The sequence below is a fragment of the Xanthomonas sp. NCPPB 3218 genome, from assembly GCF_056725185.1.
Genome location: NZ_CM161516.1, coordinates 974,762 through 1,032,432, shown reverse-complemented (window position 1 = coordinate 1,032,432; position 57,671 = coordinate 974,762). Strand labels below are relative to the sequence as shown.

At 66.5% G+C, this 57,671-nt stretch carries 44 protein-coding genes, 2 pseudogenes and 1 riboswitch (1 of these 47 cut by a window edge); of the genes and pseudogenes, 19 read left to right on the top strand and 27 right to left on the bottom strand.

Annotated features, from left to right (window positions below; all coding sequences use genetic code 11):
• Positions 1-43: 43 nt before the first annotated feature.
• From AC1PLS_RS04370 to AC1PLS_RS04360, 3 genes are all read right to left on the bottom strand, one after another.
• Positions 44-1,315 carry a sensor histidine kinase gene (locus AC1PLS_RS04370; RefSeq protein WP_065032031.1) on the bottom strand — a complete coding sequence of 424 codons (1,272 nt, stop codon included), beginning with the start codon at positions 1,313-1,315 and terminating at the stop codon, positions 44-46.
• 144 nt (positions 1,316-1,459) lie between these two features.
• On the bottom strand, positions 1,460-2,173 hold the full coding sequence (locus AC1PLS_RS04365; protein WP_002811889.1) for a response regulator transcription factor: 714 nt from the start codon (positions 2,171-2,173) through the stop codon (positions 1,460-1,462).
• Between the two features lie 104 nt (positions 2,174-2,277).
• On the bottom strand, positions 2,278-2,946 hold the full coding sequence (locus AC1PLS_RS04360; RefSeq protein WP_181106135.1) for an arylesterase: 669 nt from the start codon (positions 2,944-2,946) through the stop codon (positions 2,278-2,280).
• Positions 2,947-3,055: 109 nt separating this feature from the next.
• On the opposite strand from AC1PLS_RS04360, the gene AC1PLS_RS04355 reads away from it, so the two are divergent.
• From AC1PLS_RS04355 to AC1PLS_RS04325, 7 genes are all read left to right on the top strand, one after another.
• Positions 3,056-3,655, top strand: coding sequence for an ATP-binding cassette domain-containing protein (locus AC1PLS_RS04355; protein ID WP_184432048.1), 600 nt, complete (start codon positions 3,056-3,058; stop codon positions 3,653-3,655).
• Entirely contained in the window at positions 3,652-6,135 is a 2,484-nt protein-coding gene (locus tag AC1PLS_RS04350) for an ABC transporter permease (protein WP_184432050.1), read from the top strand. The genes AC1PLS_RS04355 and AC1PLS_RS04350 overlap by 4 nt, the downstream gene beginning before the upstream one ends.
• A gap of 194 nt (positions 6,136-6,329) precedes the next feature.
• Complete coding sequence (locus AC1PLS_RS04345; RefSeq protein WP_184432052.1) at positions 6,330-7,247, top strand: TauD/TfdA dioxygenase family protein; 918 nt, start codon at positions 6,330-6,332, stop codon at positions 7,245-7,247.
• 85 nt (positions 7,248-7,332) lie between these two features.
• Complete coding sequence (locus AC1PLS_RS04340) at positions 7,333-8,379, top strand: ABC transporter substrate-binding protein (RefSeq protein WP_184432054.1); 1,047 nt, start codon at positions 7,333-7,335, stop codon at positions 8,377-8,379.
• Positions 8,380-8,382: 3 nt separating this feature from the next.
• Positions 8,383-9,222, top strand: a complete 840-nt coding sequence (locus AC1PLS_RS04335; protein WP_065032036.1) for an ABC transporter ATP-binding protein — start codon at positions 8,383-8,385, stop codon at positions 9,220-9,222.
• Positions 9,219-10,103, top strand: a complete 885-nt coding sequence (locus AC1PLS_RS04330) for an ABC transporter permease (RefSeq protein ID WP_104624405.1) — start codon at positions 9,219-9,221, stop codon at positions 10,101-10,103. The genes AC1PLS_RS04335 and AC1PLS_RS04330 overlap by 4 nt, the downstream gene beginning before the upstream one ends.
• Positions 10,104-10,289: 186 nt before the next feature.
• A complete protein-coding gene (locus AC1PLS_RS04325; protein ID WP_024938302.1) occupies positions 10,290-10,643 on the top strand; it encodes a DMT family protein in 354 nt (117 codons plus the stop codon).
• A gap of 374 nt (positions 10,644-11,017) precedes the next feature.
• Here AC1PLS_RS04325 and AC1PLS_RS04320 read toward each other — a convergent pair.
• The 6 genes and pseudogenes from AC1PLS_RS04320 to AC1PLS_RS04295 all read right to left on the bottom strand — a co-directional run.
• Positions 11,018-11,146 (bottom strand): annotated as a pseudogene (locus tag AC1PLS_RS04320) (DUF6607 family protein); the annotation flags it as partial.
• Positions 11,147-11,263: 117 nt separating this feature from the next.
• The gene (locus AC1PLS_RS04315; RefSeq protein WP_184381318.1) at positions 11,264-12,187 is read right to left on the bottom strand and encodes a DUF6607 family protein; all 924 of its coding nucleotides are present in this window, start codon (positions 12,185-12,187) and stop codon (positions 11,264-11,266) included.
• 27 nt (positions 12,188-12,214) lie between these two features.
• Entirely contained in the window at positions 12,215-12,847 is a 633-nt protein-coding gene (locus tag AC1PLS_RS04310) for a ChuX/HutX family heme-like substrate-binding protein (RefSeq protein ID WP_184381317.1), read from the bottom strand.
• A gap of 5 nt (positions 12,848-12,852) precedes the next feature.
• Positions 12,853-15,084, bottom strand: a complete 2,232-nt coding sequence (locus tag AC1PLS_RS04305; RefSeq protein WP_184381316.1) for a TonB-dependent hemoglobin/transferrin/lactoferrin family receptor — start codon at positions 15,082-15,084, stop codon at positions 12,853-12,855.
• A gap of 156 nt (positions 15,085-15,240) precedes the next feature.
• On the bottom strand, positions 15,241-15,480 hold the full coding sequence (gene hemP, locus AC1PLS_RS04300; protein WP_024938306.1) for a hemin uptake protein HemP: 240 nt from the start codon (positions 15,478-15,480) through the stop codon (positions 15,241-15,243).
• A gap of 332 nt (positions 15,481-15,812) precedes the next feature.
• Positions 15,813-16,781, bottom strand: coding sequence for a potassium channel beta subunit family protein (locus tag AC1PLS_RS04295; RefSeq protein ID WP_047128154.1), 969 nt, complete (start codon positions 16,779-16,781; stop codon positions 15,813-15,815).
• A 1,345-nt stretch (positions 16,782-18,126) separates the two neighbouring features.
• Between AC1PLS_RS04295 and AC1PLS_RS04290 the strand changes: the two genes are divergently transcribed.
• The 4 genes from AC1PLS_RS04290 (at position 18,127) to AC1PLS_RS04275 (ending at position 22,749) form a co-directional block, all read left to right on the top strand.
• Positions 18,127-19,425 carry a NupC/NupG family nucleoside CNT transporter gene (locus tag AC1PLS_RS04290; RefSeq protein WP_016903833.1) on the top strand — a complete coding sequence of 433 codons (1,299 nt, stop codon included), beginning with the start codon at positions 18,127-18,129 and terminating at the stop codon, positions 19,423-19,425.
• 78 nt (positions 19,426-19,503) lie between these two features.
• Positions 19,504-20,460 (top strand): ribokinase, encoded by a 957-nt coding sequence (locus tag AC1PLS_RS04285; protein ID WP_481104247.1) that lies wholly within the window; start codon positions 19,504-19,506, stop codon positions 20,458-20,460.
• A gap of 434 nt (positions 20,461-20,894) precedes the next feature.
• Positions 20,895-21,893 carry a tRNA dihydrouridine synthase DusB gene (gene dusB / locus AC1PLS_RS04280; protein WP_016903835.1) on the top strand — a complete coding sequence of 333 codons (999 nt, stop codon included), beginning with the start codon at positions 20,895-20,897 and terminating at the stop codon, positions 21,891-21,893.
• 28 nt (positions 21,894-21,921) lie between these two features.
• Positions 21,922-22,749, top strand: a complete 828-nt coding sequence (locus AC1PLS_RS04275) for a class I SAM-dependent methyltransferase (protein WP_047128151.1) — start codon at positions 21,922-21,924, stop codon at positions 22,747-22,749.
• A gap of 60 nt (positions 22,750-22,809) precedes the next feature.
• Here the strand turns inward: AC1PLS_RS04275 and AC1PLS_RS04270 are convergent, their stop codons facing one another.
• Both AC1PLS_RS04270 and AC1PLS_RS04265 read right to left on the bottom strand, forming a co-directional pair.
• Positions 22,810-23,898 (bottom strand): metal-dependent hydrolase, encoded by a 1,089-nt coding sequence (locus tag AC1PLS_RS04270; RefSeq protein WP_481104246.1) that lies wholly within the window; start codon positions 23,896-23,898, stop codon positions 22,810-22,812.
• Between the two features lie 233 nt (positions 23,899-24,131).
• A pseudogene (locus tag AC1PLS_RS04265) lies at positions 24,132-24,939 on the bottom strand (UDP-2,3-diacylglucosamine diphosphatase).
• A 448-nt stretch (positions 24,940-25,387) separates the two neighbouring features.
• Here AC1PLS_RS04265 and metK point away from each other — a divergent pair.
• Positions 25,388-26,599 (top strand): methionine adenosyltransferase, encoded by a 1,212-nt coding sequence (gene metK / locus AC1PLS_RS04260; RefSeq protein ID WP_184432058.1) that lies wholly within the window; start codon positions 25,388-25,390, stop codon positions 26,597-26,599.
• A 691-nt stretch (positions 26,600-27,290) separates the two neighbouring features.
• Here the strand turns inward: metK and AC1PLS_RS04255 are convergent.
• The 7 genes from AC1PLS_RS04255 to AC1PLS_RS04225 all read right to left on the bottom strand — a co-directional run bounded on the left by AC1PLS_RS04255 (position 27,291) and on the right by AC1PLS_RS04225 (position 40,198).
• Complete coding sequence (locus AC1PLS_RS04255) at positions 27,291-28,664, bottom strand: histidine-type phosphatase (protein ID WP_439654998.1); 1,374 nt, start codon at positions 28,662-28,664, stop codon at positions 27,291-27,293.
• Positions 28,665-29,197: 533 nt separating this feature from the next.
• Positions 29,198-30,400: an OmpA family protein gene (locus AC1PLS_RS04250; protein WP_481104245.1), complete on the bottom strand. Its 1,203-nt coding sequence runs from the start codon at positions 30,398-30,400 to the stop codon at positions 29,198-29,200.
• 325 nt (positions 30,401-30,725) lie between these two features.
• Positions 30,726-32,702, bottom strand: a complete 1,977-nt coding sequence (locus AC1PLS_RS04245) for an esterase/lipase family protein (RefSeq protein WP_481104477.1) — start codon at positions 32,700-32,702, stop codon at positions 30,726-30,728.
• A 44-nt stretch (positions 32,703-32,746) separates the two neighbouring features.
• Complete coding sequence (locus AC1PLS_RS04240) at positions 32,747-33,784, bottom strand: Lnb N-terminal periplasmic domain-containing protein (RefSeq protein ID WP_481104244.1); 1,038 nt, start codon at positions 33,782-33,784, stop codon at positions 32,747-32,749.
• Positions 33,781-34,353 (bottom strand): TetR/AcrR family transcriptional regulator, encoded by a 573-nt coding sequence (locus AC1PLS_RS04235; protein ID WP_016902213.1) that lies wholly within the window; start codon positions 34,351-34,353, stop codon positions 33,781-33,783. The genes AC1PLS_RS04240 and AC1PLS_RS04235 overlap by 4 nt, the downstream gene beginning before the upstream one ends.
• A 123-nt stretch (positions 34,354-34,476) precedes the next feature.
• The gene (gene ppc / locus AC1PLS_RS04230; RefSeq protein WP_435014880.1) at positions 34,477-37,191 is read right to left on the bottom strand and encodes a phosphoenolpyruvate carboxylase; all 2,715 of its coding nucleotides are present in this window, start codon (positions 37,189-37,191) and stop codon (positions 34,477-34,479) included.
• Between the two features lie 532 nt (positions 37,192-37,723).
• On the bottom strand, positions 37,724-40,198 hold the full coding sequence (locus AC1PLS_RS04225; protein ID WP_481104476.1) for a S9 family peptidase: 2,475 nt from the start codon (positions 40,196-40,198) through the stop codon (positions 37,724-37,726).
• A gap of 189 nt (positions 40,199-40,387) precedes the next feature.
• Positions 40,388-40,501: riboswitch (S-adenosyl-L-homocysteine riboswitch) on the top strand.
• 31 nt (positions 40,502-40,532) lie between these two features.
• Here AC1PLS_RS04225 and ahcY point away from each other — a divergent pair.
• From ahcY to AC1PLS_RS04210, 3 genes are all read left to right on the top strand, one after another.
• Positions 40,533-41,975, top strand: a complete 1,443-nt coding sequence (gene ahcY / locus AC1PLS_RS04220) for an adenosylhomocysteinase (protein WP_016902210.1) — start codon at positions 40,533-40,535, stop codon at positions 41,973-41,975.
• Between the two features lie 327 nt (positions 41,976-42,302).
• On the top strand, positions 42,303-42,551 hold the full coding sequence (locus AC1PLS_RS04215; RefSeq protein ID WP_046345726.1) for an SHOCT domain-containing protein: 249 nt from the start codon (positions 42,303-42,305) through the stop codon (positions 42,549-42,551).
• Between the two features lie 16 nt (positions 42,552-42,567).
• A complete protein-coding gene (locus tag AC1PLS_RS04210; RefSeq protein ID WP_481104243.1) occupies positions 42,568-42,873 on the top strand; it encodes a hypothetical protein in 306 nt (101 codons plus the stop codon).
• A 261-nt stretch (positions 42,874-43,134) separates the two neighbouring features.
• Here AC1PLS_RS04210 and AC1PLS_RS04205 read toward each other — a convergent pair whose 3' ends face one another.
• Positions 43,135-43,692, bottom strand: a complete 558-nt coding sequence (locus AC1PLS_RS04205; RefSeq protein ID WP_046345724.1) for a DUF3228 family protein — start codon at positions 43,690-43,692, stop codon at positions 43,135-43,137.
• Between the two features lie 57 nt (positions 43,693-43,749).
• Positions 43,750-44,295, bottom strand: a complete 546-nt coding sequence (locus AC1PLS_RS04200) for a DUF2058 domain-containing protein (protein WP_046345723.1) — start codon at positions 44,293-44,295, stop codon at positions 43,750-43,752.
• Positions 44,296-44,678: 383 nt separating this feature from the next.
• Between AC1PLS_RS04200 and AC1PLS_RS04195 the strand changes: the two genes are divergently transcribed.
• The gene (locus AC1PLS_RS04195; protein WP_184432942.1) at positions 44,679-46,049 is read left to right on the top strand and encodes an alpha-amylase family protein; all 1,371 of its coding nucleotides are present in this window, start codon (positions 44,679-44,681) and stop codon (positions 46,047-46,049) included.
• A 133-nt stretch (positions 46,050-46,182) separates the two neighbouring features.
• On the opposite strand, the gene AC1PLS_RS04190 is transcribed toward AC1PLS_RS04195, so the two are convergent.
• Together AC1PLS_RS04190 and AC1PLS_RS04185 are read right to left on the bottom strand one after the other, a co-directional pair.
• On the bottom strand, positions 46,183-47,118 hold the full coding sequence (locus AC1PLS_RS04190; RefSeq protein WP_065032058.1) for a Gfo/Idh/MocA family protein: 936 nt from the start codon (positions 47,116-47,118) through the stop codon (positions 46,183-46,185).
• A 369-nt stretch (positions 47,119-47,487) separates the two neighbouring features.
• Positions 47,488-48,465 carry an NAD(P)H-quinone oxidoreductase gene (locus AC1PLS_RS04185; RefSeq protein ID WP_184432074.1) on the bottom strand — a complete coding sequence of 326 codons (978 nt, stop codon included), beginning with the start codon at positions 48,463-48,465 and terminating at the stop codon, positions 47,488-47,490.
• A gap of 362 nt (positions 48,466-48,827) precedes the next feature.
• Between AC1PLS_RS04185 and metF the strand changes: the two genes are divergently transcribed.
• Positions 48,828-49,655: a methylenetetrahydrofolate reductase [NAD(P)H] gene (gene metF, locus AC1PLS_RS04180; protein ID WP_024938327.1), complete on the top strand. Its 828-nt coding sequence runs from the start codon at positions 48,828-48,830 to the stop codon at positions 49,653-49,655.
• A gap of 70 nt (positions 49,656-49,725) precedes the next feature.
• Entirely contained in the window at positions 49,726-50,397 is a 672-nt protein-coding gene (locus AC1PLS_RS04175) for a hypothetical protein (protein ID WP_184432076.1), read from the top strand.
• A gap of 97 nt (positions 50,398-50,494) precedes the next feature.
• Here AC1PLS_RS04175 and AC1PLS_RS04170 read toward each other — a convergent pair whose 3' ends face one another.
• The 4 genes from AC1PLS_RS04170 to AC1PLS_RS04155 all read right to left on the bottom strand — a co-directional run bounded on the left by AC1PLS_RS04170 (position 50,495) and on the right by AC1PLS_RS04155 (position 56,211).
• Positions 50,495-51,442 carry a Nudix family hydrolase gene (locus tag AC1PLS_RS04170; protein ID WP_184432078.1) on the bottom strand — a complete coding sequence of 316 codons (948 nt, stop codon included), beginning with the start codon at positions 51,440-51,442 and terminating at the stop codon, positions 50,495-50,497.
• A 135-nt stretch (positions 51,443-51,577) separates the two neighbouring features.
• The gene (locus AC1PLS_RS04165) at positions 51,578-51,946 is read right to left on the bottom strand and encodes a VOC family protein (protein WP_016902193.1); all 369 of its coding nucleotides are present in this window, start codon (positions 51,944-51,946) and stop codon (positions 51,578-51,580) included.
• Positions 51,947-52,372: 426 nt separating this feature from the next.
• Positions 52,373-55,111 carry a preprotein translocase subunit SecA gene (gene secA, locus AC1PLS_RS04160; RefSeq protein ID WP_024938330.1) on the bottom strand — a complete coding sequence of 913 codons (2,739 nt, stop codon included), beginning with the start codon at positions 55,109-55,111 and terminating at the stop codon, positions 52,373-52,375.
• Between the two features lie 155 nt (positions 55,112-55,266).
• Positions 55,267-56,211, bottom strand: coding sequence for a M23 family metallopeptidase (locus AC1PLS_RS04155; RefSeq protein WP_024938331.1), 945 nt, complete (start codon positions 56,209-56,211; stop codon positions 55,267-55,269).
• On the opposite strand from AC1PLS_RS04155, the gene AC1PLS_RS04150 reads away from it, so the two are divergent.
• Complete coding sequence (locus tag AC1PLS_RS04150) at positions 56,212-56,658, top strand: DciA family protein (protein ID WP_024938332.1); 447 nt, start codon at positions 56,212-56,214, stop codon at positions 56,656-56,658.
• Positions 56,659-56,844: 186 nt separating this feature from the next.
• On the opposite strand, the gene lpxC is transcribed toward AC1PLS_RS04150, so the two are convergent.
• Positions 56,845-57,671, bottom strand: the 3' portion of a protein-coding gene (lpxC, locus tag AC1PLS_RS04145) for a UDP-3-O-acyl-N-acetylglucosamine deacetylase (RefSeq protein WP_024938333.1). 85 nt of this gene lie beyond the right edge of the window; only the last 827 of its 912 coding nucleotides appear in the window; its start codon lies beyond the right edge, outside the window; the stop codon is at positions 56,845-56,847.

The window sequence follows — 57,671 nt, the reverse complement described above, 5'->3', positions numbered from 1 at the left end:
GACGATTCCAGGCGTCCCGCATGTCGCTAACGCCACTACTACCTCAGGCCACCACCACCGCAACCGAGGTGCCGACACCGGACTCGCTATGCAGCTCGATCCGCCAGCCGAAGCGGTCGCACAGCCGGCGCACGATCGACAGGCCCAGGCCGGTACCCTGCGGGCGGGTGGGATCGGCGCGGAAGAACGGCTCGAAGGCGCGCGCGCGCGCTTCCTCGCTCATGCCGATGCCGGTATCGCGCACGATGATGCGGTCCTGGGTGACTTCCACTTCGATGCTGCCGGTGTCGGTGTAGGCGCAGGCATTGCGCAGCAGGTTGCTGAGCACCACACGCATCACCCGCGGCGGGGCGAACATCTGCAGGCTGCGGTCGCCGACCATCGTCAGGGACACCGGCTTGTCGCCCAGCAGTTCGCGGGCGCTGTCGACTTCCTCGCTGGCCAGTTCGGCGGCATCGAAGGTTTCGCTTTGCGGGTCGATCTCGGCCTCGCGCGCCAGGATCAGGAAGGCGTCGATCACCGCTTCCATGTCGCGGCCGGCACGCTGGATCCGGCGCAGGCTGCGCTGGGTGCGCTGCGACAGTTCGTCGTCGGCCAGCGCCATGTCGCTGGCCACCCGGATCACCGTCAACGGTGTGCGCAGCTCATGGCTGGCATCGCGGGTGAAATTGCGCTCGCGTGCGACATGATCGCTGACCCTCTGCCCCAACGCATGCAGCGCGGCGGCCAATTGCCGCGTCTCACCCTGCAGATCGGCAGGCAACCGCTCCGGCGCCAGTTCGTCGACATCGGGATTGCGAGGATCCCACTGCGACACGCGCCGCGCCAGCCAGCTGATCGGCGAGACCAGCCGCTTGGAAATCCGGTAGGTCACCCAGAACACGCCATAGATCGCCAGCAGCACCAGCATCGCCGGCACCACCCCGAACCAGAGTGTCAGGTGCGCCGCGCGCGAGCGTGGGAACACCAGGTACAAGCGCCCTTCCGGGCGTTGGTCGACATACACCAGGGCGTCGGCGGCTGCCACTTCGCTGAAGCCCGGCGACAACTGCCGCAACGCCGCGGGCGCAGGATCGCGGCCCTGGCCGGCGGGCGAAAAATAGCCCTGGATGTTGCGTGTATTCGGCGGCGGATTGCTCGGCGCGCTCTTGTGCAAGCGCCAGAAATGCACTGCCTCGTCGGCAAGCACGGTGCGCACCAGGCTGTACTTGATCACGAAGGACAGCAGATAGCCGCCCAGCACGATCGCCAGGCTCGCCAGGGCGACCTGCAGCAGGAAGGCGAGACGTATTTTTCGTGGAAGCCCGTGCGGCATTGCTGCATCCAGGGGAGAGCGCCGGATTATAGGCAACGCTTCCGTAAGCCCGTCGTGCAGCCAGACGGCAGCACGCGGAAGCGACAGGCGCGTGGGCGCCTAGAGGAGGTGACCGGCCGCCAGAACGGCGGCCGGCCGGTGACATCAGGCCATCGGCTGGGCGATGTCGGCGATGCGATAGCCGGCGCTCTGCACGGTGTGCAGCAACGGACGGTCGAACGGCTTGTCGATGATCTTGCGCAGGTTGTACAGATGGCTGCGCAGGGTGTCCGAATCCGGCAACCCGTTGCCCCAGATCTCGCGCTCGATTTCCTGGCGGGTGACCACCCGCGGCGACTCGCGCATCAGGATGGTGAGCAGGCGCAGGCCGATCGGCGAGAGCTGCAGCTCGGTGCCGGCGCGGGTGGCGCGCATGCTGACCGGATCGAGCACCAGGTCGGCGACCTTGAGCACTTCCGAGCCGACCTGGCGGCGCTCGCGGCGGATCAGGGCACGCAGGCGCGCTTCCAGTTCCTGGATCGCAAACGGCTTGGTCAGGTAGTCGTCGGCACCGAAACCCAGGCCGGTGAGCTTGTCGTCCAGCGTGTCGCGGGCGGTCAGCATCAGTACCGGGGTGGACTTGCGTGCGTCGTTACGCAGGCGGCGACACACTTCGATGCCGTCCAGACGTGGCAGCATGAGATCCAGCACGACCACGTCGTAGCTGTTCTCGGCGGCCAGACGGTAGCCGTCGAGTCCGTCCTGCGCATAGTCGACCTCGAAGCCACGGCCTTCCAGGTACTCGCCGATCATTTCAGAGATATTGCGGTTGTCTTCGACGACCAGCACGAGGCCGGACGTTTCCTTGGTCTGACGCATGGACTTTCCTCGGTCTTCAGCTTTGTGAAACATGCCGGATCGGCAGTGGAAAGGGCGTGAAGACCAACTAACGTTTTGTGACGGCGCGCGGTGGCCGCCGGTTGTCAGCGCCCGAGCAACGGACGCAGCGCCGGCCACACCGTTTCCAGCACCCTGGGCTGGGCAGCGGCAGTGGGATGCAGGCCGTCCGCCTGCATCAGGCCTGGCTGCAGCGCGACCTTTTCCAGGAAAAACGGCACCAATGCGGTCTTGTACTGCCTGGACAGGTCGGCGTAGCTCGCCTTCAGGCGCTCGCGGTAGGCGGGACCGTAGTTTGGCGGCACATCGATGCCCAGCAGCAACACCTTCGCCCCGGCCTGCTGGCTGAGCTGAATCATCTTTTCCAGGTTGCCCTTGAGCTGGGCCGGGGTCAGGCCGCGCAGCGCATCGTTGCCGCCGAGTTCGATCACCACCACGCCGGGGCGGTGCTTCTGCAGCAGGCCGGGCAGCCGCGTCAGCGCACCGGAGGTGGTTTCGCCGCTGATGCTGGCATTGACGACCGCCGGTGGCGTCGCCATGTCACGCTTGAGGCGTTGGTCCAGCAAGGTGACCCAGCCGGACTGCACCGGGATGTTGTGCGCAGCGCTCAGGCTGTCGCCGACCACCAGGATCGGTGCGGTCGCCACCGGACTTTTGGCAGAGGCAATTCCCGGCGCAAGCAGGGACAGTGTCAGCAGCCACAGGACCAGCGCGCCATATCGCAGTGTTCTTTCACGCATTCGGAGATTCCTCATCGACAGTCTGGCCCCCCGCTCCAGCACCCGCACCGCCATCGACGTCCGCGAGGTCGGCAAGTCCGTCAGCGGACCGGAGGGAACACTCCACATCCTCGACAACATCAGCTTGACGGTCAGTGAAGGCGACAGTATCGCCATCGTCGGCGCGTCCGGCTCGGGCAAGACCACCCTGCTCGGCCTGCTGGCCGGGCTGGACCTGCCCAGCCGCGGCAGCATCGCGCTCTCCGGCCAGGAGCTGGGCCAGTTGGACGAAGAGGCGCGCGCCGCCTTGCGCGCGCGCGAGGTGGGCTTCGTGTTCCAGAGCTTCCACCTGCTGCCGGCACTCACCGCCGAAGAAAACATCGCGCTGCCGCTGGAACTGGCGGGGCGCGAGGATTCGGCGCGGGTGCGCGAGGTGCTGGAGGCGGTGGGGCTGAGCGCGCGCGCGCGGCACTACCCGCGCCAGCTGTCCGGCGGCGAGCAGCAACGTGTGGCGCTGGCACGCGCCTTCGTGGCCAAGCCGCGCATCCTGTTTGCCGACGAGCCCACCGGCAGCCTGGACCAGGCCACAGGCGCGCAGATCAGCGACCTGCTGTTTGCGCTCAATGCCACCAGCGACACCACGCTGGTGCTGGTGACCCACGACATGACGCTGGCACAGCGCTGCAACCACATCTACCGCATCGACAGCGGCCGCCTGCACGCCCAGCCCGGTTCGGCCGCATGAACGTGCTGCGCCAAGCCGCGCGCGCGGTGCGCCGCGAATTCCTGGCCGGCGACCTGCTGACCGTGTTCGCCGCGCTGGTGCTGGGCGTGGCGGTGATGACGGCCGTCGGCACGCTGGTCGATCGGGTGACCCTGGCGTTGACCTCCAGCGCGGCCGAAGTACTCGGTGGCGATCTCGGCGTGACCGGCCGCCAGGAGATTCCGGCCGACTTCGCCGCGGAAGCGCAGCGGCGTGGCTTGCAGAGCACGCGCATGGTCAGCTTCCCCAGCGTGCTGTTCCATGGCGACGCCAGCCAGATGGCCAATATCCGCGGGGTCGGCGCGGGCTACCCATTGCGTGGGCAATTGCTGGTGTCCACGGACAGTGCCGGCATGCAGGGCAAGCCGGCGGGCGCACCACCGCCGGGCCAGGCCTATGCCGATCCCCGCCTGCTGGAGGCCCTGGGCCTGCGCGTGGGCGAACAGCTGGAATTCGGCGCCGGCCATCTCACCATCACCGGCGTGTTGCGTGCCGAACCGGATGCCTCCGGCGAGCTGATGCAGCTGTCGCCGCCGCTGCTGGTCAATCGCGCCGATATTGATGGTGCCGGCCTGCTCGGCCCGGGCAGCCGCGCCTCGTACCGGCTGATGTTCTCCGGCGCGCCCGATGCCATCACCGACTTGCGTGCGTGGCTGAAACCGCGCGCCAGCGAATACCGCCTGGTCGGCATCGAGGACACCCAGCGCGGCATGCGTGCGGCGTTCGATCGCGCGGGCCGTTTCCTGGCCCTGTCGGCGTTGCTGGCGGTGCTGTTGTCCGGTGTGGCCACTGCCTTGGCAGCCAACCGCTTTGCGATGCGGCGTATCGACACCGTGGCGGTGTTGCGCTGCCTGGGCGCACGCCAGCGCGACATCCTGGCGATGCTGTCGCTGCAATTGCTGTTGACCGCGATCCCTGCCTGCCTGGTCGGTATCGGCTTAGGCATGCTCGCGCAGGAAGGCCTGGTGCAGGCGCTGGGCAGCCTGATCCCGAACCGGCTGCCGTTGCCGCAAGCCACCCCTGCCCTGGCCGGTGCAGGCATCGGCCTGGTGCTGTTGCTGGGCTTCGGCCTGCCGCCGCTGCTGCGGCTGCGCAACGTGCCGCCAATGCGCGTGCTCAACCGCAGCTTTGCCGCGGTGCCGCCGAGTTCCTTGCTGGTCTACGCCGCGGCATTGGCGGCCACGTTGGCGCTGACCGTATACGCGACCGGCAACCTGGTGCTGGCCGGCTGGGTGCTGGGTGGCCTGGCCGCATTGGCGCTGGTGGCGATGGCGCTGGGACTGGGCCTGCTGGCCTTGCTGCGGCCGATCCAGCACCGCCTGCGCGGCGCCTGGAAGCTGGGCCTGGCCTCGCTGACGCGGCGCCGCGGGCTGAGCGTGGTGCAGCTAGTCGGGCTGTCGCTGTCGTTGTGCGCGCTGCTATTGCTGGCGGTGGTCGGCCCCGGCCTGCTGGGGCAATGGCGCGATCGGCTGCCGGCGGACACGCCCAACTATTTCCTGATGAATATCCAGCCCGAGCAGACCGAACCGGTGCTGCAGACGCTGCGCGGCCTGGGTGTGCAGGATGCGGCCGTGGAGCCGTTTTCGACCGGGCGCCTAGTGGCGATCAACGACAAGCCGCCACTGCGCGGCGACCGCGATCCGGCCGACGATGGCGACGGCGACAACCGGCCGGTCAATTTCTCCTGGCGGCATGCATTTCCGCCGGCAAACACCTTGCTGGAAGGCAAGTTCTGGGCGGCCGACAGCACCGCGCCGGAGGCCTCGGTGGAAGAAGGCTGGGCGCAGCGGTATCAGCTCAAACTGGGCGACCGCATCACCCTGCTGCTGGGCGAGCAGCAGCGCAGCTTCACCGTCACCAGCATCCGCAAGGCCGACTGGGACTCGTTCCGGGTCAATTTCTTCCTGCTGCTCAACCAGGGCTCGGTCGGCGATGCGCCGTACAACCTGATTTCCAGCTTCCACCTGCCGCCCGGCAACGCACCCAAGCTGGCGTCGCTGAGCCGCGACTACCCCAACATTTCGGTGCTGGACATCGATGCGATCCTCGGCCGCGTACGCGAGGTGATCGACCAGGTGGCGCAGGCGGTGCAACTGGTGATGGGCTTCAGCCTGCTGGCCGGCGTGCTGGTGCTGTTGGCGGCCTTGCAGGCCACCGCCGGCGAGCGTCGCTATGACAGTGCGGTGCTGCGCACGCTGGGCGCGCGTCGCGGCCAGTTGCGTGGTGCGGTGCTGGTGGAGTTCGGCGCGCTCGGCCTGCTGGCGGCGACGCTGGCGGTGACCGCCGCCGCGGTGATCGGTGCGGTGGTCGGGCAAAAGGCGTTCGAGATCGCATTGACGCCGGACTGGCCGCGCCTGCTGCTCGGCGGCGCGTTTGGCCTTGCGCTGAGCCTGCTGGCCGGCTGGTCGGGCACGCGACGCATTCTGTCCACGCCGCCGGCGTTGGCACTGCGGACCGACTAAGGCCGGGTCGGTTGAACCCGCGGACAGGCGGCGCGCAGGCGTCGCCCGTTCGCGTTCCGTCACACCGCTGCATATACCGGCAGCGCATAAGCACCTTGCCAATCGTACGTTCGCAGCGGCGACCGGACTGCCTACAGTGGTGTGTCCGGCCGCCGGCCCAGGCGGCCATCCGTTGCCGTCGAGGTGCCACCGTCATGGCCAGCATCACTTCCGCTGCGCGTGCGCAGCCGCCGCGCGATGCGGTTTCCCCACAGCACTCTTCCAGCGTCCGGATCGTGCCGTTCGACGCCCCGCTGGGCGCCGAAGTGATCGGCCTGGATCTGTCACAGCCACTGGATGCAGACACCTTCGCGCGCATCCATCAGGCGCATCTGGACTACCACGTGCTGGTGTTCCGCGAGCAACGCATCACGCCGGCGCAGCAGGTGGCTTTCAGCCGTCGCTTCGGCCCGTTGCAGATCCATGTGCTGCGCAACTTCCAGTTGCGCGGACATCCGGAAGTGCTGGTGGTGTCCAACATCAAGGAGAACGGCGAGCCGATCGGCCTGGGTGATGCCGGCCACTACTGGCACTCGGACCTGTCGTACAAGGACACCCCCAGCCTGGGCTCGCTGTTGCATGCGCAGGAATTGCCCAGCGAAGGCGGCGACACCTTGTTCGCCAACCAGCACCTGGCCTGGCAGACCCTGCCCGACGCGCTCAAGCACGCGGTGCAGGACCTGCGTGCCGAGCACAGCTATCTGGCCAAGTACGAAGAACTGCGCGCGCGCAATCCGTGGCGCCCGGCGCTGACGCCGGAGCAGATTGCCGAAGTGAAGCCGGTGCAGCATCCAATCGTGCGCACCCATCCGGAAACCGGCCAGAAAGCGCTGTTTGTCAGCGAGCATTTCACCACCCGCATCGTCGGCTTGCCCGACGACGAAAGTGCTGCACTGCTGCAGGCCCTGTTCGCACACAGCACCGGCGATGCGCTGGTGTATCGGCATCGCTGGCAGCCGCACGACATGGTGTTCTGGGACAACCGCTCGGTCATGCATCTGGCCGCCGGCACGCCCGATCATCTGCGTCGCCGGCTTAACCGCACCACCATCGAAGGCGATGCGCCGTTCTAGCCAAGGTGCTGCCTCGCGCGCGTTTCGCAACACGTAATGCGCTGGGAAACGCGCCTTCTTCCTCCCCCCTCGACTGGAGCGCCGCATGCGTTTGACCGTCACCTCTCACGCAGGTCCTCAGCGCCGACGTTTTTCCCGACGTGTCACGCTGCTGCTCCTGGCCGCATTGCCGTTGCTGCACAGCGCGCATGCGCAGGCCGAAGGAAAGCTGCGCATCGCCAAACAGTTCGGCATCGTCTATCTGTTGCTGGACGTGGCGCAGCATCAGAAGCTGATCGAGCAGCAGGGCAAGGCGGCCGGCGTGGACATCGACGTGCAGTTCCTGCAGTTATCCGGTGGCGCGGCCGTCAACGATGCCTTGCTGACCGGTTCGATCGATATCGCCGGTGCCGGTGTCGGGCCGTTGTTCACCATTTGGGACCGCACGCATGGCCGCCAGAACGTGCGCGGCGTGGCGTCGCTGGGCAACTTCCCGTACTACCTGATCAGCAACAATCCGCGCATCAAGAGCATCGGCGATTTCACCCCGCAGGACCGCATCGCGGTGCCGGCCACCGGCGTGTCGGTGCAGTCGCGTTTCCTGCAGCATGCCTCCCAGCAACGCTGGGGCGACAAGGGCACCCACCAGCTGGATCCGCTGCAGGTCGCCTTGCCGCACCCGGACGCGGCCGCCGCGATCATCCGTGGCCGCACCGAGATCACCGCGCATTTCGCCAGCCCGCCATTCCAGGAGCAGGAACTGGCGCGCAACCCGGCCGCGCACATCGTGACCAGTTCCTACGAGATCGAGGGCGGCCCCTCCTCGGCCACCGTGCTGTATGCCACCGAGAAATTCCGCCGCGACAATCCCAAGACCTATCGCGCCTTCGTCGCGGCGCTGGATCAGGCCGCGCGCTTCGTCACCGCGCATCCGGAGCAGGCAGCGGATATCTTCCTGCGTCGCAATGGCTCGAGCATCGATCGTGCGCTGGTGCTGCAGATCCTCAAAGACCCGAAAGTGCAGTTCACCGTGGTGCCGCAGAACACGCTGGGGCTGGGCAAGTTCATGCAGCACAGTGGCGCGATCAAGCAGACCCCGGGCAAGCTGGGCGACTACTTCTTCGACGATCCGCTGATTGCGGGCGGGAGCTGAGCGATGAGTCCGTCCACACCATTGCTGCAGGTCGATCACGTCAGCCTGGAATACGCCTCGGCGCAACGCGTGGTGCGCGCCACCCATCGCGTGCGTTTCGATGTGCATGAAGCCGATCGCTTCGTGCTGCTGGGGCCTTCGGGTTGCGGTAAATCCACCCTGCTCAAGGCGGTGGCCGGCTTCGTCACCCCACGCGAGGGGCAGATCCGTCTGGATGGCAACGCGGTCACCGGGCCGGGGCCGGACCGGGTCGTGGTGTTCCAGGAATTCGACCAGTTGGCGCCCTGGAAGACGGTGCGCGAGAACGTGGTGTTCGGCCTGCGCGCAGCCCGCAAGCTGTCGCGCGCCGAGGCGCGCGAACGTGCCGACGACAGCCTGGCGCAGGTCGGGCTGAGCGCGTTTGCCCAGGCCTACCCGCACACCTTGTCCGGCGGCATGAAGCAACGCGTAGCGATTGCACGCGCGCTGGCGATGCGCCCACGCGTGTTGCTGATGGACGAGCCGTTCGCCGCACTCGATGCGTTGACGCGTTCGCGCATGCAGGAGCAGGTGCTGGAGCTGTGGGAGCAATCGCGCTTCACCTTGTTGTTCGTCACCCATTCGATCGAGGAAGCGCTGGTGGTGGGCAATCGCGTGCTGCTGTTGTCGCCGCATCCGGGCCAGGTGCGCGCCGAGCTCAACGCGCATGCGTTCGGCCCGCACAGCGCCGGCAGCGTGGCGTTCCAGCAGACCGCGCAGCGCATCCATCGGCTGCTGTTCGACCTGCCCGACGATGCCCTGGATGATGCCAAGGTGGCGCCGCTGCGTCGCCCGGCCGAGCGCCAACGCGAGGCGCTGCCATGAGCCGCAGCAACGCCACCGCGCTGCCGCCACTGCCACCGGTGCGGGCTGAGTACGAAGTTGCCCTGCAGCCGCTGGACCCGGCATTGGTTGCAGCCGCCGCGCCGACGCGCTGGCAGGCACCGCCGTGGCTGCGCAAGGCGCTGGTGCTGGTGGTGCTGGTCGCGGTGTGGGAGATCGCCGCACGCGTGGTCGGCGACGATCTGATGCTGCCCAGCGCGCTGCAGACCGCGCGCGCGTTCTACGAAGGGCTACTGTCGGGCGAGTTGCTGCGCCGCGTGGGCGCTTCGCTACGCGTGCTGGCGCAGGGCTACGCGCTCGGCGTGGTGCTGGCCTTCGTGCTGACCGCGCTGGCCGCTTCCACGCGCTGGGGCCGCGACGTGCTCGGCACGCTGACCGCCATGTTCAATCCGCTGCCGGCGATCGCGCTGCTGCCGCTGGCCTTGCTGTGGTTCGGCCTGGGCACCGGCAGCCTGGTGTTCGTGCTGGTGCATTCGGTGCTGTGGCCGCTGGCGCTGACCACCTACGCCGGTTTCCAGGCCGTGCCGGAAACGCTGCGCATGGCCGGGCGCAATTACGGATTGCGTGGGCCGCGCTACGTGGCGCAGCTGCTGATTCCCGCCGCGCTGCCGGCGATCCTGTCCGGGTTGAAGATCGGCTGGGCCTTCGCCTGGCGCACCCTGATCGCCGCCGAGCTGGTGTTCGGCGCCACCTCCGGCCAGGGCGGCCTGGGCTGGTACATCTTCCAGAACCGCAACGAGCTGTATACCGATCGCGTGTTCGCCGGCCTGGCGATGGTGATCGTGCTGGGGCTGCTGGTGGAGGGCGTGGTGTTCCAGGCCATCGAGCGGCTGACCGTGCGCCGCTGGGGCATGCAGCGCTAGCGGGATGACCGCAGGCGCTGCGAGCGCAGCGATGCGTGGCCAGGCGTTTTGCCTGGCCACGCTGCAGATGAACGTGTTGCGCCGGCCACCAACGCCCTGAGCCCGCGTGCCGGGCTCATCGGCACGGTCGCGTGCGCTTAACGGGGCTGGCTTATGCTGCCGGCCCCTTACCTGCCGTCTGCCGTCATGCCTACCGCCCCCTTCACTGCCTATCTGTATCCGGTGCTGTTGCTGATCGCCAGCAACGTGTTCATGACCTTTGCCTGGTACGGGCATCTGAAGTACAAGAGCACGCCGCTGATGATCGCGATCCTGGTCAGCTGGGGCATCGCGTTCTTCGAATACTGCCTGCAGGTACCGGGCAACCGCCTGGGCAGCGCGGTGTACTCGGCGCCGCAGCTCAAGGGCATGCAGGAAGTGATCACGCTGCTGGTGTTCGCCGGCTTCTCGACCTTCTACCTGGGCCAGTCGTTGAAGTGGAATCACTGGGCCGCATTCGGCTTGATCCTGGTCGCGGCATTCCTGATGTTCAAGGAATAACGACCAAGCGCCGTCTCGCCGGTAGGAGCGCACCCGGGCGCGACCTCGCAGGAGCGTCCTGCGGCGCGGTGGGCCTTCTCGGGAATGCCACGTCGCGCCCGGGTGCGCTCCTACGGCATGCGGGTGGCTAATTCGCCGGTTCGACCCACTGCGCGAATACCGCGTCCTGCTTGGTTTTCGGATGCAGGCCGGGGGGGCGTATCGAGCAGCCTGGCCCAGCGCGTGCGCGCCTTGGCCCCATCGCTCTGGGCGCCCCGCCGTCTCGCTCGTAGGAGCGCACCCGGGCGCGACCTCGCAAGAGCGTCCTGCGGCGCGATGGGCGTTCTCGGGAATGCCACGTCGCGCCCGGGTGCGCTCCTACGGCATGCGGGTGCTTAGTTCGCCGGTTCGACCCACTGCGCGAACACCGCGTCCGGTTTGGTTTTCAGATGCAGGCCGGGGGGCGTATCGAGCAACCTGGCCCAGCGCGTGCGCACCTTGGCCCCATCGCTCTGGGCGCCCCGCCGTCTCGCTCGTAGGAGCGCACCAGGGCGCGACCTCGCAGAAGCGTCCTGCGGCGCGATGGGCCTTCTCGGGCATGCCACGTCGCGCCCGGGTGCGCTCCTACGGCATGCGGGTGGCTAATTCGCCGGTTCGACCCACTGCGCGAACACCGCGTCCAGCTGCGCGTCCTTGACCCGCTTGCCGCTCTGCACCGCCTCGGCCTGCTGGAACATCGGCATGATCATCGCCATGCCGTCCGGCTTGGTCTTCAGATGCAGGCCGGGTGGCGTATCGAGCAACCTGGCCCAGCGCGTGCGCACCTTGGCCCAGTAGCCCTGGGTGCCCTTCCAGTACGCATAGGCCGGGGCGAAGTCGACCTCGGTGGTCTTGCGGTAATCGTTGAAACCGAACTCGCGCGCGATCGCTTCCTGGCTGCCGTCGGGCTTGCGCAGCACCTTGGTGTTGAACTGTTCGTGGGTCCAGCCGTTGGGCGTGAGCGTGTGGCGATTGATCACCGCGAGCGCGTTGTAGTCGCTGCGCTTGGTGTATTCGCGGCGCGGCAACGGGCGCCAGCTCAGGTCGCTGGTCCAGGTGGGATGGCCGTCGGCATAGTCCCAGCGACCGGTGCCGCAATAGCGCGGCGCGTCGCTGACCTCGTAGACGCACTGGGTCCAGGCGCCGGCGGTGACTGCCGGCGGCAGCGCATGCACCGTCCAGGTCTGATCGGCGCTGAATTCGAAACGCTGCGGCGCCTCGTAGATCCAGTCCTGCCGCCAATGCTTGGTCACATGCCTGCTCTTCTCGTCGACCAGCAGATGCTGCAACACCAGCTTGCGCGGTGAATCCTCCACCACGATCACCACTTCGCTGGCGCCGCTGCGCATGGCCGATGCACGCTCGTAACCGGGCTTGAGCAACACCGTCTCGTCAAAGGCAAAGTCCACCGCGTATTCGCCCTGCATCGCCAGGATGCTCTGCCGATCGCGCTGGGCGTCGGCGGCGGCAATCAACGGCAACAGGCTCAGCGTCAGTGCGATACAACGGGAAAACGTTCGGCTCATCGGAACTCTCGGGAGTGGTGGGAGACGTCAGCGGCGCAGGCGCACCAGCGACGTGGTCATGCCGGATGGGTTGTTGTTGCTGGATGTGGCGGAGGCCGTGCGCAAGGCGGCAGCGCGCGCGCAGCAGCAATCGTCCACCGCCACGCGGCCGTCGATGCCCTCTGCGCGCGCCAGGCGTGCAGCAACCTCCGCGCCCAGCGCCGACACGGTTGCCAGGCTGGCGACAAACGGTTGCTCGCGGGCGGCGGCCGCCTGCAGGCGCAGTGCGCTCAATCGCCACGCCTCCCCACGCATACGCCCGGCCAGACGACGCCACAGCCGCTCGCCGACGCCCAGCTCATGGGGTTCCATCGGCAACGGTGGCAGCCGCGAGACCAGGCGATCCCAGATCAGGAAATCGCTGTCAGGCAGCAGGCAGATGCGCCAGCAGCACTGCCCCTCGGCATCGAAGAACCAGATGCTCTCACGCACGCCATCGCTGTCGACCTGCCGGCACGCCGCCGCATCCACCGCGTGCTGCCAGCCATCCAGTTCGTTGCCCAATGCGGGCCGGTACAGGCACAGCACCGTGCCCAACGCCGCCAACTGCTGCGGACGCGGCAACGCAGCGCGGGTGGCACGTGCATGCGGCAACGACGGCAGCGGGCGGGCGATGGGCATGGCCGCTACCAGCTCACCGCCAGGCTGACCGAGGCGGTGCGCCCGGCGCCGGTGAAGCGATCGATCACCGTGCTGCTGGCCAGCGTGCCGTTGGGCAGCGCATTCCAGTCCACATAGCGGCGGTCGGCGAGATTGAAGATGCCTGCAGTGACCTTGGCACCGGGTGCGAACTCCCAATGCCCCAACAGGTCCAGCGTGGCGTAGCCGGCCGGGGTGTAATAGCTGTCCAGCTGCGGGCGACGCTTGCGCGCGACGAAGGTGCCGATCAGTTCCGCGCCCCAGGCATCGCTGTCGAAGGCCACGCCGAGCGTGCCGCGCAGCGGGTCGACCGAGTTGAGCGGGGTGTTGTCGGTGAGATTGTCGCCTTCCGCATACGCTACGGCGCTATTGAGCGACCAACCCTGCCAGCCGGCCAGCGCGCCCAGATCGATTCCGCCGCGCGCTTCGGCACCCTTGATCACCACATCGTCAACGTTGCGCGACTGGAACAGCATCAGCCCTTCGGCATTGAAGCCGGCCGGCGCATACGATTCGATGAAGTTGCGGTAGTCGGTGTAGTACACGCTGACACCCAGATAGCCGACTGCATCATTGAAACGCAGCCCGAGTTCGCCACCGCGGCTGGTCTCCGATTTCAGATCCGGATTGGCGATGGCGGTGTAGCGCGCCTGCAGATTGGTGAAGCCGATGTTGACGTCGTTGTACGGCGGCGCGCGGAAGCCGTGTGCGTAATTGGCATACGCCGACCACGCGTCCGAAAACCGCCACACCGCACCGAACTTGGGAGACACCTGGGTCTCGTCGATGGTCTCGGCGGCAACGCCGGGATTGTCTTCGCGAAAGATGTCGTCCACCTGCGGCGACAGCCGGAAGTAATCCACGCGCACCCCGGGCGTCAGCGACAGCTGGCCATCGAACAGGCGGATCTCGTCCTGCGCATACAGCCCGAGCTTGGTGGTCTCGCTCTTGGGAAAATCGCGCACCGGGAACACGTCCTGACCGACGCGGTTGGTGATTGCGCCATTGGCCAGATTGACCGAGTAGCCATCGCGCTTGGCGCGGGTGTCGGTCCAGGTGCCGTCCAGGCCATAGGTGATGTCGTGGCTGAGCGTGCCGGTGTCGATGGTCTTGTGCGCGTTGACCAGCAGGCCGTACACGCGCTGATCGAAGTTGTGTTCGTTATGACGGCGGGTGTTGTTGCCGCGTAGCTCGTCGGTACGCTGCAGGCTCTCGCTGTCCTGGCGATACAGCTGCCACTGCAGGTCGTCGGCCAGTGCCCAATTCAATGCATCCAGCTCGTGGCGCAGCGAAACGCGCGCGCGGGTCTGATGGTCGCGTCCGTCCTGCGACAGGATGCGCAGCGATGGCGTGGTCACGCGCGGGTCGATGCCGGTCAACGCCTCGATGCTGCCGTAGTCTTCGTTGCCTTCCACGGTGAGCTTGAAGCGCTGCTGCGCGCTGGGCGCGTACACCAGCTTGGCCAGCACGCTGCGGCCATCGATGCGCTGCGGGTTGGCCGCAGTACGGGTGAAATCGCGGCTGCGGTTGTCGCCCTGGTTCTGTGCCTCCTGGCCCTGGCGATGGCTGACAGCCACCATGCCGCTCCAGCGCTCGCCGCCGAATGCGCCGGTGGCACCGGCGAACAGGCCGTTCCAGTCGCCTTCGTAGCCGAACTTGAGGCCGACATAACTGTGCTTGTCGGCGCTCAGGTAATCGGATGGATCCTTGGTGACGAAAGCCACCACGCCGCCCAGCGCGTCGGAGCCGTACAGGGAGCTGGCCGGCCCGCGCACCACTTCGACGCGCTTGAGCGTTTCCAGATCGACGAAGTTGCGATTGGCGTTGAGGTAGCTGCCGAAACTGAAGGTGTCCGACACCGGCACGTTGTCGACCAGGATCGCCACACGGTTGCCGTCCAGCCCGCGGATGCGGATGCCGTTGGCGCCGGTGAAGCGGCCGCTGGTGCTGGTCACCGACACGCCGGGCGTGTAGCGGAACAGATCCTTGAGCTCGCGCACCAGTTGGTTGTCCAGTTGTTCGCGATCGATCACATCCACGGTGCTCGGCACATCGACCAGGGCACGCTGGGTGCGCGTGGCGATCACCTGCAACCGGTCGAAGTCGTGGACCTCACGCGCGGCGTCACCATTGGCGGCAAGGTCGGCAGCGTGGGCACTCAACGGAAGAGCGGGCAGCGCAAGCGACAGCGCGACCACCAGCGGATGCAGGCGAATCATCGGGAACCTTTGGGGGAAGTTCCCGGCAGCGTGTGCTGCAGACTAGGCCGCGACCGGCCGCCGGGAAAGAGCGTGGGATGCGCGGACGGCGGCGGCAACGCCCGCGGCAGACAACCCGATCCCCGGCGCCACTGCGCGGAATCGGAGGGTAAAAACTTACTTGGTCAGGATGAGCTTGTCGTTGCTGGTGTGGCGCAGGCGATAGACGCGGTCGCCATGCTGGATCAGCACTTCGCGACGGCCTTTGAGCAGCGCCTCGCTGCTGATGAGGTCTTCTGCGGGGACGGCGCGCGGAGCAGCGCGGTCGCGCAGGTTGACCGGTTCGGAGCGGAGCAGCACGGGATGAGCGGTCATGATCTGGATCTCCAGTCGGTTGGCCAGACAAATAATAACCATTCTCATTTAATGATCAAGAGCCATTCTCATCTTCTTGACACGACCTTTGTATGGTTTAAATGATTTCGATTCACCGAGCCTATTGAAAGGATCTAGCCACGGGTTCCACCAGCGGTTTTACGCACGGTGATCGTTGGCCTTGCTGATTACATCGCAGGTGGAAGGCACGCACTGGCAAGCGAAAGCGCGACTGGCATGACGCACCTTGCGCCGCAGAGGTTGGCTGACGTGCACGACCGGTCAGATGCGGCTTCTCGCTTGTTTTGAAGCGCCCGACAAAAAAGCGTCGCAGCCAACCGTCCCGCACTTGCGCCCACCGCATGGGGCATTCCTCAGCGCGTCGCCGCCTCCACCCGTGCCCAACCGTCTGCATCGACCTGGGTCAGGGTCTCCAGCGCGCCGAGATTTTCTTCCAGCTGCGCGACCCGGCTGGCCCCCAGGATCACCGTGGACACGTGCGGGTTGCGCAGGCACCAGGCGATGGCCAGGCGTGCGGGCGACTGGCCCAGCTCGGCGGCCAACGCGCAGAACGCGCGGGCACGTTCCAGGCGGCGCGCTTCCGGTGCGCCCAGCACTTCGTCCTGCAGCCATTGATTACCCGGCTGGCCGAGGCGGCTGTCCGCGTCCACGCCGGCGTTGTACTTACCGGTCAGCAGGCCCGAGGCCAGCGGCGACCAGATCGTGGTGCCCAGCCCGCCCTCGCATAGCGGCGCGTATTCGCGCTCCAGCCGGTCGCGGTGCAGCAGGTTGTACTGCGGCTGCTCCATCGCCGGAGCGTGCAGGTGTTCCTGCTCGGCGATGCTGATGGCCTCGCGCAACTGCTCGGCGCTCCACTCGGAGGTGCCCCAGTACAACACTTTGCCCTGGCGGATCAGGGCATCCATGCTGCGCACGGTTTCGCGGATCGGCGTGTCCGGATCGGGCCGGTGGCAGAAGTACAGGTCCAGATAGTCCACGCGCAGGCGCTTGAGCGCGGCATGGCAGGCGTCGGTGACATGCTTGCGCGAGAGTCCGCGCTGGGTCGGACGCGGGCTGTCCACCGCGCCGAAGAACACCTTGCTCGACACGCAGTAACCATCGCGCGGCAGGCGCAGGTCGGCGATCACATCGCCCATCACCTCTTCGGCGCGGCCGCGTGCGTAGACCTCGGCGTTGTCGAAGAAATTGATGCCGTTGTCCCAGGCGGCGGCAATCAGGTTGCGCGCTTCGCTACGCCCGATCTGCTTGCCGAAGGTGACCCAGGCCCCGAACGACAGGGCCGACAGTTGCAGCCCGGTGGACCCCAGACGACGGTATTGCATTGGCAGACTCCAGCAACCTCCGCGGCGCCCTGCCCCGGATCGGCGTGCGCAGTGTAGGACGTGGTGCTGCCGGGGCGACAGGGTTGCGCGGCATCGATGCCGCTCAAGGTCCCATGCCGGTAAGCACACGTGTACCACCGGTTCTATCGGTTCCGGAAAGAAATGCGAACAGCCAGATGAGCTGCACGTTCTTCCTGGCGTCCATTCCTGGCGGCGTGACAACAGACGGATGGCTTGCCGATTACATCGGCCACGAAGTCCGCAGGCATCAACACCTGCTTGACGCATTGCTTGCCGATCAGCAGCAGCAATGCTGGGAGTGTGGTGTCGCGTCCGGGGGCGGGACCGTGTGGCGGCATGGATGCCGCCACCGAGCCTCCAGGGACGGATGTACGGCGTGTCCCGACACCGGATGCGGCGCCGCGCTGCCGACCAGCCTCGCGTACGTGGTCTGCCAGTTTGATGTGAATGCTTCGGTTTGCTGCGGGCGCTTGCACGCGTACCGGCGTGGGACACGCCGCAAGTACGTCCATGTAGGCTCTGGCGCGGCATCCATGCCGCTCAAGGTCCCACGCCGGCACCCGCGCAAGCACCACCGGTTGTTATCGGTTGCTGAAAGAAATGCGGAGGGCCTGGTGGGCTGGAGGTCCTTCGGAGCGTCCATCCTGGAGACGTGAGCAGATAAATGGTTTGCCGATTACATCGGCCAGGAAAATCCGCCGGCATCAACACCTGCTTGAAGCATTGCTTGCCGATCAGCGATAGCAATGTTGGAAGCGTGGTGTCGCGTCCGGGGGCGGGACCGTGTGGCGGCATGGATGCCGCCACCGAGCCTCCAGGGACGGATTCACGGCGTGTCCCGACACTGGATGCGGCGCCGCGCTGCCGACCGCCTCCGCGCACCGGTCAATCCTGTGCACGACATCTAGAGTTCCACGCGAATGCTTCGGTCTGCTGCGGGCGCTTGCACGCGTATCGGCATGGGAGCCGCCGCAAGTATGTCCGTGTGGGCTCTGGCGCGGCATCCATACCGCTCCAGGTTCCATGCCGGTACGCGCGCAGGCAGCACCGGTTTTCGTCGACGGCTGAAAGGAAAAGCGGCATCCGGTCGGGTGACCGTGCTTCGGGGTGCGGTCTTTTCGGGCGACGCACGGGCAGCGGATCGACGCCCCCGCCCCATGACCTTGCGCAAGCGCGGCTCGCTCGCCCGCGCGCAGGCAACTGCCCGCGCCCGCCCTGGCTCGCCTGCAGGCCAACGAGCGGGCCCTGAATGCTGCTCGCCTTGCCCACGGTCACCCCCTGCTCTAGGCTTCTCGTTTTGCCGTCAGCAGCCCCGGGGATTGGAATGGTCGAAGGTTTGGGAAGGATCGGTTTCGGCCTGTTCGGTCTGGCGGTGCTCATCGGCATCACCTGGCTGTTTTCGAGCAACCGCCGCGCGATCGACTGGAGGCTGGTCGCCACCGGTCTGGCGCTGCAGATTTCGTTCGCCGCGCTGGTGCTGCTGGTGCCGGGCGGACGCGACGTGTTCGACTCGCTGGGCAAGGGCTTCGTCAAGGTGCTGAGCTTCGTCAATGAGGGGTCCACCTTCATTTTCGGCAACCTGATGAACATCGACAGCTACGGCTTCATCTTTGCGTTCCAGGTGCTGCCCACCATCATTTTCTTCTCGGCGCTGATGGGCGTGCTCTACCACCTGGGCGTGATGCAGGTGGTGGTCCGCGCGATGGCGTGGGCAATCACCAAGGTGATGCGCGTGTCCGGTGCCGAAACCACCAGCGTGTGCGCCAGCGTGTTCATCGGCCAGACCGAAGCGCCGCTGACGGTGCGTCCGTACATCCCCAAGATGACCCAGTCCGAGCTGCTGACGATGATGATCGGCGGCATGGCGCATATCGCCGGCGGCGTGCTGGCCGCCTATGTCGGCATGCTCGGTGGCAGCGACCCCGCGCAGCAGGCGTTCTATGCCAAGCATCTGCTCGCTGCCAGCATCATGGCCGCGCCCGCCACCCTGGTGGTGGCCAAGCTGCTGGTGCCGGAAACCGGCACCCCGCTGACCCGCGGCACGGTCAAGATGGAAGTGGAAAAGACCACCAGCAACGTCATCGATGCGGCGGCGGCCGGTGCCGGCGACGGCTTGCGCCTGGCGCTGAACATCGGCGCGATGCTGCTGGCCTTCATTGCGCTGATCGCCTTGATCAACGCACCGCTGACCTGGCTGGGCGAGATCACCGGCGCCGCCGCACTGCTGGGCCGGCCGACCAACCTGTCGACGATCTTCGGCTACGTGCTGGCGCCGATCGCCTGGGTGATCGGCACCCCGTGGGTGGACGCGACCACGGTCGGTTCGCTGATCGGGCAGAAAGTGGTGATCAACGAGTTCGTCGCCTACAGCGAGCTGTCGCGTATCGTGAAGGGCGAAGTGCCGGGCGTCGGCCTGAGCGCGGAAGGTCGGCTGATTGCCACGTATGCGCTGTGCGGCTTTGCCAACTTCAGCTCGATTGCGATCCAGATCGGTGGCATCGGCGGGCTGGCACCGGAACGCCGTCACGATCTGGCCAAATTCGGCCTGCGCGCAGTGCTGGGCGGTTCGATCGCCACGTTCATGACCGCTACCATTGCCGGCGTGCTCTCGCATTTCGGTTGAGGCGGCGCGGGTTCATCGGCGTGACGGTCTAATCACCGCACGCCACGTTTCATTCAGTCATTCAAGTCAAGGGTATTTATGAGTTCGGTCGTCGTTGTCGGGTCCTTCAATGTCGATCACGTGTGGCGCTGTGATGTCCTGCCTGCGCCGGGTGCCACCATCGCCGGTCGCTACAGCACCGGCCCGGGTGGCAAGGGCTTCAACCAGGCGGTCGCGGCCGCACGTGCCGGTGCCAGGACGCACTTCCTGTGCGCGCTGGGCGACGACGCCGGCGGCGCGCTGGCGCGCTCGCTGGCTGCGCACGACGGCTTTGCGTTGATCGCCGAGCCCAGCAACGAGCCGACCGGCACCGGCGGCATCTATGTCGATGCGCACGGCCGCAACACCATCGTGATCGGCGCCGGTGCCAACTCGGTGCTGAGCGCAGCGTTTGTGGACAACCAGCGCGCGCTGGTGGCCTCGTCCGGCGTGTTGCTGGCGCAGCTGGAATCGCCGGCGGAGACGATCGAGTCGGCGCTGGCGCTGGCACGCGAATGCGGCGTGCTGACCGTGCTCAACGCCGCACCGGCCAATGCGCCGACCTCGATCGGCCTGCTCAAGCTGTCGGACGTGCTGACGCCGAACGAAACCGAATTTGCGGCCCTGCTCGGCCGCCATGTCGGCGAACGCATCAATGCCGACGATGTGGCGGCGCTGGACGGCAACACGCTGCATTCGCTGTGCCGCAAGCTGCTGCCGGGCGGTACCGTGGTGGTGACGCTGGGATCGGTGGGCGCCTTCATCTCGCATGCGGAAGAACAGCTGCGCGGCGACACGGCCGCGCATTACCGCGTGGGCGCGGAAAGCGCGCAGACGGTGGACACCACTGGCGCTGGCGACGCCTTCAATGGCGCGCTGGTAGCCTCGCTGGCGCAGGCGCCGACTGCCAGCTTCGTCACCCACGTGCGTTTTGCCACCCGCTACGCCGCGCGCTCCACCGAAGTGGAAGGCGCCGCCACCTCGATGCCGCACATGGTGCCCGAACCGGCCGTGTGATCCGCACGCTTCAAGCAAACAACGAAGGCGACCGCAGCGATGCGGTCGCCTTTTGCGTTCAAGGCGTCGGCATACACAGGAGACTGCTTCGATCCGCGAACGGCATGTCGAGGCCTGTCCATCGACGGACGCTGCCAGACCCGCTGCGCCGGAGCTTCGATCTTCTTCATCGGATAGCAGTCTGGGCGGCAGGACCCGGCGTGATGCCGCGTCGGGCACCCGTACGCTCATCCGGCGCTGACGCGACACCGTCTCCCGACGGGAGAGGAGTTGGGGTGAGGGTACGGTCAGCCAGCAATCTCGCCGCTGCCCTCGCTCTACTAGCCACGCGACCCGCACAGCAACCGCACAAGACCGAAGGCCGAAAAACGCTCTCCCGATTCCCGATTCCCGATTCCCGATTCCCCAATCCCCCACCCAGCTACAATGCCACCATGCAGATCGGCCCCTACTCCATCGACCCGAAAGTGATCCTGGCCCCGATGGCCGGCGTCACCGACAAGCCGTTCCGGCTGCTGTGCAAGCGGCTGGGCGCCGGGCTGGCGGTGTCGGAGATGACCATCTCTGATCCACGCTTCTGGGGCACGCGCAAATCGCTGCACCGCATGGATCATGCCGGCGAGCCGGATCCGGTCAGCGTGCAGATTGCCGGCACCGAGCCGCAGCAACTGGCCGAGGCGGCGCGCTACAACGTCGACCACGGTGCGCAGCTGATCGACATCAACATGGGCTGCCCGGCCAAGAAGGTCTGCAATGCCTGGGCCGGCTCGGCGCTGATGCGCGACGAAGACCTGGTGGCACGCATCCTCAGCGCGGTGGTGCAGGCGGTGGATGTGCCGGTGACCCTGAAGATCCGCACCGGATGGGACTGCGATCACCGCAACGGCCCGACCATCGCGCGCATCGCGCAGGATTGCGGGATCGCCGCGCTGGCCGTGCACGGGCGCACCCGCGATCAGCATTACACCGGCACGGCCGAGTACGCCACGATTGCGCAGATCAAGGCGGCGCTGCAGATTCCGGTGATCGCCAATGGCGATATCGACTCGCCGCAGAAGGCGGCGCAGGTGCTGCGCGAGACCGGCGTGGATGCGGTGATGATCGGGCGTGCCGCGCAGGGGCGCCCGTGGATCTTCGGCGAAGTGGCGCATTATCTTTCCACCGGCGAGCTGTTGCCGCCGCCGTCGTTGGCGTTCGTGCGCGACACCCTGCTCGGCCATCTGGAAGCACTGCATGCGTTCTACGGGCAGCCGCAGGGCGTGCGCATCGCGCGCAAGCATCTGGGCTGGTACGCCAAGGATCACCCGCAGAGCGCCGACTTCCGTGCGGTGGTCAATCGCGCCGAAACGCCGGAAGCGCAGCTGGAACTGACCCGCGCGTATTTCGATGCATTGATCGCCGGCGTGCCGCCAGCGCTGTCGGTTGCCGCCTGAGTTTTCCTGCGTTGTTGGAGCTGCAGCCATGACCGCACCAAGCGACACCCCGACCTATCTGCATGGGTTTTCATCCACCGAACAGGCACGCCTGCTCAAACAGGCGCGCCTGCTGGAAGCCACGCTGTTCAACCAGATCGACTACAGCGGCGCACGCCGGCTGCTGGAAGTGGGCAGCGGCGTGGGCGCGCAGACCGAAATCCTGCTGCGCCGCTTTCCCGACCTGCACGTCACCAGTGTGGATCTGAGCGAGGCGCAGTTGGGCGCGGCACGCGCCAATCTGGAACGGCTGGCATGGTGCCGCGAGCGCTACACGCTGCAGCAGGCCGATGCCAGCGATCTGCCGTTCGAGGCGCGTCAGTTCGATGCGGCGTTCCTGTGCTGGGTGCTGGAGCATGTGCCCTCGCCTGCGCGCGTGCTCAACGAGGTGCGGCGTGTGCTGCTGCCGGGCTCGCCGGTGTATGTCACCGAGGTGATGAACGCCTCGTTCCTGCTGCATCCGTATTCGCCCAATCTGTGGCGCTACTGGATGGCCTTCAACGATTTCCAGCACGACCAGGGCGGCGACCCGTTCGTCGGCGCCAAGCTGGGCAACCTGCTGCTGGCCGGCGGCTTTCGCGATGTGCACACCGAGATCAAGACGCTGCATCTGGACAACCGCGAGCCGGGCCGGCGCAAGACCATGATCGGGTTCTGGGAAGAAGTGCTGCTGTCGGCGGCCGACCAGTTGCGCGAGGCCGGTGCGGTGAACGCAGACACCGTGGATGGCATGCGCCGCGAACTGGCGCAGGTGCACAGCGACCCGAACGCGGTGTTCTTCTACTCGTTCGTGCAGGCGCGCGCGACAGTGTATTGAGCCGGCGGGCTGCTCGGGCTTACTACGTCCGCGTTGCCGAGCGCCCCCCGCCAAGCAGGCCTACCGAGCTGCCGGAGCAGGCGTGGCGGCGTGTTCCAGGTCGCCGGTCAGCACCGTGCCGGCGGGCTCGTGCCAGATACGGCGCCACATCTGCGCCAGCACCTCGCCGATCTGATCGCGCGCCACCGGCGCGCGGTAGGCGGCCTGGATCTGTCGCGGCGTAATCGGTTGCCACTGCCCGTCTTGGCGATGCGCCACCACGAAGTTGAAGTTGTAGTCCGGCTCCAGACCCATGCGCAGGTCGCTGAGCATCAGCTCGTCATCGACCAGGCGTGCGCGCATGAAGCCGCGATTGAACCAGGTCAACCGGCGCACCGCGTCGAAACCGGCCACCTCGCCCAGGGTCTGGGTGTTGCTGGAATAGCCGCGAAACTGCATCGGGCCCTTGTCGGCCACCAGCGAGCGTTCGCCGATCACATAACCGTTGGGCGTCATCGCCACCACGCGCCACAGCAAGGTGTTGAGCGGCATCGGCACCGAGAAGCGCGGCGCATCCTTCAAGCCGAGCGCGGCCAGCGCACGGTCCGCTTCCTGGTCGACCAGGTGCTTGGCCAGCAACGACCAGCCCAGGTAGGCGGAGCTGAGCGCCAGCCCGATCACCAGCGCGTGCTGCGCGAGCGGCCGCGCGCGCGCAAACCATGCCACCGCGCAGGCCAGCAACAGCCATAGCGTGTAGGCCGGATCGATGATGAAGACGCTGGACCACATTGCCGGATGCGGCTGCAGCGGCCACCACAGCTGGGTCCCGTAGACGGTGAAGGCATCCAGCAGCGGATGCGTGATCAACGCCAACTGGATCGCCCAGAACCAACGCTTGGGCGCAGTGGCCACGCGCCCGTTGCCGTAACGGCGAAACATCCACCAGATCAGCCAGCCCAACAACAGCAGCACGAACAGCGAATGGCTGGCGCTGCGATGCACCGTCATCAGCGTGACCGGATCGTCGGTCAGCGGCAGCAATACCAGCGCATCGAGATCGGGCAAGGTGCCCAGTGCGGCGCCGGCCAACAGGGCTGCACGGCGCTGTCCGGCCGGTGCGATGGCGGCAGCGACGGCGCCACCAAGAACGATCTGGGTCAATGAATCCATCGGCCGATGCTAGCAGGACGGGCATCGTCCAGTGCCATCACATGCGTTCCGGCCGGCCGGCAGTCAGCCAGCAGCCGCAGTGCTCGCATCGCGCTGCGGCTCGCGGTCGAAAACGGCGCTGCAGGCGCCGTCCGCAGTCCTTGCACCAGGACAGCGAACGCTGCACGCCGCGCACGTCCGATGGCACATACCGGCAGCTACGGTCTGCCGGCAGCTGCTGCGCCTGGTCAACCTCACGCCGCGCGCTGCTGCGCGGCATGAGGTTGCGGCGCCAGCTCGGCCAGCACGTCGCCGTGATGGTTGACCAGTTGCAGTGCGCCGGACTGTGTCTCGCGCAGCGCCGTCAGGCTCTCCACCCAGTCGCCGGTGTTGGCGTAGAGATGGCCGGCCTGCATGCGCAGTGCGGCGCGATGGATGTGCCCACAGACGATGCCATCCAGATCGCGGCGCACCACATCGGCCAGGCCGGCCGCCACGAAGCGGCCGATGTAGCGCTCGGCCGCACCGCTGCGGCGCTTGAGAAACTCGGCCAGCGACCAGTAGCGCATGCCCAGGCGCCGCCGCAGACGATTGGTCAGCTGATTGCCGGTGAGGATGCGGTAATAGAGCCAGTCGCCAAATCGTTCCTGCAAGCCGCCGAAATGGGTTTGCGCGTCGTAATCGTCGCCGTGGGTGACCAGCAGCCGGCGCCCGTCCAGCAAGGTGTGGACGCTGCGTCGGCGCACCTGCATGGCCGGCATTACCAGACCACAGAAGCGGCGGATGGCACGGTCGTGGTTGCCGGGCACGTAGATGATCTCGGTGCCGCGCCTGGCCTGCGCATGCAGGGCGGCGATCACCTGCTGATGCGCCGCATCCCAGACCGCGCGCCGCTGCGACATCCACCACAGGGTCGATGATGTCGCCGACCAGATACAGGGTCTGGCAACGCTGGCGGCCGATGAACGCGGCGATCTCGGCGGCATGGCAGTGCCGCGAGCCCAGGTGCAGGTCGGACAGGAACAGGGCGCGGACGGGAGGGTGCAATGTGGACACGTGCATGCGGACATCTCCATGGCAAAAAATGTCGGCCGCGATCGGGCGCTGCGCAGGCAGGCTGCGTGCGCAGCCCGCAGGCATCGGCAGCGCGCTGACACAGATGCGCCCCGCAGCAAGCCGCGGCGTAGCACTGCAATCGGACGCCCGCATCCCGGCGCGTGGTCGCCATGGCAGCCATGCGCCCCTCGCCCCGGCACGCTGTCCAGCGACATCGCGCATTCCCCTCCAGCGGCGTGGCTGCACGCAGCCATGCCGCCAGGCACGCGCGCATGCTGACCGGTCAGTACGACCGCTGCATGGCAAGCTGACGACACCCGGATGACCGTGCAAACCCCCGCCACGACACGGGTTTAACGCCACAGCGGGCTGTTCAGGCGCACAATGCACAGGGTTGTCGGACGGTGTATCATCCGCACCCATCTTTTCATCCGAATCAAGGGATATAAGCCTGATGTCCAGCTACCTGTTCACCTCCGAATCGGTCTCCGAAGGCCATCCGGACAAGATCGCCGACCAGATCTCCGACGCAGTGCTGGATGCCATTCTGGCCCAGGACAAGCGCGCCCGCGTGGCGTGCGAGACGATGGTCAAGACGGGCGTGGCGATCGTTGCCGGCGAAGTGACCACCAGTGCCTGGATCGACCTGGAAGCGTTGACCCGCAAGGTCATTCTGGACATCGGCTACAACAGCTCCGACGTCGGCTTCGACGGCGAGACCTGTGGCGTGCTCAACCTGATCGGCAAGCAGTCGCCGGACATCAACCAGGGCGTGGATCGCAAGAACCCGGAACAGCAGGGCGCCGGCGACCAGGGCCTGATGTTCGGCTACGCGACCAACGAGACCGACAGCCACATGCCGGCCGCGATCCATCTGGCGCACCGCCTGGTCGAGCAGCAGGCCAAGATCCGCAAGAAGAAGAACTCGGCGCTGTCGTGGCTGCGTCCGGACGCCAAGTCGCAGGTCACCCTGCGCTACGAAGACGGCGTTGCGACCGCGATCGACGCGGTGGTGCTGTCGACCCAGCACGATCCTGGCATCAAGCAGAAGGATCTGGTCGAGGCCGTGCGCGAGGAAATCCTCAAGCCGGTGCTGCCGGCCAAGTGGCTGCACAAGGGCACCAAGTTCCACATCAACCCGACCGGCAAGTTCGTGATCGGCGGGCCGGTGGGCGATTGCGGCCTGACCGGCCGCAAGATCATCGTCGACACCTACGGCGGCTGGGCGCGTCACGGTGGCGGTGCGTTCTCCGGCAAGGATCCGTCCAAGGTCGATCGCTCGGCAGCCTACGCCGCGCGCTATGTGGCCAAGAACGTGGTGGCTGCCGGCCTGGCCGACCGTTGCGAAGTGCAGGTCTCCTACGCCATCGGCGTGGCCGAGCCGACCTCGATTTCGGTCACCACCTTCGGCACCGGCAGGATCGCCGACGAGCAGATCGAAAAGCTGATCCGCAAGCACTTCGACCTGCGTCCGTTCGGCATCATCCAGATGCTCGACCTGATCCACCCGATGTATCAGCAGACTGCGTCCTACGGTCACTTCGGCCGCAAGCCGAAGGACTTCTCCTACACCGACGCAACCGGCGCGCAGCACACCGCCACCGCGTTCTCGTGGGAAAAGACCGACCGCGCCGATGCCCTGCGCGCCGACGCAAAGCTGAAGTAAGCCAGCTGCTCCTGCGGGAGCGAATATAGTGAATTGCACATGGGCCGCTGATGCGGCCCATGTGCGTTTTGGTGGAATGGATGCGTCCAACGGAGCACCACGGATAGATTCACTGCGTGTCCGGTTTTTTGATGCAGCCACCGCTTGCTGACGAATCTCCGTGTTGGACGTCTAGTGGGGTTGTGCGAATGCTCCGGTCACTGATGCTTTGTTACTGAGGGCTTCGGCCACTGAAGGCGCTTGCACGCGTAGTGTCTGCCGATCAGCAGTGGCAATACTGGGAGCGCGGGGCCGTGTGGCGGCATGGACGCTGCCACCGGGCCTCCAGGGGCGGATTTACGGCGTGTCCCGACACCGGGTGCGCCGCCGCGCTGCCGGCCGACTCCGCGCATCGATCGATCTTGCGCACGACATCTGGCGTTTTCATGCGACTGCTTCGGTCTACTGCGGGCGCTTGCGCGCGTACCGGTGTGGGACACGCCGCAAGTACGTCCATGTAGGCTCTGGCGCGGCATCCATGCCGCTCAAGGTCCCACGCCGGCACCCGCGCAAGCACCACCGATCATTGTCGGCAACTGAGAGAAAAGCGGCCTTCGGTTGACTGGTCGTGGCCTGGATCTTGTTCCATTGGTTCCATGCGGATGCTTCGATGAGCTGAAGGTGCCTGCACATCGCAGCCCCGGCATTGCGTTCAAGGCTCACGTTGCAACTGTTGCTCCAACGCCTGAGCGAACGCCTTCAACGGACACGCCATCCGTTGCTCGTCCGTGCATAGACCCAAGGCCAGTTCCTGCTGCAACGGCGGGTGCGCTAGATCCAATGGGGCCAGCGTCCGCAGTTGATCCAGCGATTGCGCAAGATACCGCGCATGCACCACCTGCTGCCCATTCGGTTCGCGCCATAGCTCCAGCAGCAACGCGCCGCCCGGCGGCGGATCGTCGGCACCGTAGCCGGGGAGATGAAAGTGCACGCCCAGCAAACCGCTCAAGGCAGCGATATGCGTATCGCTGCCAACGAAGACCGAGACCTTTGGCGCCTGCATATCGCCGAAGCGCTGCAGCACTTCGCGCGCCAGCGGTGCGCCCGAACGTGAGGCCATGTAATGCGGGCGCGCGTAGATGTCGAACAACAAGGCGTGCAGGCGCGAGACCTGCGCCAGCCGCTCGGGTGTGGCGCGGCCCCAGCCAACCTGCGACAGCGGCAGGCCTTCGGCGTATTGCAGCAGCAACACCTCGCCGGTGCCGGAGGTCAGGTCGATCGGCCCACCCAGGGCCAGGCCGCGCCCGTTGGCCGACGGTGCCAGCGTGGACGGCATCTGCGCGAAGTCGCAGGGCGTGCGCGTGCAACCCAGGATCTGCTGCATTGCCTGCAACTCGGCTGCGTGCCCTCGCAGCAATGCGGCGGGGCCACCGGTTTGCCTTTCGATCGCCGCAACCGCCGCCGTGCCATCGAACGGCACCGCGCCGGCTTCGATCGGGCGGAACAACGGATCGTTGCTGCCGGCCGGGCGATGTGCGGCGACGATCCCGCAGCCTGGTGCCAGCGCCTCGGCCAGCAAGGCGCCGCTGTCGATGGTGCGCTGATCGGTATTGGCCCAGACCGAGACGCTGCCTGCTGCCGGGCATCCGCTACGCGGCAGCACGCCCTGCTGCGCCAGCCATTGACGCAGATAGTCACCGCTCAACTGCACGCCGATGCGCCCGTGCGGCGTCAGCAGGCTGGCCGGCGTGGACCATTGCGGCCATGGCGCGTTGGCATAGTGCGCTGCGGCGGCTTCGCCCTGCAGCGGTGCGCGCACGCCGTGCCGGAAGACAGCGACCACACGTTCCAGTTGTGCAGTCTGCGCGATTGCCGGCGGCCCGGGCGGACGCGGCGTGCAGCCGATCAGCAACAGCGCGCCGAGTGCGAGTGCCGGCATCCGCCATCGCGGCCGCAGCGCTGTCGTCGGACGTTGCCTGGCACCTGCGTGCAACGGCGCATTGATCCCGCACGACGGCAACGACGCGATCCCCATCGCGTCGTTGCCGTCATCGCCTGCAGGCGTCTGTTCACCGCCCTGCCCCATTTTCTTCGCTTGCCTGGAACCCATACCTGTCAGTCATCCCGTTGTTCATCGCGGAATTTACCGGGCCAATGTGCAAGGCAGACGACACCTGGCGGAACTTATCCAACATGTCCGGGTAGCCACCACGCGGCGATGAATGCTCCGAAGCAGTCGCACGGTTGCGGTACCAGAGCGGCCAACACAAGAACGCTGACGGTCGTCAGGTAGGTGCGGACGCGCGCCCAGAATCGAAATGTACGAGTGGTCCGTGATGCTTCCGAGCACGGCCGCCCCGCATGCCGGCGGCGCAGTCGGTGTGTTGGCCGCTCGAAGTGCGGCATCAGTCTTTTCCACCTGCAACTCACCGCATGGTGCGCCGCTTTGAGCAGATCCCCCGCGCACCGACCCTCAGGACGCACTGCACGAGGCAGCGGCGCACTGACATGATGGGCCGGCATCTGCCCATCGACACAAATGCCCCAACCGCATGCGCGGCGCGCCAGCTGTCGGGGATCGTCATAGTCCTGCGACTGTATGCGTGCAGATCGGCCCACTCAGGTGCGCAGGAAGATTTCCACGCGTCGGTTGAGTTGTCGCCCGCCGGGGTTGTCCTGCCCATCCAGCGTATTGGGTGCCACCGGTTGCGATTCGCCATAGCCTTTTGCGCCGGCCGACTGCGCGGCACCGCGGGTGCGTAATGCGGCCAGCACCGCCTCGGCGCGGCGCTCGGACAGCGCCTGGTTATAGGCGTCGCTGCCCTTGGTATCGGTATGCCCGCGAACCTCCATGTCCTTGGCGCTGACCTTGCCGAGTGCGGCCGCCAGCACGTCGAGTACGCGCGCGGCGTCGGGGCGGATTTCGGCCTTGTCGAAGTCGAACAGGATGCGCTCGTTCAAGGTGATTAGATAGCCGCACGGTGCGCCGGGAAGTGCGAACTTCTGCAGCAGCGGGAAGCGCCCGGCCGGCGGCACCTTCGGCAGCGGCGGCATGCGCACTTCGCGCGGCGGGGTACCGACGGTGCCGGTGCCATTGCCGCGGTTCTGCACCAGCCCGTCCGGGCCGTTCCAGGTTCCCGAGCCGTCGGCGTTAATGGTGATCAGACCGCGCGGGCCGTTCCAGGTACCGCTGCCATCGCCGTGGTTGTCGACCAAGCCACTCTTGTCGCTGTTCCAGGTGCCTGCCCCCTTGCCATCCAGACTGATCAGGCCGGCCGGGCCGTTGTAGGTGCCGGCGCCGCTGGCCTGGACCTGGATGATCGCGTCGTCGCCCCCGGCGCCGCTGGCATTGATGGTGCCGCTGCCATCGGCATTGACGCGGATCAGGCCGCCGTCGAAGTTGGCGGTACCGCTGCCATCGGCCTTGAGGTCGAATAGCCCGCCGTCGCCGTTGCGCAGCAGATTGCCGTTGGCATCGACACTGGTGATACCGGCGTCGTTGATCAGGCTGCCGCCATCGCCGCAACGTGCCGGCGTCACGCTGACGCCTTCGATCGGGTCGAGAATGTCCTGCAGCGAGGCCTCCAGTGCGCGCTGCGCCGGGGTCACGCCAGCAATCTCCGGCACCACGATCGACGGGATGGCCGGCAACTCGGGCACCGCTTCATCGGCGACCGGTGGCGATGCAGATGGAGGCGCTGCGGTCTGCGCTGCCGGCGGCGTGGCACCCACAGGGTCGGCTGCCTCGCGTTGACCTTCGCCGCGGCCGCAACCGGCCAGCAGCAAGGGCACCCAGATCACTGCCGACAGCGTCTTGCGCATTGCGTCTTCCCTGGTTCGAGCGTGTTCGAGAACCGCCTGATAGCACGGGCCAGGTAAACAACGCGCTAAACGTGGCCAACGCAACGACTGCGCGACCGTCAGGCAGTGCGGTCGGTGCCGGGATCGGCATGCTCGTGCACTCCACCTCCTGCGCGTCGTCCGCACCCACCGGATGACCGCGTGTTGCCCAGGTTTGCCGGCCCAGGCGTGAGCGATCGCAACGCCGGGACGCGTACCGGACAATGGTGCGCATCGGCAGCGGACAAACTCCACACCCCGCGGTGCGTGACTAGTAGCCACACCTTCCAGCGAGGGTGCAGCGCACTCAGAACGTCGCAGGCGTCGCAGCCGGACGCGCGGCCTGCGCCTGGTTTGTGTCTGCCGCTTCGGCTTGCAGCTGCTCGTGCAGGATGCGGCGAATCTCCAGAATCGCCTGCGGGGTTTCCTGCACGCTATGCCAGGAGGTCACCACCAGCTCCGACTCGGCACCGTCCAGATGCGCGCTGCGATAAGGCACCAGGCCATCGTCGGAATCGGCCAGCGGCACCTGCGGTTTTTCGCGTCCGACAATGGTGTGGTAATGCACCTGCGGGGAGATCGGCAGGTCCATGCTGGCGCGCACGAATGGGTCGGTATCGCGCAGGTTGTCGATGCTGGTCGGTGGCAGCAGGCGCCGCTTGCGTCGCGGGTCGTCGCCCTGGCCGCCACGCTCGCTGCTGGCCAGGTCCTGAAACACATCGCCGAAGCGATCCAGCAAGGTGATCGGCAAACGCACCAAGCGGCCGACGAAGCGCCCGAGACCACCTTCGGCCAAGGGCGTGCCGCGATGCGGCGCGGCGATGAAGATGGCGCGGTCGACCTGCGGCATTGGCGAAAAATGCAGCAACGGCGACAACTTCGCGCGGATGCGTGCGCCGCGCTCGCCGTCCAGCCGGTAGTCTTCCAGCAGGGAATTCCACAGGCGCTCGCCCGACGAAGACACCAGCAGGCGCCCGATCACCCCGCCCATGCTGTGGCCGATCAACACCATGTCGTGCGATGCGATCGCCATACCGGACGGATCGAAGTGCTGCAGGCTGCGCTCCACCAGGGCCTGGATTTCGGCGCGGTTGACCGCCACCGGCGCATTGGTGGGGTAGTACACCTGCCAGATCTGGTAGCGCTGGCGCAGCGCTTCATCGCCCATCACTTCGTTGGCGACATTGACCCAGGCTTCCGGGCTGCTGGCAAGGCCATGCAGCATCAACAGCACGCGTCGGTCCGGGTCGTAGGGCTGCATCAGATACAGATGCGGGCGGTCGATGCCGCGCGCGCTGCCCAGCATCGAGCGCAGGGACTGCGCGGCAAACCCGGACCTGGCCAGCCACAGGCCATACGCGGCGGTGAAGTTGGCCGCCAGCGGCACGCGCTGGCCATGCAGTACCACTTCGTTCTGGCGATACGGGTCGTAAGGCACCACGGTGACGGCACGACCGCGCAGCACCGCATCCAGCGTATCGCCCTCGAAGCGCAGCAGCAGCGTTGCCGGTGCATACGGCATCTCGCTGAAGGTAGGCAGCGGACGCTCAGGTGTCGCGACAGCGGCAGCAGATGGTTGCAAGGCCAGTCCGGCAGGGTCGCCGACCACCTGCGGGTCCACCTCGGCCACCAGTTCGGCGCCGAAGCCGTCGCGTCGATACGTGCTGCGCAGCCCATCGAAGCGCAATGCCGAGGCGGCAAAGATCGCGCGCGGCGTGTTGCCGCCGCCCGGCAACCGATATGCAGACATGTCGATACCGACCTGCCAGCGGCCTATGCTGGTCGGCTCGCGCTCGCTCTGGCCGGTCTGCTGCGCGCGTGCGAACAGGCGTTCGATCACCTGCTGCACGGCGTAGTTGTAGTAGTCGCGCACCTGCGTCTGGCGATTTTCGAACGCACGCGCGCTGGGCGCCCGATCGGTGAAAAACAGATACGCGTACGCATGCCGCGCGGCCTCCAACCAGGCATCGACTGCGGCATCGCTCATGGTTGTCGGGTCGCGCCCGCCCAGCGCAATCGCATGCGCGGTCCATAGCTCGGCCTGCGTTGCCAGCCGGCGCTCATCGCCGATGCCTGCCACGGTGGCGAGTTGCTGCAGGCAGGGCATCGGGTCGCTGCGGCAGGCCTTGGGTTGCAGACCGGCCACCTGCACCGTCTCGCCGCTGGCCTGGCTCAACGCGCCAGTGCTGAGCACATCGCCACGCGTGCGCGCGATGAAGTCGCCGCTGCTGTGCGATTGCACCGTGACCATGGCGCAGCCGCTCAGCCACAGGCTCGCCAGCATGCCCGCCAGCACCGCGGCGGTACGACATCCACGCAGGCGCGGCGTCACCGGGGTGCGCTCGCGGTGGCCCCAGGCGCCGGTGCCTGCGGCATGCCGGCGCGGATGCGCTCGGAGAAGTCAGCCGCCTTGTCGGCGGCGATCGCACGTGCGGTGAAATGCCCGCGCTGCTTCAGTGTGGCGAAGTCGTAGCCGGGCATCAGCCCATCGTGATCGTAGGCGTATTCGTCGGCGTAGCCGGACAGCAACAGGCGATGATCCAGCGGCAATGTGGGCTGCAATTGCCGCGCCAACGCAAACACGATCGTGGTGCAGTTGCTGGTGAGCGTGTTGTAGAACGCCGGCGCGCGATTCAAGTCGTTGGCCAGGCCCACGTAGCCCATGAACATGCGGCGCAGCCCGGCCTTGGGAATCGCCAGCCGATACAGATACATGTCCTCGCCGCGCACATTGGTGCGCACGCGCAGGATGTCGCGCTCGTCGGCGGCTACCAGGGTCTCTTCGAAACTGCGGAAAAACCCGCCCAATGCCGAGAACGACTCGTCGCGCTCCTTGCGGATTTCCAGCGAGAACACCACGTGCGAGCCGTCGTCGAAACCGAACGACACCAGGGTGTGCGCGATCGCCGGGCCCATCCAGTACGACAGCGCCAGATCGGCGCTGACCAGACGGTCCAGATCGTACTGGCGGGTTTCCCAGCGCGGCTGGTAGTCGGTTTCGCTATGCCAGTCGAAATTGCGCACGTTGTGCAGCGTGACGATGTTGCCGTGCACCTCGGGCTGCAGGCGCTGGGCGACATCGTCGGCCCAGTCGCGGTCCTGGCTGGGCTGCATCATCCACCACGACACCGCCAGCACCGCAAATGCCGCACTGAAGATGCCCACCAAGGCCCAGTTCTCGCGGCCACGGCGCAGGCCCCACAACGCCGCGATTGCCATCGCGCACCACGAACCCACCCACGCCGCGCGCACGAACGCGTTGCCGGTCAGTGCGAAATAGATCGCCAGCCCGCCCCAGAGCGCGGCCAGCACCAGCGCCCCCCGCAACGTCCAGCGCCCGATGCGCGAACGCGTGGCCGATTTCATCGGGTGCCGCCTTCCGGCACCTGCATGCCCAATGCGTGCATCAACAGATCGGCCGAACGATGGGCGAGGCGTTTGCGTTCGGACTCGTCATTGCCGCGCAGGCAGCTGCCCAGCATGTCGATCACCAGCAGCAGCTGTTCGTCGTCGACATCGGCACGGCACAGGCCGGCGTCGCGGGCGCGATGCACGAATGGCAGGAAGATGCTCACCACGCGCCGGTCGGCGGTTTCCACCGCCGGGTGCGCGCGTTCGATGGACCGCCAGAAATCCACCAGCGGCGCGGACTGGGCGATGTGCTCGGCCACGTCGTGCAGCAGCACGGCCAGTCCGTCCGGGCGCTCGGCCAGATCGGCGGCCAGCCGCTCCAGGCCATCCAGGCCGCGGGTCATCAGCGCGGTCATCAGCGCGAGCCGGTCGGGGAAATTGCGGTACAACGTGGCGCGGCCAAGGCCGGCACGCTCGACCACCAGTTCCAGCGGGGCATTGACGCCGTGTTCGCTGAACACTTCGTCGGCGGCATCGAGTATCTGCCGGCGGCGCAGCGCGGCATCAGGGCGGGAAGTCGTCATCGCGGCATTATCGGACAGATTTGTCCGGTTACGCCAGAGTCCGCTTGTCGATTCGCGCCCTCTCCGACCAACGGTCGGATCGGATTGGACCATCGAATCCGACGGTCCAATCAGCGAACCGGATCAGCCGGTGTTCTGCACGCCTTGCGAGACGCCGTTGACGCAGGCGACCAGCGCGCGCAGCAGTTCGTCGTCCTCGCCATCGGTGGCACGCCAGCGTTGCAGCAGGTCCACCTGCAGCACGCTGATCGGGTCGATGTAGGGGTTGCGCAGACGGATCGACAAGGCCAGCCGCGGGTCGTGCTGCAGCAGCGACTGCTGGCCGGTCAATGCCTTCACCCAGCCCTTGGTCAGCGCCAGCTCGGCGCCGATGCCCGGGAAGAACCGCTGGTGCAGGTCGCCCGACAGCCGCGAGAACAGCTCGGCGATAGTGAGATCGCCCTTGGACAGCACCATCGCCACGTCGTCGAGAAAGGTGCGGAAGAACGGCCAGTCCTGCGCCATCTCGCGCAAGGTGTCTTCGTGCCCGGCATCCACCGCCGCCTGCAGGCCGCTGCCCACGCCGTACCAGCCCGGGATCACCGCACGCGCCTGGCTCCAGGCAAACACCCACGGAATCGCGCGCAGGTTGGACAACGCCGCGTCCTGGCCGAGCCGGCGCGACGGGCGCGAGCCCAGCGTCATGCGTTCGATCACATCGATCGGCGTGGCGCGGCGGAAGTACTGCATGAAATCCGGCGCACCGACGAAGGCGCGATACGCCACGGTGCTGCGTTCGGCGACCAGGTCCATCACCGGCCGCCAACGATCCTCGCGTGGCTCGGGCGCACGCGGGCGCAGGCTGGACAGCAGCACCGCGCCGGTCATCTGTTCCAGCGAGCGCAGCGCCAGGGCACGGATGCCGTACTTGCGATGGATCACCTCGCCCTGCTCGGTCACGCGCAGCCGGCCATCGACACTGCCGCGCGGTGCGGCATCCAGCGCGCGGCTGGTCTTGCCGCCGCCACGTGCGATCGAGCCGCCGCGGCCGTGGAAGAAGGTCAACCGCACGCCCAGCTCGGCGGCGGCTTCGAGCAGTTCCACCTGTGCGCGCTGCAGCCCCCAGCGCGAGGCAGTGATGCCGCCGTCCTTGCCGCTGTCCGAATACCCGAGCATCACCATCTGCGTATCGCCGCGCGCGGCCAGATGCTGGCGGTAGACCGGGTCGGCCAGCAGATCCTGCACGGTGCCGGTGCCGCCGCGTAGATCGTCCACGGTTTCGAACAGCGGCACGATATCCAGCGGCACTGCGCCGGTGTCGTCGACCAGGCCGCCACGGCGCGCCAGCGCCAGCACGGTGAGCACGTCGGCGCGGTTGTGCGCCATCGAGATGATGTAGCTGCCCAGCGCATCGGCGCCGTGGCGGCTGCGCGCATCGGCAAGCGCGGCGAACACCGCATCCAGCCGCGCGTTGCCTTCGTCATCCACGTGCGGCAATGCCTGCTCGCCGGCTGCATACGGACCGAGCAATGCAGCGCGCTGCCTGGCTTCCTGTTCGTCCCAATCTGCCTGGCCGAGTGCGTCGGCCACTGCACGTGCATGCACGCTCGATTCCTGGCGCACATCCAGCCGCGCCAGATGGAAACCGAAGGTGCGCACACGCCACAACAGGCGGCGCACCGCGAACCAACCGGCGTGCAGGCCCTTGTTGGCCTGCAGGCTGTCCAGGATCAATTGCAGGTCGTGTTCCAGCTCGGACGGGCTGGCGTAGGCACCCTCGGCATCGTCCAGCGTGGCCTGCAGGCGCGCGCGCATCAGATCGTTGAGCAGCCGGTACGGCATGTCGCCGTGGCGCGGACGCGAGCGTGCGGCGTCCTCCGGCAACAACGCGCGGTAGCGCTGCAGTTGCTCGCTCAATGCCGGGCTCACCGCCACCAGCGTGGTCGACTGGCTGAGCAGGCTGGCCAGTTGCCAGAGTTCCTTCTGATAACGGTCCAGCACCGCACGCCGTTGCGCATCCAGCGTGCCGGCGATGGTGACGGCATCCACGTTGGGGTTGCCGTCCATGTCGCCGCCGACCCAGGTGCCAAAGCGCAGCAGCCGCGGCAGGGTCGGCACACTGCCGTAGGTTTCTTCGATGGCGTGTTCGAGGGTTTCGTACATCACCGGGACCACGCGATACAGCACCTGGGTGAGATAGAAGCCCACATGCTCGCGCTCGTCCTCCACGGTGGGGCGCACCGGCGAGGAGTCGGCGGTCTGCCAGGACGCGGTCAAGGCCATTCGGAAGCGCGCCGCGTCGGTGGCGCGCTCGTTGGGCGTGCGCATGCCGTCCAGGTTGTCGACCAGGCTGGCGACCATCAGCTGCTCTTTTTCCAGCAGCGCGCGGCGCACCGCTTCGGTGGGATGCGCGGTGAACACCGGCTCCACGTCGATCCGCGGCAACCACTCGCTGAGTTCGTCCAGCGTCACGCCCTGCGCCTTGAGCCGGCGCAAGGCATCGTGCAACCCGTCCGGCTGCGGCGTGTCGGTGCCGCTGCGCTGGTATTCGCGGCGGCGGCGGATGCGGTGCACGCGCTCGGCGATGTTGACCACCTGGAAATAGGTGCTGAAGGCGCGCACCAGCGATTCGGCCTCGCGCGGCTCGCGCCCGGCCAGCTGCTCGCTCAGCGTCGACGGCGGGGCATCGCTCTCGCGGCGCGCAATCGCCGTGGTGCGGACGCGTTCGATCTCATCGAGGAATTCCGCAGAGACCTGCTCGGCGAGCAGGTCACCGACCAGTGCACCGAGCCGACGCACATCGTCGCGCAAGGCAAGATCGGGGGTAGCGAACACAAGACTGCTGCGGTACTCGTTCATCGGAAACGCACACCCTCTCAAGCGCAAAGTCGTCGAAGACTAACCCAAAAGGATTAGATGATCGCGACCGGCCCGACGGTTTCAACACCAACCATCGTGTGCGGGCGCTCCCTGCCCATGACCCCGTAGGAGCGCGCTGGCGCGCGATGGGGCTTTCCCAGTCATGTCCCATCGCGGACAGGTCCGCTGCTACGCGAGGTGGCTGTTCTGGTCATGCTGCGTCGCGCCCGGGTGCGCTCCTACCGGTGATCGCAGCAATCGCGTGGACGGCGCAGCGAATCTACCCGGGACGCGAGGCGGACGCATTCACCGTAGGAGCGCACCCGGGCGCGACTTCCCTGGTAAGGCCCTCGCGGGCAAGCCCGCTCCTACGGGTGATCGCGCAACCATCCACGCGGCTCGGCAGACGTTGCCGGCAGCGCATCAGCCACATCCTCATCTGCTGTAGGAGCGCACCCGGGCGCGACGAGGCGTTATCGATAAAGCCGCATCGCGCGCAAGCGCGCTCCTACCGGTGCCAACGCACCACCGATCAGCGCGTGCGCGTCGCGCCGGTCTCCTTCATCGGCTCGCCGAGATTGGTCTTCAACCACTGCTCGCTCTCGGCCAGCATCTGCAGGATCGACTGCCGCGCGCGATACGCATGCGATTCGTTGGGCAGCAGCACCAGCCGCGCGTTACCGCCCAGGCCCTTGATCGCGGCGAACATGCGCTCGCTCTGGATCGGGAAGGTGCCGGTGTTGTTGTCGTCCTGGCCGTGGATCAACAGCAGCGGATCCTTGATCTTGTCGGCGTAGTTGAACGGCGACATCGCCTGATACACCGATTGCGCCTGCCAGTAGTTGCGCTCCTCGGCCTGGAACCCGAACGGGGTGAGCGTGCGGTTGTAGGCCCCGCTGCGTGCGATGCCGGCCTTGAACAGCCGCGTGTGCGCGAGCAGGTTGGCGGTCATGAAGGCGCCGTAGGAGTGCCCGCCGATGGCGATGTGCTCGCGGTCGGTGACCCCGCGCCGCACCACTTCGTCCACCGCGGCCTGCGCATCGGCGACCAGCTGCGGCACGTAGGTGTCGTTGGGTTCGGCATCGCCTTCGCCGACGATCGGCATGGTCGGGTTGTTGAGCACCACATAGCCGATCGCCAGAAACGCCTGCGGCCCCCAGTAGCTGATCGCGTTGAAGCGATAGGGCGAGTCCGTGACCTGGCTGGCGGTGTCGGCACTCTTGAACTCGCCCGGATAGGCCCACATCAGCAGCGGCCGCGGGCCGTCGCGCTTGGGGTCGTAACCGGGCGGCAGCAGCAGCGTGGCGGTGAGGTCCACGCCATCGGCGCGCTTGTAGCGGATCTGCTCCTTCTGCACGCCACGTAACTGCGGCAGCGGATGGGCGAAATGCGTCAACGCCCGCGGCGCAGGCGCTGAATCGCCCAATGCCTGCACCACATAGTTGGCCGGCTCCTCGGGCGACTCGCGGCTGAGCAGCAACTGCGTGCCTTGCGCATCCAGCAATGCCAGCGGTGCGGAATAGCTCGGCGCCTGCGAATGGAACAGGCGCGTGGCGCGCCTGCTCTGCAGATCGAAGCGATCCACGAACGGGCGGTCGCCTTCCGGCGAGGCGCCCTTGCCGAGCAGGAACAGGCTGTTGCCATCGGCGCCGGTCTGCAACAGCGTGCGGCCCTTGCCGTCGGCCACGGTCGCCGGCGTGCCGGGATCGTTGTAGCGGTCCTGCGAGGAGCGATCCCAGAGCAGTTCGGGCGCGCGCTGCAGCTGGTCCGGTGCAATGCGCCACTGCTTGGTGCGGCGGGTCTTCCACCAGCTCTCGCTGAGGATGGCCAGATCGCCGCGGCCCCACTGGATACCTTCGAAGCGGCTACCCAGTTGCGCCAGCGTGACCGGCGCGCGCGTAAATGGCGCAGCCTGCATCAGCACCGCATCACGGATCTTGCTCTCGCGTGCCGGGTCGCCGCCGTCCTGCGCCTCGGCCCAGACCAGCGTGGCCGGCGCATCGACGCGCCAAGCGATGTCGCGCACGCCGGTGGGCACGGCGTCGTTGCCGGTCGGCAGGCCTTCCACCAATGGCAGCCGGGCGATCTGGCGCACCAGCTTGCCCTGCAGGTCCAGCACCTCGATACGGCGTGCGAAGTTGTCCACCGGCACCAGATACGAGAACGGCCGTTCGCTGCGTTCGCTCAGGATGTAACGGCCATCCGGCGACACCGACAGATTGAGATAGATGCCGGGCGTGGCGATCGGGCGCACCTGCCCGCTCACGCTGACGATGATGGGCTGGCCGATGGCGTAATACTCGAACATGCGCGCATCGGCCTCGTTGCGCAGCAGGTCCTGATAGGTCGGCAGCGAGCGCACGCCGGCAGCGGCGCTGGTCTGCTGGATCGCCGGGCCGTCCGGCACCGCATCGCGGGTGGGCGGCGCGCCCTGCCCGGCCACTTGCTGCTGCAGCAGCAGGCCGCTGCCATCGGGCAACCAGCGCAGATCGTCGTTGACGCTGGTGTTCAAACCGGCCACCAGACGCCGCGCCTGCCCGGCCGCCACGTCCACCAGCCACAGCTCGTTGGCGCCGCTGGCCGCGTCCTCGCGGCGGAACGCCAGGTAGCGCTGATCCGGCGACCAGCTCAACGTGGCCAGCGACAACGGTGACGGCAGCCCGGCGATCTGCCGCTCGCTGCCGTCGGCCACCGACAGCAGCCACAGCTTGTCGGCAAAGGAGAACCGGCTGCTGGCAAAGGTTTTGGGATGGATGCGCAGGCCGGCCAGCTTGAGTTCGGGCTGGGCCACCTCGGCGATGTCAGGCAACGCCGGCAACTGCACCATCGCGCCCAGGTCGCGTTTGGGCGACAGGTGCAGCAGCGGCGCGCGCGGGGCATCCACCACTGCCTGCAGCGCCTTGGAGGGCAGTTGGTAGCCAGTGCTTGCCGCAGCGGCAGGCGGGCCAGCCGGCGCGACGGCTGCGGCCGCAGCCAGTGGTGCGCTAAGCGCCAGTACGCCTGCCAGGGCCCATCGCTGCTGCCGCCTGCCGTGCCGTGCATCGGGTGTCGCCTGCATTGTCCATCCCCAGTGTCGATCGACTCCGGACCATAGCAGCCACGCGCTCCCCCGCTCCCCTGCCGTTGGTTGGGGCGCGTGCCACTTCAAGCCGGCCAATTCATGCCGGAGGGGGGGGCTGCCGATATAATCAACGCTCTCGTCGAGGGGCGCTGCGACCGGTATGGCGGACTGATCCGCCAACTGCACGAAAAGTGCAGGAAATACGGCCAGGCTCGACAAGCATTCATCGTTCAACGGCGCCCCGCATTGCAGATATTGGTCTGCTTACCGGAGCTATTGCATGAACGCTGTCACGAAAATCGCCCCACATACCGATTACAAGATCGCCGACCTCTCCCTGGCCGATTGGGGCCGCAAGGAGCTGGACATCGCCGAGCACGAGATGCCGGGCCTGATGTCGATCCGCCGCAAGCATGCGCAGACCAAGCCGCTCAAGGATGTACGCATCACCGGCTCGCTGCACATGACCATCCAGACCGCGGTGCTGATCGAAACGCTCAAGGACATCGGCGCCAACGTGCGCTGGGCCTCGTGCAACATCTTCTCCACCCAGGACCACGCGGCCGCCGCGATCGCCGCCTCCGGCACGCCGGTGTTCGCCTGGAAGGGCGAGACGCTGGAAGAGTATTGGGATTGCACCCTGGACGCGCTGACCTTCACCCTGCCCGACGGCACCCAGACCGGCCCGGAGCTGGTGGTGGACGACGGCGGCGACGTCACCCTGCTGATCCACAAGGGCTATGAGCTCGAAAACGGCTCCACCTGGGTCGACGAGCCGGCCTCCTCGCACGAGGAAGGCGTGATCAAGGCGCTGCTCAAGCGCGTGGCCGTCGAGCGTCCGGGTTACTGGACCCGCGTGGTCAAGGACTGGAAGGGCGTCTCCGAAGAGACCACCACCGGCGTGCACCGCCTGTACCAGATCGCCGAAGCCGGCAAGCTGCTGATCCCGGCCATCAACGTCAACGACTCGGTCACCAAGAGCAAGTTCGACAACCTGTACGGCTGCCGCGAGTCGCTGGCCGATGGCCTCAAGCGCGCGATGGACGTGATGCTGGCCGGCAAGGTCGCGGTGGTCTGCGGCTATGGCGACGTCGGCAAGGGCAGTGCCGCCTCGCTGCGTGCCTACGGTGCCCGCGTGATCGTCACCGAGATCGACCCGATTTGCGCCCTGCAGGCGTCGATGGAAGGCTTCGAGGTCAACACCATCGAATCCACGCTGGGCCGCGGCGACATCTACGTCACCACCACCGGCAACAAGGACATCATCACCGTCGAGCACCTGCAGGCGATGAAGGACCAGGCCATCGTCTGCAACATCGGCCACTTCGACAACGAGATCCAGGTCGATGCGCTGAACGCACTCAAGGGCGTGGAGAAGATCAACATCAAGCCGCAGGTCGACAAGTACGTGTTCGGCAACGGCAATGCGATCTTCCTGCTGGCCGACGGCCGGCTGGTCAATCTGGGCTGTGCCACCGGCCACCCGAGCTTCGTGATGTCCAACTCGTTCGCCAACCAGACCCTGGCGCAGATCGACCTGTGGGAAAAGCGCGACAGCTACGAGAAGAAGGTCTACATCCTGCCCAAGCACCTGGACGAAGAAGTGGCACGCCTGCACCTGGAAAAGATCGGCGTCAAGCTGACCACCCTGACCAAGGACCAGGCCGACTACCTCGGCGTGGACGTGGCCGGCCCGTACAAGCCGGATCATTACCGCTACTGATCAGCCGGGCGGTTGATTGCCCGGATGTCACCGCTTGAACAGAACGGGCGCCGCAAGGCGCCCGTTTTCTTTGCAGGATGCTGGATGGCCCTGCGTGCAAGCGGCCCCACATGGCGACCAATCTGCGTTCGTGCCTGCGGCATCGACATGCATCGCATGGATGCAACGCCTCAAGCAAGGCACCATGGAATCCAGCACGCCGGGTAGCCTTGCCGTCGGCATGGCAGCTGTTGCCGTGTGCGATACTCGCGCAAGGCTTGCGACTTACCTGCGTGGCAGCAAGACCGGTCAACCACTACGTAACACCCATCGTCAAAAGGAACCAACATGGGCGGCTTCAGCATCTGGCACTGGATCATTGTTCTTTTCTTCTTCTGCAGCATTGCTGCCGTGATCAGCCTGATCGTCTGGGTCGCAAAGCGCGCGTCGCGCAAATCGACTGTGGCAACGACGGGGTCAGCAGTGCCGAAGAGCGCTCAAGCCAGACTGCTGGAGCTGGACACGCTGAGGTCGCAGCAGTTGATCACCGATGCGGAGTACCAACAGCGCCGCAGCCATATCCTCAGCGAGATCTGAGCAGCGGCTGCAACGCATGAACCATGTTTCCGCTGTCCTGGATCAACATGTCCATGTGATCTGCGACAGTGCCCTGCGCCAGCGATTGCTGACGCGCAGCAGTTCGATGCAAGACCGCATCAGTCTGAGCTTCAAGGGCTCTGAGGAACTTGCCGAAATCCTCAGCCTGCTGCAATCACTGCAGGTTCCCTTTGCCGACGCACCTGCGGGCTGGCCCCCTGCGGCCGTCTTCGCGCAGCTCAGGGATCAGGGACTGGTGCAAGGCGCGATTACTACCGTCGTATGGGTCGCCCCGGACATGCCCGCGCTCGGCGTCGGCTAGCACGCATCTGCGCCAGGGGTGCCGGCAGCTGATCCGGTGCGATCCACGCAATGCCGCGCCTGAGACTGTCGCGCTGCGGCAAGGCCGAAAACTGCAGACGCAGCTCGGCTCAGCAGTCGCACCTGCAGCTACGTTTGTGCTCGACGAAAGCAAGCGCTCGCGGTGGCGAGCGGCACCGCACCGCCACGCCAGAGTTCAAGAGCAGCGCTGCGTTCCCTGCCTCGCGGAAGAATTGCACGACACGCCGTGGCTATCCGCCCGCTACGGCCGCCAGTTCGCATTGTGTTCCCAGAACGCAACGCTGCGCCGGTACGCATCGCGATCCAGTGCCACACCCGAGCCGCCCTCGTCCACGCCCAGTGCATTGCGCAGCATGGTGATGGGCGCCATTGGAATTTCTTCCGGCTCGGTGGTGTAGAGGCAACCGACCACGCCCCAGTCGGCGTCGATCGGCGCGCCCTCCTTGGCCAGCTGATCGCGGCTATAGAGGATCGGCAGCAGATACGTCGCCACCGGTGGCTCCACACCTTCGAACCAGCGCACCAGCACCGGCAACTCCTGCGTGCTGCGTGCCTCGTAGCCGGAGCGCAGCTGGTGGCGGTTGTCGTCGGTGATCGGTGCAGTGAGGCAGCGCGTCGAGGTCCAATTGCGGTGCACATGCAGCTGGCAGAACGGCGCATAGCCTTCGATCACGCGCACCGGCGCCTCTTCATTGAGACGCTGGATGAACTGCTCGGGCGTGCAGTCCTGGATGGCGTTGCGACGACCATCGCGGGGAAACAGACGGGTGCGGGCAAACGGTGTGAGAACGATGGACATGACGGTGGTGGGTGGCAAAGAACGCCAGGGTAGCCTGCAGCCCTGCCATGCGACCACTTACCAGATCAGATCGTCCGGCACCTTGAACTGGCTGTAATAGTCGTCGTCGCTGTCCGGCGCCGAAGGCGTGCTGCTACGGCCATGATCCAGCACCACAGTGTCCGCATCGCGGCTGTAGACCTTGTCGGCGGCCGCGCGCGGAATCAGCTCGAAGCCATCGCCATGCCGCACGATCACCAGCGCCCCGCTGGCCAGCTGGCTGCGCAGCGTGGGATTGACCAGCACGCTGCGGATGACGCGGCCGTCGTTGAAGCGGTAGTCGATCTCGCCATCGCGCTTGACCTTATTGGTCTCCACGATCTGCCGGACCTGGGCCAGCACTTCCTGCCGCCGCAGCTGCAGCTTGCGTTCTTCGGCCAGCGCGCGATCGCGCTCGGCGCGCTCGGCCTGTAGCCGCGCCGCGTCCACCTTGTCGACCTCGGCCGGTGCCACGGCCGCGCCCTTGGCATGACGCTGCTTGTTCTGCTCGCGCGCGACCTTGTCCACCTGGGCCTTCTTGACCAGGCCGGCCTTGAGCAGTTGTTCTTGCAGCGGATTGCGCATGGGAGGGGAACCGGTGAATGTGCGCCCAGTTTACTGCGCCCCGCGCCACCCAGCCTGACTGCCCAAGCCCGCCCCGGCTGCAGCACCGCGCCGTACCGCGGTACCGCGATCCACCGGCACCGCGCAAAGCGCGACCTGCATCGGGGTTTTTGCAGGTACCCGCATTGAATACGTATGCACAACAGCGATGTTGCGCCGCGATGCACGCTTAGCATCACCGCGCGCTGCACGCCGTGCGCGCGCTTTCCGGAACAGGGGCCGGAGGCCTTGATGCGGGCATCGCACAGCATGCGTGTGCTCGCGCTTACCGACTGGAGATCCATCCGATGCGCGATACGCACACTCCACCCCCACCCTCACGGCTTCAACGCAGCTCGCGGCTGCTGCTCGCCGCGCTGGTGCTGCTGCTGACCACCGCCAATGTGCAGGCCGATGTGATCCTGCATGCCTTCAATTGGCCGTATGCCACCGTAGAGGCACGCGCCAAGCAGATTGCCGATGCCGGCTATCGCAAGGTGTTGGTCGCTCCCGCCTATCGCTCGCAAGGCAGCGCGTGGTGGGCACGCTACCAGCCGCAGGATCTGCGCGTGATCGATGGCCCGCTGGGCGACACCGCAGCGTTCTCGCGCATGGTGCAGGCGCTGGCCAATAATGGCGTGGAAACCTATGCCGACGTGGTGCTCAACCACATGGCCAACGAGGCCGCGACACGCTCGGATCTCAACTACCCCGGCAGCGCCGTGCTCGCGCAATACGCTGCGAATCCAGGCCGTTACGACACCTTGCGTCTGTTCGGCACCTTGCAATCGAATTTCCTGAGCGCCAGCGATTTCGGTCCGGTCCAGTGCATCACCAACTACAACGACGCCTACCAGGTACGCACCTATCGCATCTGCGGTGGCGGCAGCGATCCGGGCCTGCCCGACCTGGTCGGCAACGATTGGGTGGTGCAGCAGCAGCGCGCCTATCTGCAAGCGCTGAAGGGCCTGGGTGTGACCGGCTTTCGTGTCGATGCGGCCAAGCATATGAGCTTCGACCATCTCAATCGGGTCTTCGATGCGGGCATTCGTTCCGGCGTGTATGTGTTCGGCGAAGTGATCACCGGCGGCGGCAGCGGCAATGGCGATTACGACCAGTTCCTGGCGCCGTACCTGCAGTCCACGCCGCATGCGGCCTATGACTTCCCGTTGTTCAACGCGGTACGCAATGCATTCGCCATTGGCGCCAGCCTGCAGCAGCTGGTGGATCCCGCGTCCACCGGACAGGCGTTACCGGGCAATCGCGCGGTGACCTTCGCCGTCACCCACGACATCCCCAACAATGCCGGCTTCCGCTACGCCATCCTCGACCCCGTCGACGAGACGCTGGCATACGCGTATCTGATCGGCCGCAACGGCGGCATGCCGATGGTCTACACCGACAACAACGAAAGCGGCGACAACCGCTGGGTCAACGCCTACCTGCGCGACGACCTGCGCCGCATGATCGGCTTCCACAACGGCGTGCAAGGTAGCGACATGCAGGTGCTGTCGTCCAGCTCCTGCCATGTGCTGTTCCGGCGCGGCAGCCTGGGCATCGTCGGCATCAACAAGTGCGGCAATCCGGTCACCACCACCGTGGCGATGAATGGCAGCGTGCTGTACTGGAATGCGGATTATGTGGATGCACTGGGCTCGGGCAGCGTGGTGCGCATTTCCAGCGGCTCCTACACCTTCACGCTGCCGGCGCGCGGTGCACGCATGTGGCGCCGCTGAGCTGTCGGGTGAGCACGAGGCGTCCGCTGCGTGGCTGGAGCCCGATCGCAAAGACACGCGACCCCTGACACAGGAAAACACCGGCTCATCGCCGGTGTTCTGGATGCTGCAACAGGTTGGATGGTGCGACCGGCTACCAGGCGAACGGCGCGGTGACCTTGCGCGCGCCGAGCATGAACGCATCGGCCACATGCACGAACGGGGTGACATCCACCTCCGATTCGCCGGCGCGCACCAATTGCACGAAACGCCGGTACAAGCCGTCGTATTCGCCGGCGGCTTCCACTGGCTGCGGCTGGCCATCGATACTGAGCCTGGCACCGCCCTCACTGAGCATGAGCAGGCCATCGGTGGTGTCCACTTCGATGTCCCAGCGCTGATGGCCGGTCTGCAGAAAATCCAGTTCCGCCGTTACCGGCACCCCTGCGGTGTCGACAAAACCGAGCCTGGCGTACAGCGGTGCCTGGCGATTTTCCGGCGTGTGCAACTCCGCTTCGCGCAGCGCGAAGGGGCGCGGCAGCAGATGCGTGACGATGGACAGCGCATTGATGCCGGGGTCGAACACGCCCATGCCGCCCGGCTCCAGGATCCAGTCCTGGCCCGGGTGCCAATGGCGAATGTCTTCCTTCCAGGTGATATGCGCGCGCAGGATCTGCTTGTCGGCCAGCCACGCCCGCGCGGGCTCCACGGCAGCGGCGCAGCGCGAATGCCAGCTGGTGAACAGGCTGCGTTGCGCACGCTGCGCCAACACGCGCAGATCGTCGATCTCGGCCAGGGTGGCGGCCGGGGGTTTTTCCAGGAACACATGGCGCCCGGCGGCCAGCGCGGCCTGTGCCTGCGCGTGCCGCCCGACCGGTGGCGTGCACAGCGCCACCGCTTCAATCTGCGGATGCGCCGCGAAGGCCTCTTCCAGGCTGTGGTAGGCCGGCACTCCATCGACCGTGCCATGCCGGCTCACCGTGGCCACCAGCTGCACATCGGCACGCGCGGCGATGGTGGGCACGTGCTGGTCGCGGGCGATCTTGCCGATGCCGACAAGGGCAATGCGCAATGCGTCTGGATGCTTCATCGAAACCTTCGGGCTGATAGGGACGTGGCGGGACCCGCGCGATCGCCCGTTTCAGGCGCATGCACGGAGACTGGTGCAGCGGCGCGCTGCACCAGCGCACGCAACGGCGCAGTGTAAGGTCAGGCTGCGGTTCGCTGCGAGACATCGCTCCTGCTTGTTTTGCTATACCTGCGCCGCCCGATGGCCGTGCAAGAGCCGCCATGCTGCATCGGTGCAACTGCACGGCACGCCTTGCCGTTCGTGGCCTTCCACCTGGTCGCGCTGGAGCACTCGGCGGCTGCGGTGGGGCGCCCGGCCTGCGGCCGATGTATGGCCAGGCCTGCGACGCCTGCTGCAGACAGAGCTACCTGCATGCGCATTGCGATGCGCTCACATCTCCAGCACGACCTTGCCCAGGTGGCTGCCCTGCTCCAGATAGCGGTGCGCTGCAGCGGCTTCGCCGAGCGGGAAGCGCTTGTCGAGCAGCACGCGCAGCTTGCCCTGCGCGATCCACGGCCACACCACGCGCTCCACTTCCCCTGCCAGGCGCGCCTTTTCGTCGGCACTGCGCGGGCGCAGCGTCGAGCCGGTGAGGATGGCCTGCTTGCGCATCAGCAGCGGGATCGGCACCTCGATGGTCGAGCCGGCCTGCGAGGCGATGTAGACGATGCGCCCGCGTGGGTTGAGCGCCTCCAGGGTGTCGGCGAATACCGCAGCGCCCACCATGTCCAATGACACATCCACCCCGCCGTGCGCCTTGGCCACGTCGACAAACGATTCGGTGGTGGAGTCGATCGCCACATCGGCGCCGAGTTCGCGCGCCTGCGCTGCCTTGCCCGCCGAACGCGCAGTCGCCAGCACATGCGCACCGGCGGCCTTGGCCATCTGGATCGCAGTCACGCCGATCCCGGACGTGGCGCCATGCAGCAGCAGCCATTCCCCGGCCGCCAGCCGGCCATGCTCGAACAGGTTGGTGTACGCGGTAAAGATGGTTTCCGGCAGCGCCGCGGCATGCGCCAGATCCATGCCCGGCGGAATCGGCAGCACATGCCGCGCGTCGACCGCTGCGTACTGTGCGTATCCGCCACCGCCCAGCAGTGCACACACCCGATCGCCGACCTTCCAGCGACCGGCCGGCTCCACGATCTCGCCGGCGATTTCCAGCCCGAGCGTCTGCGGCGCGCCGGGCGGCGGCGGATAGTGGCCGGCACGCTGCAGCAGGTCGGGACGATTGATCCCGGCCGCATGCACGCGGATCAGCACCTGCCCCGGCGCAGGACGCGGGCGCGGCATTTCGCTGGCGTACAGTGCATCCGCATCGCCCTTGCCATCGCGAATGGCGATTGCGGTCATCGTGGTATCGCTCATGCGCAGCACTCCGTAGAAAGTGCACCCAGTGTAGAGCTGCCCGCGTCAACGTCCGGCGCAAGCCAGCTCGCGACATGTCACGCAGGCGCGGCGCAACCACTGTCTCCACAACTCACGGCAGGCGATGACGCGATGGCCGGCACTACGCGTGGAACCAGTGCTGCAACAGAAGCGATTCGCCTGCCCGCTGCAAGGCAAGGCTTCGCTCGCCACCGCGCGGCAAGCGCCTGCAGGGCCCCGCGGAGCGCGCCGTCATTCCGCTGACAGCACGCGCGGTAACGAATGCAGGACACCCGCAACCAAATATGCATTCATCGCGATGAAGCGATATTATGCGGGCACGATCCGCCGGACCTGCCGCGATGACGCATCTCAGTTTCGAGTTCTACCCGCCCAAGACCGACGACCAGCGCGCCCAGCTGGACCGCACGGCGGCCAGGCTGAAGGGCTACGCGCCGGAGTACGTGTCGTGCACCTTCGGTGCCGGCGGCTCCACGCTCAGCTATACCTCCGAGACGGTGCGTCACCTCAAGCAGAAGCACGGTTTCGAAGCCGCCCCGCATCTGTCCTGCGTCGGCGGCAGCCGCCAGGAGATCCGCGAGCTGCTCAAGCTGTATCGCGCGATCGGCTGTACCCGCATCGTCGCGCTGCGCGGCGATCTGCCCTCGGGCATGGGCCATCCCGGCGACCTGCGCTATGCCTCGGACCTGATCGCCTTCATCCGCGCCGAGCACGGCGACGCGTTCCGGATCGAGGTCGGTGCGTATCCGGAAACCCACCCGCAGGCGACCGATGCGCTGAGCGATCTGCGTTACTTCAAGGCCAAGGTGGATGCCGGTGCCGATGCCGCGATCACCCAGTATTTCTACAACGCCGACGCGTACTTTCATTTCCGCGACGCCGTGCAGCGCATGGGTGTGGAGATCCCGATCATCCCCGGCATCATGCCGATCTCCAATTTCTCGCAGCTGCGGCGCTTTTCCGAGCAGTGTGGTGCAGAAATTCCGCGCTGGATCAGCAAGAAGATGCAGTCCTACGGCGACGATGCCGATGCGGTGCGCGCCTTCGGTGCGGAAGTGGTGGCCACCGTGTGCGAGCGCCTGATCGCCGGTGGCGCGCCTGCCCTGCACTTCTATACGCTCAACCTGGCCAAGCCGACCACGCAGGTGCTGCAGCTGCTCGGGCGCTGAGCCAGCCGCTCGAAACCATGCCCTCGGCGGGCATCTCCACGCGGGCACATCATCGGCAAACGCACGCGTGATGCGCAAACGCCGTGCAAGCTGCCACGGTCCCGGCGCGTTGCTCGCCGGCTCACGCAGGCCCCGTTACGCTGCGCCGATGCCTCGCCTCCTGCTGCCATTGTTACTGCTGTTCTGCCTGTGCCCGGCCACGCGCGTGCAGGCGCAGGAGATCCGTCGCTGCGTGACAGCGGACGGGCAGACCATGTTCACCGACCGCCGCTGCGAAGATGTCGGCGCTGCGGCGCGCCCGCCGCCGGCCACGCGCACGCAGGGCAACACCGGCCTGTATCGCTACGGCTGCCCGCGCCGGCTGAGCGAGCTGGTGTCGTTGCTGCAACTGGCGGTGGACAGCCGCGACGTCAATCGGCTCTCCAGCCTCTACCTGTGGAGCGGCCAGTCCGACGCCGCTGCCAACCAGGTGCTGAGCCGGCTGGAGGCGATCGTGCAACGCCCGTTGCTGGACATCGTGCCGATGTACCCGCAACGCGATCCGCCGACCTGGGAAGCCGATGCCGGTACGGCAGCGGCTCCATCCCTGGACGGCAGCGCCATCGACGCCCCACTCCCGGCACCGCCAAGCCGCCCGCGCCCCTGGGGCCTGCGCCTGGAACAGAACTTCGCCAGCGGTGCGCCCGCAAGCAGCGTGTTGCGGCTGCGCCGGCAGTACAACTGCTTCTGGGTGACGTTTTAGCGCAGCAGCTGCGGTGACGCTGGCCACCGCGACCTGGTCGAACACGGACCACCGCAAGGCTGCCGACCCCCAGCAGACCGCACGGCCCTAGTGACGGTCACTGCGGCCACAGCGCACGAATCGCCGCGATGCCCTGCGCGCCATGCGAACGGGCTTCGCGCAGGTCGTCGACCTGCATGCCACCGAGTGCGTAGATCGGCAAGGAGACCTGCTCGCGCAAGCGTTCGAACCCATCCCATCCCAAGGGTGTCGCACCCGGATGCGACGCGGTCGCCTGCACCGGGCCCAGCACCGCAAAATCGCAGCCAAGACGCTGGGCGCGGCGCAGGTCTTCCAGCCCGTGACAGGAAGCGGCGACCGGCTGCTCGGCCGGCAACGGGCGCTCCTGCAGGCTGGCCAGTTGCTCCGAACCCAGATGCACGCCGATACCGAGTTCGCTGGCCAGTGCGATGTCGCGGTTGAGCAGCAGTTGCGCGCGCGCACGGCCGCGCAGGCGCATCACTTGCTGCAGCAAGGCCTGCCAGCGCGCCGGTTCGGCCTGCCGCGCACGCAACTGGATGCGCGTGATGCCCTCCTGCAGCGCACGCTCCAGGCCTTCCAGCCACAGCGCGTCATCGTCCGGCTCGGGCGTGATCAGATAGCGGTCTGGCTGGCGCAGCACACCGACCACCGGCACATCGGCCGGCGGCATCGAATAACGGGTCAGCTTGTCGGCGGCCACCCAGGTCATCGCCTGGCCTTCGCGGCCGCGCGGGCTGCCTTTCCATGCGGTGATGTGGCGCACTTCCAGGCGCAGCCGCTTGTCCGGGTACAACTGCGGCACGTCCATCAGCCACTCGCCGACCTGCGCCTCGATACCGAGCTCTTCGTTGAGTTCGCGCACCAATGCCTGTTCGGAGGTTTCGCCAGGTTCGCGCTTGCCACCCGGAAACTCCCACAGGCCGGGCATGTCGCGGGTTTCGGTACGGCGGGTCAGCAGGATGCGGCCGCGGGCGTCGGTGATCACGCCGGCAACGACGTGGATGGATCTTAGAGAATCAGGCATGGCACAAGAGTGCCGCGAGTGAGTCGTTCAGTGCAATCGCTTGGCGGCGGGGATTGGGGATTGGGGATTCGAGATTGGTCAAAGCGCGGCACGTGTGCTTCTGCCAATCCCGAATCCCGAATCCCCAATCCCGGCCTACAGTGGATGCCCGATGCGCCAGAGCACGCCGCTGGGATCGTGCAAGGTGAAATCGCGTGCGCCCCACGGCCGATCTTCCGGCGCGCTGCAGCTCACCCCGAACTGCGCGCCCAGGCCGGTGTCGTGCACGTGCTGCCACCAGCTGTCGGCATCGTCCACCCACAGGTGCAGCATCAGGTTCTCGGCCAGTTCGCGCAGATAGAAATCCTGCAGCAGGAATGCGCAATGCGTGCCATGCCGGAAGCAGGTCACATTGCCTACCTCGTCCTCCTGCACGAAGCCCAGCGCGCGATAGAACCGCTGCGACACCGCGTAGTCGCGCGCAGGCACGAACACCTTCAATTGCTGGCTGGACAGCAACGCCATGACCGCACTCCACGCAGGATATGGATCGAGCATACGCCCCGCAGTGGCACCGGCGGAGACGCCCGCATACAAAAGGCGCCGCGTTGGCGCCGCGAGAGATGGACAGCGCGTGGCTGGCCTGCCGTGCCGAGGCCCACCGCAAGACAACTCGCCGGATTCTTCCAGCGTCTATGCCGTGCTTGTCGACCTTGCCTGGCAGCAATGCAAGCCATGGCTTCGCAGGGAATTGGCCAAAGGCGGCGAAACCTGAGCGTGGCCTCGTACCCGGTCTGCGATATCCCCTTTCCTGCTTCAAGACCCCCTCAGGATCCCATCCGTAAGCAGAGCCCCCTTGGTAAGGGGGCGCGCCAAAGGCGCGGGGATCGGAAGCAAGGACCGTGCACCAGGCATCCGCGTAGCGGATGCCTGGTGCACGGTCAACTCAGCTCAGCTGAGTTGACCGTGGCAGTGCTTGTACTTCTTGCCGCTGCCGCAGGGGCACGGATCGTTACGGCCCACCTTGGGCTCGTCGCGGGTCACCTGCGAAACCGGCACCGGGGCGTTGCCGCCCTGCATCTGTTCCACTTCCTCGTCGGCACCATAGCCGCCGGCGTCCTGATGCTGGAACTGCGAGGCCATCAAGCGCGCCTGCGCCTGCAGACGCTCCTGCTCTTCCAGCTCGGCCACTTCCTCTTCGCTGCGGATGCGCACGCGCGCCAGCAGGTTGATCACTTCGCGCTTGACGTTCTCCAGCATCTCCGAGAACAGCTCGAAGGCTTCCTTCTTGTATTCCTGCTTGGGCTGCTTCTGCGCATACCCGCGCAGATAGATGCCCTGGCGCAGGTAATCCATCTTGGCCAGATGCTCCTTCCAGCCCTGGTCGAGCACGGTCAGCATCACGTGCTTCTCCAATGCGCGCATGGTGTCGTTGCCCACCGCCGCTTCCTTCTCGGCAAAGTGCGCATCCACCGCTGCCTGCACCTTGGCCGCAATCTGCTCGGCGTCCAGTTCTTCCTGCGTGCGTGCCATCTCGCTTAGCGCCAGCGGCATGCCCAGCTCCGATTCCAGCGTGGCTTCCAGACCCTTCAGGTCCCACTGCTCATCGACAGAGTTGGGCGGCACGAAGCGTGCGACCAGGTCGTAGATCACATCGCCACGGATGCCGTCGACGTTGTCCTTGACCGATTCGGCATCCAGCAATTCGTCGCGCTGGGCGTAGATCACCTTGCGCTGATCATTGTTGACGTCGTCGAAGTCCAGCAGGTTCTTGCGGATGTCGAAGTTGTGCGCTTCCACCTTGCGCTGCGCCTTTTCGATCTGCCGGCTGACCAGGCGGTCTTCAATGACGTCGTCTTCCTTCATGCCCATCATGCGCATCGCCTTCTGGACCCAGTCCGAGGCGAAGATGCGCATCAGGTTGTCTTCCAGCGACAGATAGAAGCGCGAGGAACCCGGGTCGCCCTGACGACCGGCACGGCCACGCAGCTGGTTGTCGATACGGCGCGATTCGTGCCGCTCGGTACCGATGATGTGCAGGCCGCCGGCCGCCTTGACCGCATCGTGACGACGCTGCCATTCGGTCTTGGCCGCAAGGCGCTGCTCGTCGCTGATGTCGTCGCCCATGGCATGCAGCTCGGTTTCCAGCGAACCGCCCAGCACGATGTCGGTACCGCGGCCGGCCATGTTGGTGGCGATGGTCACCGCGCCCGGCTGGCCGGCGTTGGCCACGATGGTGGCTTCGCGCTCGTGCTGCTTGGCGTTGAGCACTTCGTGCTTGACCCCGGCCTTGCGCAAATGCTCGGACAGCATCTCCGAGGTCTCGATCGAGGTGGTACCCACCAGCACCGGCTGGCCGCGCTTGGCGCAGTCTTCGATGTCGGCCAGCACCGCGTTGAACTTGCCCTTGCGGTTGAGGAACACCTGGTCCGGATGGTCCTTGCGCACGGTCGGGCGGTTGGTCGGGATCACCACCACTTCCAGGCCGTAGATGCTCTGGAATTCGTAGGCCTCGGTGTCGGCCGTACCGGTCATGCCGGACAGCTTCTTGTACATGCGGAACAGGTTCTGGAAGGTGATGCTGGCCAGCGTCTGGTTCTCGCGCTGCACCGGCACGCCTTCCTTGGCCTCGACCGCCTGGTGCAGGCCATCGGACCAACGGCGCCCGCTCAACGTGCGGCCGGTGAATTCATCGACGATCACCACCTCGCCATCGCGCACGATGTAGTCCACGTCGCGCTGATAGATCGCATGCGCGCGCAGCGCGGCATTGAGGTGATGCACCACGCTCAGGTTCTGCGCGGCATACAGGCCGTCTTCGGCATTTTCCAGGATGCCGGCCTGCATCAGCAGTTCTTCGGCGTGGCCCATGCCCGCCTCGGACAGATGCACCTGCTTGCCCTTCTCGTCGATCCAGAAGTCGCCCTCGCCCTCTTCGCTTTCCTGCCTGGTCAGCTGCGGCACGATGCGGTTGACGCGGATGTACAGCTCCGGCGACTCGTCGGCCGGGCCGGAGATGATCAGCGGGGTACGCGCCTCGTCGATCAGGATCGAGTCGACTTCGTCGACGATCGCGTAATGCAGGTTGCGCTGGTAGCGGTCGGCCTTGGACAGCGCCATGTTGTCGCGCAGGTAGTCGAAACCGAACTCGTTGTTGGTGCCGTAGGTGATGTCGCTGCCGTAGGCCTCGCGCTTGTCGCTGTGCGGCATGCCCGGATACACCACGCCCACGCTCAGGCCCAGCCAGTTGTACAGCTTGCCCATCTGCGCGGCGTCGCGGCGCGCCAGGTAGTCGTTGACCGTGACCACATGCACGCCCTCGCCCTGCAGCGCGTTGAGGTACACCGGCAGCGTGGCGACCAGGGTCTTGCCTTCACCGGTGCGCATCTCGGCGATCTTGCCCAGGTGCAGCACCATGCCGCCGATCAGCTGCACGTCGTAATGGCGCATGCCGAGCACGCGGCGGCTGGCCTCGCGGCACACCGCAAAGGCTTCGGGAAGAATCTTGTCCAGGGACTCGCCGGCGGCAAGTCGCTGCTTGAACTCCGGGGTCTTGGCTTGCAGCTCGGCGTCGGAGAGCTTCTCGATCGTCGGCTCCAGCGCATTGATCTGGGTGACGAGGCGGTTGAGCTGGCGCAGCTGGCGTTCGTTACGACTGCCAAAGACACGGGTAAGCAGACTGTTGATCATTGAAGAAACCGGTTGAAAAGGAACGGTTTGACCGACGCCGGTCCCCAAGACCCGGCCGCCGTAAACGAAACAGGGCGCACTGCGCCCTGTCGATGGCAACACCCTATTGTAGCTTGGGGCGGGCCTTCACGAATCAAGCGCCGCCCGCGCCGTCGTCAACCGCGCCCGCGGCGGCCCACCGGCGTGTTGGTATCGCCCAGGAACTTGCGCGGATTGACCACCCGCCCGTCCGCCCACACCTCGAAATGCACGTGGGCGCCGGTGGAGCGGCCGCTGGATCCGGCCCGGGCCACCTGCTGGCCGGCGCGGACCAGGTCGCCCACCTTCACCACCAGGCGCGAGTTGTGCGCGTAGCGGGTCACATAGCCGTTGCCGTGGTCCACTTCCACCACGTTGCCATAGCCGCCGCGCACGCCGGCATAGCTGACCACGCCGTCGGCGACCGACATCACCGGGTCGCCCACGTTGGCGTGGAAGTCCACGCCCTTGTGGAAGGCCGAACCACCGTCGAACGGATCGGCGCGGCCGCCGAAGCCGGAGGTGATGTAGGTGTTGCGGATCGGCATCCGCGAGGGCACCGAATTCTGTTCGAGCTGATGATCGAACATCAGCGCGGCCAGCACGTTCAGTTGCTGACCGGAGGCGGAGAACTGCTGTTCGACCTGCCCCAGCGTCTGCTTGAGCGACTCGACCGGCATGTCGCTGACCGGCTCGTCGCCGCCACCGACGCCGACCGGGGCATCGAAGTCGAACTCGCCGTCCTTCAGCTTGCCCATTTCGGTCAGCCGCTCGCCCAATGCATTGAGACGGGTGGCCTGCGCCTGCAGCTCGCCCATGCGCGCGGCCAGTGCGTTGACCTGCGCCTGCGAGGCGCGCTGCGCCTGGGCCAGCTCGGCCTGCTGCCGGGCAACCTTGGCCTGCAACGCGGAATTGGTCACCATGCCGGTGGCGGTGCTGGCACCGATGCCGATCAACATGCCCAGCCCAAGCACGGCGCCGAGGACTACCATCGGTCGATCCGCGGCAAAGCCCTGGAACTGGCGGGCCAACCGCTGCGCCCGGGTTTCGCGAGATTTGATTACAACTTTCTTCAACGCCATATGAGTGTCATGTCCAAGCCCAAGTCCAACGCACGCAACCCTTCCGTCCCGCAACCGGCCATCGAGGCCGCGTTGGGTGAAAAGGCTGGCGACCCCTTGCGCCGAGCGTTGTGGCTCGATGCGCTGGACCGACAGTTGCGCCCCCTGTTACCGCCTCATCTGGCCACCCGTTGCCGGCTGGCCAATGTCAGAGACGAACAGCTCGTTTTTCTGGTTGATTCACCTGTCTGGCATGCCAAGTTGCGACTTGCCGAGACCCAATTACTGGATGCCGCCCGATCCATCGGACTGAAGGCCACCGCGGTGACCATCAAGACCACCACCACCCCGCTGCATTCCCCAATGCAGCAGAATCGCGAGCGTCCGCGCCCCGTCTCAGAGGCCACGCACAGAGGTCTGCGCGATGCGCTGGCCTCCCTGCAGGATGTTCCACCCACCAAACGGTGAGCACCGCGCCGCTGGTGCGAAGCGGCCGCCGCAGCGTGAAAGAATTGCGAAGACCGCGCACGACCCGACGCATCCTAGCGGGCCTCAGCCACGCAGGAGTTAGAGAAGTCTTAAATAAAAGTTAAGAACGGGCCGGTAATCCGACGCAGTTCACACTTTGAACGCCGACTGCGGCATTCCCCGACATCAGGCGTAGACGGGGCTAGCGTAGGTGACCGGCGGCTGCACGGTGCCTTCGGGGAAGCTGACCCATTCCCAGGCGGCCTGATCCGCCAGCAGCGCACGCACCAGCTTGTTGTTGAGCGCGTGGCCGGACTTGAAGCCTTCGTAGGCGCCCAGAATGGCGCCGCCGGCCAGGTACAGGTCGCCGATGGCGTCCAGGATCTTGTGCCGCACGAATTCGTTGGTGTAGCGCAGGCCGTCCTCGTTGAGCACGCGGAACTCGTCCAGCACGATGGCGTTGTCCATCGAACCGCCCAGGCCCAGATTGCGCTCGCGCATGTATTCAAGGTCGCGCATGAAGCCGAAGGTGCGGGCGCGCGAGATTTCCTTGACGTAGGCCGAGGTGGAGAACTCGATTTCCTGGCGCGATTGCTTGGCCGGGATCATCGGGTGATTGAATTCGATGGTGAAGCCGAGCTTGTAGCCCTCGTACGGCTCGAAGCGCGCGACCTTGTCGCCCTCGCGCACTTCCACCGTCTGCTTGATACGGATGAAGCGCTTGGCCTTGTTCTGCTCGACGATGCCTGCCGACTGCAGCAGGAACACGAACGGGCCGGACGAACCGTCCATGATCGGCAGCTCGGCCGAGGACAGTTCGACGATGACATTGTCCACACCCAGGCCGGCCAGTGCCGACATCAGGTGCTCGACGGTCTGGATCTTGGCGCCATTGCAGGTCAGGCCGGTGCACAGCGTGGTCTCGGTGACCAGTTCGGCATCGGCCGGGACTTCGACGATCGGCTCCAGATCCACACGCCGGAACACCACGCCATGATCGACCGGAGCCGGTC

Excerpts from the sequence above, each read along its gene's own strand:
- AC1PLS_RS04370 (WP_065032031.1), bottom strand. The coding sequence starts at position 1,315 with ATGCCGCACGGGCTTCCACGAAAAATACGTCTCGCCTTCCTGCTGCAG.
- AC1PLS_RS04365 (WP_002811889.1), bottom strand. The coding sequence starts at position 2,173 with ATGCGTCAGACCAAGGAAACGTCCGGCCTCGTGCTGGTCGTCGAAGAC.
- AC1PLS_RS04360 (WP_181106135.1), bottom strand. The coding sequence starts at position 2,946 with ATGAGGAATCTCCGAATGCGTGAAAGAACACTGCGATATGGCGCGCTG.
- AC1PLS_RS04350 (WP_184432050.1), top strand. The coding sequence starts at position 3,652 with ATGAACGTGCTGCGCCAAGCCGCGCGCGCGGTGCGCCGCGAATTCCTG.
- AC1PLS_RS04345 (WP_184432052.1), top strand. The coding sequence starts at position 6,330 with ATGGCCAGCATCACTTCCGCTGCGCGTGCGCAGCCGCCGCGCGATGCG.
- AC1PLS_RS04340 (WP_184432054.1), top strand. The coding sequence starts at position 7,333 with ATGCGTTTGACCGTCACCTCTCACGCAGGTCCTCAGCGCCGACGTTTT.
- AC1PLS_RS04335 (WP_065032036.1), top strand. The coding sequence starts at position 8,383 with ATGAGTCCGTCCACACCATTGCTGCAGGTCGATCACGTCAGCCTGGAA.
- AC1PLS_RS04330 (WP_104624405.1), top strand. The coding sequence starts at position 9,219 with ATGAGCCGCAGCAACGCCACCGCGCTGCCGCCACTGCCACCGGTGCGG.
- AC1PLS_RS04325 (WP_024938302.1), top strand. The coding sequence starts at position 10,290 with ATGCCTACCGCCCCCTTCACTGCCTATCTGTATCCGGTGCTGTTGCTG.
- AC1PLS_RS04315 (WP_184381318.1), bottom strand. The coding sequence starts at position 12,187 with ATGAGCCGAACGTTTTCCCGTTGTATCGCACTGACGCTGAGCCTGTTG.
- AC1PLS_RS04310 (WP_184381317.1), bottom strand. The coding sequence starts at position 12,847 with ATGCCCATCGCCCGCCCGCTGCCGTCGTTGCCGCATGCACGTGCCACC.
- AC1PLS_RS04305 (WP_184381316.1), bottom strand. The coding sequence starts at position 15,084 with ATGATTCGCCTGCATCCGCTGGTGGTCGCGCTGTCGCTTGCGCTGCCC.
- hemP (WP_024938306.1), bottom strand. The coding sequence starts at position 15,480 with ATGGTTATTATTTGTCTGGCCAACCGACTGGAGATCCAGATCATGACC.
- AC1PLS_RS04295 (WP_047128154.1), bottom strand. The coding sequence starts at position 16,781 with ATGCAATACCGTCGTCTGGGGTCCACCGGGCTGCAACTGTCGGCCCTG.
- AC1PLS_RS04290 (WP_016903833.1), top strand. The coding sequence starts at position 18,127 with ATGGTCGAAGGTTTGGGAAGGATCGGTTTCGGCCTGTTCGGTCTGGCG.
- AC1PLS_RS04285 (WP_481104247.1), top strand. The coding sequence starts at position 19,504 with ATGAGTTCGGTCGTCGTTGTCGGGTCCTTCAATGTCGATCACGTGTGG.
- dusB (WP_016903835.1), top strand. The coding sequence starts at position 20,895 with ATGCAGATCGGCCCCTACTCCATCGACCCGAAAGTGATCCTGGCCCCG.
- AC1PLS_RS04275 (WP_047128151.1), top strand. The coding sequence starts at position 21,922 with ATGACCGCACCAAGCGACACCCCGACCTATCTGCATGGGTTTTCATCC.
- AC1PLS_RS04270 (WP_481104246.1), bottom strand. The coding sequence starts at position 23,898 with ATGGATTCATTGACCCAGATCGTTCTTGGTGGCGCCGTCGCTGCCGCC.
- metK (WP_184432058.1), top strand. The coding sequence starts at position 25,388 with ATGTCCAGCTACCTGTTCACCTCCGAATCGGTCTCCGAAGGCCATCCG.
- AC1PLS_RS04255 (WP_439654998.1), bottom strand. The coding sequence starts at position 28,664 with ATGGGGCAGGGCGGTGAACAGACGCCTGCAGGCGATGACGGCAACGAC.
- AC1PLS_RS04250 (WP_481104245.1), bottom strand. The coding sequence starts at position 30,400 with ATGCGCAAGACGCTGTCGGCAGTGATCTGGGTGCCCTTGCTGCTGGCC.
- AC1PLS_RS04245 (WP_481104477.1), bottom strand. The coding sequence starts at position 32,702 with ATGCTGGCGAGCCTGTGGCTGAGCGGCTGCGCCATGGTCACGGTGCAA.
- AC1PLS_RS04240 (WP_481104244.1), bottom strand. The coding sequence starts at position 33,784 with ATGAAATCGGCCACGCGTTCGCGCATCGGGCGCTGGACGTTGCGGGGG.
- AC1PLS_RS04235 (WP_016902213.1), bottom strand. The coding sequence starts at position 34,353 with ATGACGACTTCCCGCCCTGATGCCGCGCTGCGCCGCCGGCAGATACTC.
- ppc (WP_435014880.1), bottom strand. The coding sequence starts at position 37,191 with ATGAACGAGTACCGCAGCAGTCTTGTGTTCGCTACCCCCGATCTTGCC.
- ahcY (WP_016902210.1), top strand. The coding sequence starts at position 40,533 with ATGAACGCTGTCACGAAAATCGCCCCACATACCGATTACAAGATCGCC.
- AC1PLS_RS04215 (WP_046345726.1), top strand. The coding sequence starts at position 42,303 with ATGGGCGGCTTCAGCATCTGGCACTGGATCATTGTTCTTTTCTTCTTC.
- AC1PLS_RS04210 (WP_481104243.1), top strand. The coding sequence starts at position 42,568 with ATGAACCATGTTTCCGCTGTCCTGGATCAACATGTCCATGTGATCTGC.
- AC1PLS_RS04205 (WP_046345724.1), bottom strand. The coding sequence starts at position 43,692 with ATGTCCATCGTTCTCACACCGTTTGCCCGCACCCGTCTGTTTCCCCGC.
- AC1PLS_RS04200 (WP_046345723.1), bottom strand. The coding sequence starts at position 44,295 with ATGCGCAATCCGCTGCAAGAACAACTGCTCAAGGCCGGCCTGGTCAAG.
- AC1PLS_RS04190 (WP_065032058.1), bottom strand. The coding sequence starts at position 47,118 with ATGAAGCATCCAGACGCATTGCGCATTGCCCTTGTCGGCATCGGCAAG.
- AC1PLS_RS04185 (WP_184432074.1), bottom strand. The coding sequence starts at position 48,465 with ATGAGCGATACCACGATGACCGCAATCGCCATTCGCGATGGCAAGGGC.
- metF (WP_024938327.1), top strand. The coding sequence starts at position 48,828 with ATGACGCATCTCAGTTTCGAGTTCTACCCGCCCAAGACCGACGACCAG.
- AC1PLS_RS04175 (WP_184432076.1), top strand. The coding sequence starts at position 49,726 with ATGCGCAAACGCCGTGCAAGCTGCCACGGTCCCGGCGCGTTGCTCGCC.
- AC1PLS_RS04170 (WP_184432078.1), bottom strand. The coding sequence starts at position 51,442 with ATGCCTGATTCTCTAAGATCCATCCACGTCGTTGCCGGCGTGATCACC.
- AC1PLS_RS04165 (WP_016902193.1), bottom strand. The coding sequence starts at position 51,946 with ATGGCGTTGCTGTCCAGCCAGCAATTGAAGGTGTTCGTGCCTGCGCGC.
- secA (WP_024938330.1), bottom strand. The coding sequence starts at position 55,111 with ATGATCAACAGTCTGCTTACCCGTGTCTTTGGCAGTCGTAACGAACGC.
- AC1PLS_RS04155 (WP_024938331.1), bottom strand. The coding sequence starts at position 56,211 with ATGGCGTTGAAGAAAGTTGTAATCAAATCTCGCGAAACCCGGGCGCAG.
- AC1PLS_RS04150 (WP_024938332.1), top strand. The coding sequence starts at position 56,212 with ATGAGTGTCATGTCCAAGCCCAAGTCCAACGCACGCAACCCTTCCGTC.